Annotated in this window: 52 protein-coding genes (1 of these 52 running past the window's edge); 16 read left to right on the top strand and 36 right to left on the bottom strand. The window is 46.1% G+C overall.

Annotated elements, in window-relative coordinates:
- The 3 genes in view from thrA to thrC are tightly spaced (each overlapping or abutting the next) and all read left to right on the top strand, a layout consistent with a single transcriptional unit that may run on beyond the window.
- On the top strand, positions 1–2,343 hold the 3' portion of the coding sequence (thrA, locus tag B9N89_RS25455) for a bifunctional aspartate kinase/homoserine dehydrogenase I (RefSeq protein ID WP_132324057.1). It extends 177 nt beyond the left edge of the window; 2,343 of the gene's 2,520 nt are visible here — the last part of the coding sequence; its start codon lies beyond the left edge, outside the window; its stop codon occupies positions 2,341–2,343.
- Positions 2,343–3,245 (top strand): homoserine kinase, encoded by a 903-nt coding sequence (locus B9N89_RS25450; RefSeq protein ID WP_132324055.1) that lies wholly within the window; start codon positions 2,343–2,345, stop codon positions 3,243–3,245. The genes thrA and B9N89_RS25450 overlap by 1 nt, the downstream gene beginning before the upstream one ends.
- On the top strand, positions 3,242–4,480 hold the full coding sequence (gene thrC / locus B9N89_RS25445; protein WP_132324053.1) for a threonine synthase: 1,239 nt from the start codon (positions 3,242–3,244) through the stop codon (positions 4,478–4,480). Before B9N89_RS25450 ends, thrC begins: the two co-directional genes overlap by 4 nt.
- 34 nt (positions 4,481–4,514) lie before the next feature.
- On the opposite strand, the gene nusB is transcribed toward thrC, so the two are convergent.
- From nusB to B9N89_RS25405, 8 genes are all read right to left on the bottom strand, one after another.
- A complete protein-coding gene (gene nusB, locus B9N89_RS25440; RefSeq protein ID WP_132324051.1) occupies positions 4,515–4,931 on the bottom strand; it encodes a transcription antitermination factor NusB in 417 nt (138 codons plus the stop codon).
- Positions 4,928–5,377, bottom strand: coding sequence for a 6,7-dimethyl-8-ribityllumazine synthase (ribH, locus tag B9N89_RS25435; RefSeq protein ID WP_132324049.1), 450 nt, complete (start codon positions 5,375–5,377; stop codon positions 4,928–4,930). The genes nusB and ribH overlap by 4 nt, the downstream gene beginning before the upstream one ends.
- 9 nt (positions 5,378–5,386) lie before the next feature.
- Positions 5,387–6,544 (bottom strand): 3,4-dihydroxy-2-butanone-4-phosphate synthase, encoded by a 1,158-nt coding sequence (gene ribB / locus B9N89_RS25430; RefSeq protein ID WP_234996165.1) that lies wholly within the window; start codon positions 6,542–6,544, stop codon positions 5,387–5,389.
- Between the two features lie 154 nt (positions 6,545–6,698).
- Positions 6,699–7,310: a riboflavin synthase gene (locus B9N89_RS25425; RefSeq protein ID WP_132324047.1), complete on the bottom strand. Its 612-nt coding sequence runs from the start codon at positions 7,308–7,310 to the stop codon at positions 6,699–6,701.
- Positions 7,310–7,774 (bottom strand): transcriptional regulator NrdR, encoded by a 465-nt coding sequence (gene nrdR / locus B9N89_RS25420; protein WP_132324045.1) that lies wholly within the window; start codon positions 7,772–7,774, stop codon positions 7,310–7,312. Before nrdR ends, B9N89_RS25425 begins: the two co-directional genes overlap by 1 nt.
- On the bottom strand, positions 7,771–9,033 hold the full coding sequence (gene glyA / locus B9N89_RS25415) for a serine hydroxymethyltransferase (protein ID WP_132324043.1): 1,263 nt from the start codon (positions 9,031–9,033) through the stop codon (positions 7,771–7,773). Before glyA ends, nrdR begins: the two co-directional genes overlap by 4 nt.
- Before the next feature lie 16 nt (positions 9,034–9,049).
- Positions 9,050–9,496, bottom strand: coding sequence for a ribose 5-phosphate isomerase B (gene rpiB / locus B9N89_RS25410; RefSeq protein ID WP_132324155.1), 447 nt, complete (start codon positions 9,494–9,496; stop codon positions 9,050–9,052).
- Positions 9,497–9,654: 158 nt separating this feature from the next.
- Complete coding sequence (locus tag B9N89_RS25405) at positions 9,655–9,900, bottom strand: acyl carrier protein (protein WP_132324041.1); 246 nt, start codon at positions 9,898–9,900, stop codon at positions 9,655–9,657.
- Positions 9,901–10,129: 229 nt separating this feature from the next.
- Here B9N89_RS25405 and B9N89_RS25400 point away from each other — a divergent pair, with 229 nt between their 5' ends.
- Positions 10,130–10,918, top strand: coding sequence for a UDP-2,3-diacylglucosamine diphosphatase (locus B9N89_RS25400; RefSeq protein ID WP_159455631.1), 789 nt, complete (start codon positions 10,130–10,132; stop codon positions 10,916–10,918).
- On the opposite strand, the gene B9N89_RS25395 is transcribed toward B9N89_RS25400, so the two are convergent.
- From B9N89_RS25395 to prfB, 7 genes are all read right to left on the bottom strand, one after another.
- Positions 10,915–12,768 (bottom strand): 7TM diverse intracellular signaling domain-containing protein, encoded by a 1,854-nt coding sequence (locus tag B9N89_RS25395; RefSeq protein WP_132324037.1) that lies wholly within the window; start codon positions 12,766–12,768, stop codon positions 10,915–10,917. The genes B9N89_RS25400 and B9N89_RS25395 overlap by 4 nt on opposite strands.
- 137 nt (positions 12,769–12,905) lie before the next feature.
- Positions 12,906–14,639 (bottom strand): hypothetical protein, encoded by a 1,734-nt coding sequence (locus B9N89_RS25390; RefSeq protein WP_132324035.1) that lies wholly within the window; start codon positions 14,637–14,639, stop codon positions 12,906–12,908.
- Positions 14,640–14,951: 312 nt separating this feature from the next.
- Complete coding sequence (locus B9N89_RS25385) at positions 14,952–16,661, bottom strand: hypothetical protein (RefSeq protein WP_132324033.1); 1,710 nt, start codon at positions 16,659–16,661, stop codon at positions 14,952–14,954.
- Between the two features lie 10 nt (positions 16,662–16,671).
- Positions 16,672–18,165 carry a SpoVR family protein gene (locus tag B9N89_RS25380; RefSeq protein WP_132324031.1) on the bottom strand — a complete coding sequence of 498 codons (1,494 nt, stop codon included), beginning with the start codon at positions 18,163–18,165 and terminating at the stop codon, positions 16,672–16,674.
- Positions 18,166–18,167: 2 nt separating this feature from the next.
- Entirely contained in the window at positions 18,168–19,277 is a 1,110-nt protein-coding gene (locus tag B9N89_RS25375) for a DUF444 family protein (RefSeq protein WP_132324029.1), read from the bottom strand.
- A 24-nt stretch (positions 19,278–19,301) separates the two neighbouring features.
- A complete protein-coding gene (locus B9N89_RS25370; protein WP_132324027.1) occupies positions 19,302–21,365 on the bottom strand; it encodes a PrkA family serine protein kinase in 2,064 nt (687 codons plus the stop codon).
- Positions 21,366–21,545: 180 nt separating this feature from the next.
- Positions 21,546–22,652, bottom strand: coding sequence for a peptide chain release factor 2 (prfB, locus tag B9N89_RS25365; protein WP_200820789.1), 1,107 nt, complete (start codon positions 22,650–22,652; stop codon positions 21,546–21,548).
- A 99-nt stretch (positions 22,653–22,751) separates the two neighbouring features.
- Here prfB and B9N89_RS25360 point away from each other — a divergent pair, with 99 nt between their 5' ends.
- From B9N89_RS25360 to B9N89_RS25350, 3 genes are all read left to right on the top strand, one after another.
- Positions 22,752–22,946 (top strand): flagellar FlbD family protein, encoded by a 195-nt coding sequence (locus tag B9N89_RS25360; protein ID WP_132324025.1) that lies wholly within the window; start codon positions 22,752–22,754, stop codon positions 22,944–22,946.
- A gap of 14 nt (positions 22,947–22,960) precedes the next feature.
- On the top strand, positions 22,961–25,237 hold the full coding sequence (locus B9N89_RS25355; protein ID WP_132324023.1) for a tetratricopeptide repeat protein: 2,277 nt from the start codon (positions 22,961–22,963) through the stop codon (positions 25,235–25,237).
- A gap of 144 nt (positions 25,238–25,381) precedes the next feature.
- On the top strand, positions 25,382–27,121 hold the full coding sequence (locus tag B9N89_RS25350) for a methyl-accepting chemotaxis protein (RefSeq protein WP_132324021.1): 1,740 nt from the start codon (positions 25,382–25,384) through the stop codon (positions 27,119–27,121).
- A gap of 6 nt (positions 27,122–27,127) precedes the next feature.
- Here the strand turns inward: B9N89_RS25350 and B9N89_RS25345 are convergent, their stop codons facing one another.
- Complete coding sequence (locus tag B9N89_RS25345; protein ID WP_132324019.1) at positions 27,128–27,595, bottom strand: hypothetical protein; 468 nt, start codon at positions 27,593–27,595, stop codon at positions 27,128–27,130.
- A gap of 249 nt (positions 27,596–27,844) precedes the next feature.
- Between B9N89_RS25345 and B9N89_RS25340 the strand changes: the two genes are divergently transcribed.
- Entirely contained in the window at positions 27,845–28,249 is a 405-nt protein-coding gene (locus B9N89_RS25340; RefSeq protein ID WP_132324017.1) for a hypothetical protein, read from the top strand.
- Between the two features lie 13 nt (positions 28,250–28,262).
- On the opposite strand, the gene B9N89_RS25335 is transcribed toward B9N89_RS25340, so the two are convergent.
- Complete coding sequence (locus B9N89_RS25335) at positions 28,263–29,873, bottom strand: ChaN family lipoprotein (protein ID WP_132324015.1); 1,611 nt, start codon at positions 29,871–29,873, stop codon at positions 28,263–28,265.
- A 255-nt stretch (positions 29,874–30,128) separates the two neighbouring features.
- On the opposite strand from B9N89_RS25335, the gene B9N89_RS25330 reads away from it, so the two are divergent.
- Positions 30,129–31,148 (top strand): hypothetical protein, encoded by a 1,020-nt coding sequence (locus B9N89_RS25330; protein WP_132324013.1) that lies wholly within the window; start codon positions 30,129–30,131, stop codon positions 31,146–31,148.
- A gap of 25 nt (positions 31,149–31,173) precedes the next feature.
- On the opposite strand, the gene B9N89_RS25325 is transcribed toward B9N89_RS25330, so the two are convergent.
- From B9N89_RS25325 to fmt, 3 genes are read right to left on the bottom strand one after another with little or no spacing between them, the layout of a single operon-like run.
- Entirely contained in the window at positions 31,174–31,440 is a 267-nt protein-coding gene (locus tag B9N89_RS25325; protein ID WP_132324011.1) for a hypothetical protein, read from the bottom strand.
- Positions 31,433–32,053 carry a formyltransferase family protein gene (locus tag B9N89_RS25320; protein WP_159455630.1) on the bottom strand — a complete coding sequence of 207 codons (621 nt, stop codon included), beginning with the start codon at positions 32,051–32,053 and terminating at the stop codon, positions 31,433–31,435. The genes B9N89_RS25325 and B9N89_RS25320 overlap by 8 nt, the downstream gene beginning before the upstream one ends.
- On the bottom strand, positions 32,046–32,996 hold the full coding sequence (gene fmt, locus B9N89_RS25315; RefSeq protein ID WP_132324007.1) for a methionyl-tRNA formyltransferase: 951 nt from the start codon (positions 32,994–32,996) through the stop codon (positions 32,046–32,048). The genes B9N89_RS25320 and fmt overlap by 8 nt, the downstream gene beginning before the upstream one ends.
- 124 nt (positions 32,997–33,120) lie before the next feature.
- Here fmt and B9N89_RS25310 point away from each other — a divergent pair, with 124 nt between their 5' ends.
- Positions 33,121–33,783, top strand: coding sequence for a hypothetical protein (locus tag B9N89_RS25310; RefSeq protein WP_132324005.1), 663 nt, complete (start codon positions 33,121–33,123; stop codon positions 33,781–33,783).
- Positions 33,755–34,615, top strand: coding sequence for a hypothetical protein (locus tag B9N89_RS25305; protein WP_132324003.1), 861 nt, complete (start codon positions 33,755–33,757; stop codon positions 34,613–34,615). The genes B9N89_RS25310 and B9N89_RS25305 overlap by 29 nt, the downstream gene beginning before the upstream one ends.
- Here B9N89_RS25305 and B9N89_RS25300 read toward each other — a convergent pair.
- The 11 genes from B9N89_RS25300 to B9N89_RS25250 all read right to left on the bottom strand — a co-directional run bounded on the left by B9N89_RS25300 (position 34,599) and on the right by B9N89_RS25250 (position 45,936).
- Positions 34,599–35,546: a lysophospholipid acyltransferase family protein gene (locus B9N89_RS25300; protein ID WP_132324001.1), complete on the bottom strand. Its 948-nt coding sequence runs from the start codon at positions 35,544–35,546 to the stop codon at positions 34,599–34,601. The genes B9N89_RS25305 and B9N89_RS25300 overlap by 17 nt on opposite strands.
- Before the next feature lie 129 nt (positions 35,547–35,675).
- On the bottom strand, positions 35,676–36,419 hold the full coding sequence (locus B9N89_RS25295; protein WP_132323999.1) for a MotE family protein: 744 nt from the start codon (positions 36,417–36,419) through the stop codon (positions 35,676–35,678).
- A gap of 12 nt (positions 36,420–36,431) precedes the next feature.
- Positions 36,432–36,881, bottom strand: coding sequence for a hypothetical protein (locus B9N89_RS25290; protein ID WP_132323997.1), 450 nt, complete (start codon positions 36,879–36,881; stop codon positions 36,432–36,434).
- Positions 36,878–38,269 (bottom strand): FliI/YscN family ATPase, encoded by a 1,392-nt coding sequence (locus B9N89_RS25285; protein ID WP_132323995.1) that lies wholly within the window; start codon positions 38,267–38,269, stop codon positions 36,878–36,880. Before B9N89_RS25285 ends, B9N89_RS25290 begins: the two co-directional genes overlap by 4 nt.
- A gap of 6 nt (positions 38,270–38,275) precedes the next feature.
- Positions 38,276–39,616 carry a FliH/SctL family protein gene (locus tag B9N89_RS25280; protein ID WP_132323993.1) on the bottom strand — a complete coding sequence of 447 codons (1,341 nt, stop codon included), beginning with the start codon at positions 39,614–39,616 and terminating at the stop codon, positions 38,276–38,278.
- Positions 39,617–39,625: 9 nt separating this feature from the next.
- Positions 39,626–41,245 (bottom strand): flagellar basal-body MS-ring/collar protein FliF, encoded by a 1,620-nt coding sequence (fliF, locus tag B9N89_RS25275; protein WP_132323991.1) that lies wholly within the window; start codon positions 41,243–41,245, stop codon positions 39,626–39,628.
- Between the two features lie 15 nt (positions 41,246–41,260).
- Entirely contained in the window at positions 41,261–41,602 is a 342-nt protein-coding gene (gene fliE / locus B9N89_RS25270; RefSeq protein ID WP_200820788.1) for a flagellar hook-basal body complex protein FliE, read from the bottom strand.
- An 11-nt stretch (positions 41,603–41,613) separates the two neighbouring features.
- Positions 41,614–42,054 carry a flagellar basal body rod protein FlgC gene (flgC, locus tag B9N89_RS25265; protein ID WP_132323989.1) on the bottom strand — a complete coding sequence of 147 codons (441 nt, stop codon included), beginning with the start codon at positions 42,052–42,054 and terminating at the stop codon, positions 41,614–41,616.
- On the bottom strand, positions 42,054–42,479 hold the full coding sequence (flgB, locus tag B9N89_RS25260; RefSeq protein WP_132323987.1) for a flagellar basal body rod protein FlgB: 426 nt from the start codon (positions 42,477–42,479) through the stop codon (positions 42,054–42,056). Before flgB ends, flgC begins: the two co-directional genes overlap by 1 nt.
- Positions 42,476–43,573 carry a sigma-54 interaction domain-containing protein gene (locus B9N89_RS25255; RefSeq protein ID WP_132323985.1) on the bottom strand — a complete coding sequence of 366 codons (1,098 nt, stop codon included), beginning with the start codon at positions 43,571–43,573 and terminating at the stop codon, positions 42,476–42,478. The genes flgB and B9N89_RS25255 overlap by 4 nt, the downstream gene beginning before the upstream one ends.
- Positions 43,574–43,584: 11 nt before the next feature.
- Complete coding sequence (locus B9N89_RS25250) at positions 43,585–45,936, bottom strand: tetratricopeptide repeat protein (protein ID WP_159455628.1); 2,352 nt, start codon at positions 45,934–45,936, stop codon at positions 43,585–43,587.
- A gap of 244 nt (positions 45,937–46,180) precedes the next feature.
- Between B9N89_RS25250 and rfaE2 the strand changes: the two genes are divergently transcribed.
- Complete coding sequence (rfaE2, locus tag B9N89_RS25245; RefSeq protein ID WP_132323981.1) at positions 46,181–47,680, top strand: D-glycero-beta-D-manno-heptose 1-phosphate adenylyltransferase; 1,500 nt, start codon at positions 46,181–46,183, stop codon at positions 47,678–47,680.
- Positions 47,681–47,832: 152 nt separating this feature from the next.
- The gene (locus B9N89_RS25240) at positions 47,833–48,765 is read left to right on the top strand and encodes a response regulator (RefSeq protein ID WP_132323979.1); all 933 of its coding nucleotides are present in this window, start codon (positions 47,833–47,835) and stop codon (positions 48,763–48,765) included.
- A 159-nt stretch (positions 48,766–48,924) separates the two neighbouring features.
- On the opposite strand, the gene B9N89_RS25235 is transcribed toward B9N89_RS25240, so the two are convergent.
- The 4 genes from B9N89_RS25235 to ung form a co-directional block, all read right to left on the bottom strand.
- On the bottom strand, positions 48,925–49,923 hold the full coding sequence (locus B9N89_RS25235; protein ID WP_132323977.1) for a ribonucleotide-diphosphate reductase subunit beta: 999 nt from the start codon (positions 49,921–49,923) through the stop codon (positions 48,925–48,927).
- Positions 49,924–49,935: 12 nt separating this feature from the next.
- On the bottom strand, positions 49,936–52,311 hold the full coding sequence (locus B9N89_RS25230) for a ribonucleoside-diphosphate reductase subunit alpha (RefSeq protein ID WP_132323975.1): 2,376 nt from the start codon (positions 52,309–52,311) through the stop codon (positions 49,936–49,938).
- A gap of 615 nt (positions 52,312–52,926) precedes the next feature.
- Entirely contained in the window at positions 52,927–53,622 is a 696-nt protein-coding gene (locus B9N89_RS25225; protein WP_132323973.1) for a VC0807 family protein, read from the bottom strand.
- Between the two features lie 17 nt (positions 53,623–53,639).
- On the bottom strand, positions 53,640–54,332 hold the full coding sequence (ung, locus tag B9N89_RS25220) for a uracil-DNA glycosylase (protein WP_132323971.1): 693 nt from the start codon (positions 54,330–54,332) through the stop codon (positions 53,640–53,642).
- A 275-nt stretch (positions 54,333–54,607) separates the two neighbouring features.
- Between ung and B9N89_RS25215 the strand changes: the two genes are divergently transcribed.
- Entirely contained in the window at positions 54,608–55,198 is a 591-nt protein-coding gene (locus B9N89_RS25215) for a response regulator (RefSeq protein ID WP_159455627.1), read from the top strand.
- A 53-nt stretch (positions 55,199–55,251) separates the two neighbouring features.
- On the opposite strand, the gene B9N89_RS25210 is transcribed toward B9N89_RS25215, so the two are convergent.
- A complete protein-coding gene (locus B9N89_RS25210) occupies positions 55,252–55,488 on the bottom strand; it encodes a hypothetical protein (protein WP_132323967.1) in 237 nt (78 codons plus the stop codon).
- Positions 55,489–56,111: 623 nt separating this feature from the next.
- Between B9N89_RS25210 and B9N89_RS25205 the strand changes: the two genes are divergently transcribed.
- Both B9N89_RS25205 and B9N89_RS25200 read left to right on the top strand, forming a co-directional pair.
- Positions 56,112–57,008, top strand: coding sequence for a serine/threonine protein kinase (locus tag B9N89_RS25205; protein ID WP_132323965.1), 897 nt, complete (start codon positions 56,112–56,114; stop codon positions 57,006–57,008).
- 387 nt (positions 57,009–57,395) lie between these two features.
- A partial coding sequence (locus tag B9N89_RS25200) for an Rpn family recombination-promoting nuclease/putative transposase (protein ID WP_143478267.1) occupies positions 57,396–57,671 on the top strand: 276 nt, incomplete at its 3' end.

The raw sequence follows: 57,671 nt of genomic DNA, 5'->3' as shown, positions 1-57,671 counted from the left end.
AGCAATGAGAAACAGCAGTTGGAAACTCTGAGACAGCGTCATCAAGGAGTTATTCAGGAGCTTACAGCGCCCGAGGATAAAGAAACCTTGGCTGGGGACGTTGATCGCGTTATCGCTGAACTAGCAACTATTTTCTCCAGTGTCGAAACCCTTGGTGAACTAACTGCTAAAGTGCATGCAAGAGTTGTGTCTTCTGGTGAGCGCATGATGGCGAGCATTTTGGCCTCTGTACTCAGGAGTGACAAGCTGGATGCTCAGTTTTTAGATGCGACTGAGCTGATCAAATTGCATAAAGAGCTTGGGTCTCTTGTGCCAAATCATGAGAAGAGTATCCAACAAGTGCAAAGTGTTTTGATACCTCGCTTGAATCAAGGGCAGACGGCCATCATTCCTGGTTTTATCGGTGAGAGCCCTGATGGTGATGTGATGACATTAGGGCGTGGAGGCTCTGATTATTCAGCGACCTTACTTGGTTCATTCTTAAAAGCCGATACAGTTACCCTCTACAAAGAAGTCGATGGTTTGCTAACGGCAGATCCTCGCTATGTACCGAATACTCGTGTGGTTCCTGAGCTTCACTATCGAGAAGCTGCTGAACTAGCTTATTATGGTGCCAAGGTTCTTCACCCAAGAGCCATCATTCCTTTGATTCCGCAAGGTATCCCCTTGATCATTAAGAATACATTTAAGCCTGCGTTGAGCGGCACACTGATCGCTGGTGACGTTTCACCTGGAGCCTATCCTGTGAAAGCCTTAACTGCAGTTAGCCGCCAAGCTATGATCTCAGTAGAAGGTAACGGTATGATGGGAGTGCCAGGGATGGCTGCACGCACTTTCGGAGCGATGGCGCAGGAGGATATCTCTGTTTCCCTAATCACTCAGGCATCGAGTGAATCAAGCATCTGTTTCGTGGTTCCTCAGAAAGAGGCCCAAGGGGCCCGCGAGGCTCTGGAGCGCGCCTTTAAGTATGAAATTGAGTTTCGGCTGATTGATGAGATCAAGATCAAGAGGGATCAGTGTGTGATAGCGATCGTGGGGCTTGGAATGAGTGGTACCCATGGGATTGCGGCGCGCGCGTTTCAGTGCATCCATCACAAAGAAATCAATGTTAATGCTATTGCTCAAGGTTCGTCAGAGCTGAACATTTCTGTGGTTATCGAAGAGAATCAAATGGGGCCAGCTTTACGAGCGCTTCACCGGGAATATCGTCTCAATCGGATCAAGGCACTTCATCAACGAGACAGCGGCGAAGTTAACCTTCTTATTCATGGTTTTGGCCAAATCGGTCAGACATTAGTTCGACAAATTGAAGGGCAAAAAGATTACTTCCGCGATAAAATCAAGATCAAAACGCCCATCGTTTCCTTGATTGATTCCTCAGCCTGTCTGTTTAATGATCACGGTTTTTCTAGTGAAGAGCTTAGCAACGTGCTCAAACTGAAGGAGGCAGGAAAGAAAATCAACGCACTCGATGGCGCACAGTCATTGAAGTTTTTGCGCAAGCATCTTGAGGAAACAACTTATCACAAAGGAGTTTTTGTAGATCTTACGGCAGCAGAGACGGATGAATTGATTCGTGAGGCTCTCCATCATAACCTCCATGTGGTCGTCGCCAACAAAAAGCCTCTATCGATTCCTTACGAAAGGTACCAAGCTCTATTTGATCTTGCCCATGAAAAAGGGCTCTTTATTCGCTACGAAGCCACCGTTGGTGCAGGCCTGCCAGTGCTCGATACCTTGGAAAAGCTATCTGAAGCTGGCGATGATGTCTATGAAATATTAGGTTGCTTGTCGGGGACCTTGGGCTACCTGATGACTCAGATGGAGGATGGTGCTCTATTTTCTGAAGCGGTACGTATTGCTTATGAAAAAGGTTATACAGAGCCAGACCCAAGAGATGATCTTTCTGGAATGGATGTGGCGCGGAAAGCACTTATTCTGGCAAGAACGCTAGATATCCGTATTAATATGGAAGACATCCAGCTTGAGTCCCTCTATCCTGAGCATCTATCTCACGATGACCCGCAAATTTTTATTGAGTCCCTCAAGGAAATTGATGACGAAGTTTGTAAAAAGATAGCTACGGCTAAAGCAGAAGGAAAAGTCCTTCGTTATGTGGCTCGTCTGAGTCGGGAAGAGGTTTCCGTAGGCGTCGAAGCTGTGGATGCCCAGTCGCCCCTTGGCAGACTACGGGGTACGGCAAATCAAGTTTCAATCCGTACCCGAAGGTACAATGGAAATCCACTCATTGTAACCGGGCCAGGTGCTGGGGCAGACGTGACCGCAGCGGGAGTTCTGAACGATGTGATCGCCATTGCTGCGAGCCAGGAAAGGGGTTACTAATGGTCAAGGTTTTTTCTCCGGGCAGCATTGGCAATGTCGGGCCAGGATTTGATGTATTAGGGCTTGCGGTAGCTGAGCTTGGTGACACTGTATCCATGGAATGGGGCGAGAACGAAACGAGAGTTAATATTACCGGTCGAGATGCAGATCTTATTCCAACTGACCCCAGCGAAAATACTGTTACCCTGGCTGCCCAAGCATACCTTGCGAGAGAAGGTTTTCGACGGGCCTTGGATGTTCATATCGAGCGAGCCTTACCATCCTCTGGTGGTTTAGGGGCAAGTGCAGCCTCAAGTGTGGCTGGTGCCATGGCAGCTGCTGCTCTTCTAGGGAAAGAAGATGACCATCAAGGTGTGGTTGAGGCGGCTTTAACTGCTGAAACTCACGTAGCTGGGCGACATCTCGATAATATTGCTCCCAGCGTTTATGGTGGTTTGACTCTTGTGCAGAGCGTTGATCCTATTCGCATTCACCAAGTTGCCGTTGGATGTCAACCAACTCTGTTATTGGTTACTCCCAATATTAAAATAAAAACCAAAGACTCTCGTTCTGTATTGCCAGAAAAACTTATACAATCCGATTGGGTTCGGCAGATGGCCAACACTTGTACCTTAGTCAACGGCTTCTCCCGCGGTGATTTTGATATGATTAAACATGGTCTTGAAGATGGCTATGGAGAACGCTATCGCTCACCATTGATTCCTGGTTTTGATGAGGCGAAAGACGTTTGCATGGAGTTAGGTGCTTTAGGGTTCTCGATTAGTGGTGCTGGGCCTACATGCTTTGCCTTCTTTGAGCGAAGGGATGATGCTGAAAAAGCGAAAGAACCACTTCACCATGTATTTGGTGATTGTACTGTTTTTATTGGCTCGATTGCAGCTGAGGGAGCGAAAGTGTTATGAATGAAGTACTAAGATGTATCGAGTGTCAACAAGAATACTCTATCGACAGAATTCGCTATAGTTGCGATTGCGGTGGATTGCTCGCCGTGGAGCGCCCTTTGGAGAAGCTAAAAGAGCTTCAAACAAGCCTCTTTGATCAACGATGTTTAAGCCAGAAAGATGTGGATGTCAGTGGGGTTTGGCGTTTTCGCGAGGGGATCTTATCGATTCCTGAAAGTGAGATTGTTACTCACCCAGAGGGCAATACCAGGCTCTATCGCCGGAAAGCTCTTGCGCATTGGTCTGGAATCGATGACATTGCTTTTAAGCATGAGGGTGAAAATCCCACGGGTTCGTTCAAAGATCGCGGCATGACGCTCGCTGTAACTCAGGCGAAGAGGCTTGGAGCGAATGTCGTCGCTTGCGCCTCCACTGGTAACACCAGCGCAGCTTTAGCAGCTTATGCAGCTCAAGCAGGATTGAAATCCGTTGTTTTTCTCCCTGACGGTAAAGTTGCGATGGGCAAGCTGGCCCAAGCTTTGGGATACGGAGCACAGTGTCTCGCCATTACCGGCAGCTTTGATGTTGCCATGGCAATGGTAAAGGACTTAGCTGAGCGTGGGGATGTCTATCTCGTAAATTCTCTCAATCCGTTTCGCTTAGAAGGGCAGAAATCAATTATATGGGAGATTCTACAGAATCTTTCCTGGCAAGCTCCAGATTGGATTGTGGTACCGGGTGGCAACTTGGGTAATACAAGTGCATTCGGTAAGGCGCTTCGGGAGGCCTATGATGCTGGTTGGATCAGTAAACTGCCACGGATTGCGAGTATTCAGGCTGAGGGAGCGAACCCGTTCTATAAGTCCTATCAGCAAGGTTTGCGGAGTCTTGATGCTATGGAACCGGAAACTGTGGCGACGGCCATTCGAATTGGCAACCCTGTGAATTTCCACAAGGCGAAACGTGTGATCAAAGATCTCAATGGGGTTGTAGAACAAGTGACTGACCAGGAGATCATAGCAGCAAAGCTAGTGATCGATCGCCAAGGTATTGGTTGTGAGCCCGCCAGTGCGTGCTCTTTAGCAGGCGCCAAAAAACTGAGAGATCAGGGAATCATCAAGGCCCATGAATCTGTCGTTGGTATCCTCACAGGGCATATGCTCAAGGACACCGATGCTGTGTTACAACATAGCGGCCGAGAGTTGGAGCCTATAAGGGCAAATCTTGAAGAAATCTCCAAGAAGATTTTAAACTGAGGAATTGAAAGCAACCTTTGCAAAGGTTGCTTGATTATGCTGGCTCGATCTTATCTAGAATGGCGTTAACGAACTTACCAGAGTCACGAGTTCCGTATTTTTTGGCAAGTTCAATAGCCTCGTTGATGGCTACTTTCCGCGGAGCTTTGGTCTTTGTCAGTTCGTAGGCAGCAACTCTTAGGACACAACGATCTGTTGTCGGCATCCTCGCCATCGTCCAATTCGTCGAATGCTTTTCGATGGTCTCATTGAGGTAGACAAGATTATTAAAAACACCTTCGACGAAGTTGCGAATCAATGGCACGATCTGACCATCGAGCTTGAAGTTGTCGATGAAGGTTTGAAAGTGCCCATCGGAAAAGTGGAACAGCTTTTCTGTTTCGCACTGATATAGAAATTGCACAGCCCAATCACGGGCTAAGGAATTAGGGTGAATCTGCTTATCTGTCAATTCTTACTCCACTCTTCAACTGTCTTGAGGGTCTGAATCATTTGAAGAGCTGTTTGTGCTGCTTCAGACCCTTTATTACCCAGTTTTAGGCCGGCGCGATTAAGGGCTTGCTCCACAGTATCTGTGGTTAAAACACCGAAGATCACTGGCACCTCAGTTTCAACGCTGACATTCATAATTCCAGATGCTGCTGGTCCAGCTACATAGTCGAAGTGAGCTGTGTTACCGCGAATCACAGCTCCAAGGCAGATGACCGCATCAAAGCCTTTGCTGCGAGCAGCCTTGGCAGCGACTACCGGAATCTCGAAGGCCCCTGGCACCCAGGTTGTGAATATTTGGTTATCTTGGAGACCGCCGTCTTTAAGAGTTTGTACGGCGCCATCCACTAATGAGCGGGTTACCAATTCATTAAAACGAGCTGCAACGATGAGAACTTTTTCAGCCATGAAAACCCTCTATTTATAAGAAAAAACGTTGGTTTCAACAATCTCAAGACCAAACCCTGAAAGCCCTTTCAAGGCCATCGGGGATGTGGTGTGGATGCGCATCTTAGAAACCCCCAGAGACCTAAGAATTTGCGCTCCGGTCCCATGAAGGCGAACATCAACTCCCGGAGCTTTTTTATTTGCTTTTGACTCTTTTGGTTTCTTTTGGAAGTCAGAAATCAGTTCTTCGAATTCAGGGACCAATGACTGCTCGGATCGAGTCAGATAAATAAGAATGCCACGATCCACTTGCTTGAGCATATCCAAACCATAAGCCAGTCGTTTGCCGGAACCCGCGTCTCGCGATCCAATAGCGTCACATAAGTTCTTTTGGCCATGAACCCGAACATCAACCACGTGATTTTCGAAGCCGTCGCCTTTGAGTATGGCTAGGTGCTCCGAGCGATCGACGAGATTGCGAAACAAAACCCCTGTAAAGGGACCAGCGTCCGTTAGAATTTCTTGGCGTTCGACCTCTTCAACCATAGTTTCTTTAAGAAGTCGGTACTGAATGAGATCTGCGATCGCGATGATCGGAATATTGTGCTCTTTGGCGAAGGTTTCGAGGTCGGACATTCGAGCCATTGTGCCATCGTCATTCATGATCTCGCAGATCACGCCGGCACCTTTATAGCCTGCCATCTTTGCGATGTCTACCGAGCCTTCAGTATGCCCGGCACGCTCAAGAACGCCTCCTGGTCTGGCCTTGAGAGGGAAAATATGTCCTGGTACAACAATGTCTTCAGGTTTTGCGCCGTTTGCAATGGCGACTTGGATGGTGTGGGCGCGATCTGCGGCCGAAATACCAGTGGTCACTCCATCACGAGCTTCGATGCTCACAGTAAATGCCGTGCCTTGCGTGGGTAGGCGCTTGGTGCTGTCTTCCATCATGGGGAGCTTAAGGGCATCAACTAGCTCAGGTTCGAGCGTTAGGCAGATAAGGCCTCGTGCGTACTTAGCGAGAAAATTAATTTGTTCTGGAGTCACGCATTCTGCTGCTAGGACGAGGTCTCCCTCATTTTCGCGGTCTTCATCGTCGACCATGATCACCATTCGACCATTGCGAATGGCTTCGATAGCCTCACCAACTCGGTTTAACATTCGATCCTGTTCCGCCCCTGTATTCATAGAAACCCCATAATATTAGGTGGTTGCCCTGCAGCAATGTCAAAGAACTCCTCACGACGCCAAGAAGATAGCAACCTAATATATCTAGGCCAAACTAGCAAGCTATTCATCGGACTACAGCGGGAAACTTAAATGCTACAAAAGCGTTTACATCTTAGTTTGGCTGGAACTTACTTAATCTTTCCATGAACTTGGAGATCATATCCACCTCAACATTCAGCTGCCAGCCGACAGGAAGCTCCGCGAAGGTGGTTTCTTCGATGGTGGCAGGGATAAGCATCAGGTGGATCAGGCTGTGAGCCGATTCATCTTTCAGTTCATTGACTGTTAAGCTAACTCCATCGAGACAAATTGATCCTTTTGGAATCACGTAACGGCTCAAGGAGTGGTTCAAGCTAATGACTACTTCCCAGCCATCGCTTTGTTTGTCAATGGATTCTATGGTGGCTTTGCCGTCTACATGCCCAGAAACCAAATGTCCTCCCAAACGGTCGCCAATCTGCATGGCTCGTTCGAGGTTCACCCGTTTACGAGGGGCCAAAGCGCCCAGGTTGGTCACACTTAAAGTCTCTCGGGAAACATCGAATGAATAACCGTCATCGAAGATCTCTGTTACCGTGAGGCAGCAGCCATTGACTGCGATGCTATCTCCGAACTTGGCATCGAACTGCTTGGGATTCAGCCCTTCGACCACAAAGCGAGAAATTCCCTCGTGATCGTGAATAGATTTGATACGACCCGTAGTCTCGACTAGTCCAGTAAACATTATGTGAGTTCCCTAACGTCCTTGAGATCTTTAAGCTCGCGCAAAAATTCCTCAGGATCTTTGAAGTCTTTATAGATGGAGGCGAAGCGAACATATGCCACATGATCGGTTTGGCGAAGTTTTTTCATCACCAAGTCACCAATTTTTTGGCTCGTGACCGTTCGCTCGCCGTTACCGCGAAGGTGGGCCTCGATACCTGCAACCATCGACTCGATCTGATCGATGGAAATGTTGCGCTTTCGACAAGCCATAGAAAGGGCGCTGATGATTTTTTCGCGATTGAAAACATCGAAGGTGCCATCTCGCTTTTTCACCTGAAGAGTTAGCTCTTCTTGCTTCTCATAAGTGGTAAAGCGATGGTGACACTTGGTGCAAACGCGCCGACGGCGCACACTGCGCCCTTCGTTGCTGATGCGGCTTTCTAGGACCTTGGTATCGCGTTGGTCACACTTCGGGCATTTCACTTGACTTGGCTCCAACCCGGATAAAGTGGGAATCGAGCCGTCAGTGCCTCAACCTCTTTGTGAATTTTTGCCAGTTCGTCATCCTGACCTACGTGATCGAAGGCCCGTCGAATCCAAACAGCAATCTGCTTCATCTCTTCAGGTCCCATGCCACGCGTGGTGAGTGCTGCTGTTCCCAAGCGGATACCGCTGGTAACGAAGGGACTGCGAGTCTCGCGAGGCACTGTGTTCTTATTTACTGTGATATGGCTTTTGCCAAGTGCTTCTTCCAAGTCTTTTCCGCTGACTTCTGTGCTGGAAAGGTCGAGCAAGACGAGGTGATTCTCGGTGCCGTTGGAAACTATACGAAGGCCGGTTTCCATCAGTCCTTCGGCCAGCGCTTTTGCATTGGCTTTGACACTTTGCTGATAATCTTTGAAGCTTGGCTCAAGGGCTTCTTTGAAGGCTACAGCCTTGGCTGCAATCACATGCTCAAGAGGTCCGCCTTGAGTTCCAGGAAAAACCGCCTTATTAATCTTTAAGGACTCATCATTCCATAGGAGAAGGCCGCCCCTTGGTCCACGGAGGGTCTTGTGAGTCGTTGTTGAAACGACATGGGCGAATGGCACTGGGTTTTGGTGTTCACCGGCAGCGACAAGCCCTGCAATATGAGCCATGTCCACAAAGAGATAGGCACCAACTTTGTCGGCGATCTGCCTAAAGCGGGCGAAATCGATCTCTCTCGGGTAAGCACTTGCTCCAGCGATAATCATTTTGGGTTTGACTTCCGTGGCAATTCGCTCCACTTCGTCGTAGTCAAGGAGTTCCGACTCGGGGCTTACACCATAGAAGTGGGATTCATAATTGATTCCCGAGAAGTTTACCTTGGAGCCATGAGTGAGGTGTCCCCCATGGGATAGGTCCATGCCTAATACTCGATCGCCAGGGCTGAGAAGGGCTAGATAAACCGCAGCATTCGCCTGAGCACCGGAGTGAGGCTGTACGTTTGCAAACTTGGCTCCGAATATTTCCTTGGCACGATCGATGGCAATCTGCTCGATGCCATCGACTTTGGAACAACCGCCATAATAGCGCTTACCAGGAAGGCCTTCGGCGTATTTATTGGTGAGGATGCTGCCCGCAGCCGCAACCACGCGAGGGGACGCAAAGTTCTCAGACGCGATCAGCTCCAAACCAGTTTCCTGTCGCTCTAACTCTTGCTCGATGAGGTCGAAAACCAAAGGATCGTAATCCGATAGTTGTTGCCAGGGTTTGCTCATGACGATGTCCCTTGTTTTATTGAGTTTCTAGTGCCGAGATTTTATCGAGCCGACGCTGGTGGCGGCTGCCTTCAAACGAGGCTTCAAGCCAGATTTGAACCAGATCAAGGGCTCTATGATGATTTAATACTCTTTCCCCAAGGCAAAGAACATTAGAATTATTGTGGAGGCGTGACATTTTGGCCGTAAAATCATCCCAAACGAGAGTTGCACGAATACCGGCGACCTTATTTGCTGCTATTGACATGCCAATACCTGTGCCGCAAATTAGGATGCCTCGCTCGCATTTGCCGGCGGCTACATCTTTGGCTAGTTTTTCTGCATAATCTGGGTAGTCAACTGAGGTGGCGTCATCTCTTGCTACGCCATAATCTTGAACTTCGATATTTTGTGAGTCTAGAAACTCGACCACGAGATGTTTCAGTTCTCGCCCTCCGTGGTCCGAGGCGATTCCGATTTTCATACCCATATGTGTTGCGCCTTATCCACCCTAGATAGACAATCGACTCAGGCAAGAGAGGGGGGACTCATTGCCCCAGGCTCAACCGGAAACGACTTGGGTGATAAGAAAGTAGAAGTGGGCTCCCGCTTCCGCAGCACTTCAGCATTTCCGGAGGAGTCCTAAGCTAGGTCTTGCGTTTTTTTCACGTAAGACACTGCATCTTCAACGGTACGGATGCCTTCAGCTTCTTCATCTGGGATGTCGATGCCAAATGCTTCTTCCATAGCCATCACAAGTTCAACGATATCTAGGGAATCAGCACCTAGATCTTCAATGAATTTTGCTTTACCAACAACTGCTGCTTCTTCAACACCAAGTTGGTTCACGACGATTTGCTTAAGTTTTCCTTCGATATCTGCGGACATGCTAAAACCTCCAAAGTGGCATATGTAAGCCTAATGTTAGACTAAAAAAACAAAATCTAGGGTGGAATGCAAGAAAATATTGCAGGGTAAGACGCATATAGGCTTTCGGTAAATATGAGTGAATTTGTAATCAAGGTAGCTTTAAAAAAGCGATTTTTGCAAGTTAATTTACTGTATGTAGGCTTTCTGGTAGGTACAATTGGTGGGATACGATGGTAGGAGTGAACTTTTGACAGATTTTAACGCATCTCTAGTGGTGGCATCCGATATCCATCTGCATTCTGCCTATGATGAAAAGGGTCGTCTGCTTCTAAAGGCTCTGAGGCAAGTTGCTGAAGGGAATGTCGAGTACTTTGTTTTCCTTGGGGATATTTTTGATTTCTGCCTTGGCAGTCATCCCTATTTTCAGAGGCGGTTTGAAGCTATTGGAGCGGCTTTGGAGGCCGTGGCTGCTTCTGGAACCCGTGTGATCTACCTTGAAGGCAATCATGAGTTTCGGATTAAGGATTTCGGCTGGGAAGGAGTAGAGTTTTACCCTTCTGGAGAAGCTGAGCTTGAAATTAGCACCGGAGAACGGTTCAAAATGGCTCATGGCGATATGATATATTCCCACGAACGGTATAAGAAATTCCGAAAGGTTGTGAAGTCACAATGGCTTACTGGTGCGGCTCGTCTAGTGCCCGGTCCCCTCATGAACTGGTTGGCCACTCGGGGAGCTCATATCTCGCGCTCTCAAGATGAATATCGAACGATCAATCACGACGCAATACTGGGTGCGGTCTACTCATGGCTCGAAACCACAGCCCACGACTACGGTTTGTTTGGGCACTTCCATGTGCCTTATGCAGAATCCCGTCGCGACGGGCGAAAGGGTGGTGTCTTTAGTGTGGACTGCTGGGATAAGCCCAACTTTTTGGTGTTTCGGGAAGGGGCCTTTCATAGGTGGCTGCCTCAAGAAGCCAGTAAGCGGCCACAGCTTATGCCGGCCAAACCACTTCTTGCCGGTAACCAAGGCTAGGATGCAGCGTTGCTTGCTTCGGGTGACTCTCCATGGTCGACGAGGATGTAGCAAGTTTTTGCGTTAGGATCATTTCTCACTTGGAATCCCAGCTCATTCAAGTCGATCTTTTCCAGGTCAATAGACTGCGAAGGCAAAGCTTCGAAGACCTCGCTTTGCACCGCTAAAATATCAGCCGAAAGATGTCTTGATTTGCCAAGCTTCATGGCAAACTCCTCGTAGCGTGTGGCGAGGATGAGTGCCTCTCCAAAAAGATCGTAGTCCACTGGTTCACTGCTTGGAAAAAAACTCAACACGTCCCCCTTGGCAAGCCCGGCGGTGCAAAAACTAATGCCTTCGAGGGAAAACCGCTGGCGGCACCTTTGGAATATTTTTATCATATCCTTGGCAAGTAAGATGGCTTCTTTCTCGGGTCCTCCTGCTGATTGATCAGGTGCTAAAAAAGGAAAGTTTACGGTACACAGAAAGCCGTCACCCATCTCTTTGACCCTATGAGCGCTGGCTTGCAAGGGATCTGCACGATAGCCTTGACTGATCCTGTCATTGAACTGTGAGAATAGCTCTCTAAAGAAGCGAAAGGCCAAGCTGGGGTCGATCTCAGAACTAGCGACAGCATCAAAGGAGAGAGCAATAGCCTTGCCAGTGCCGCACGGCATTGTTGATTCAAGTTGGTTTCCTTGCTCCATCTGCTGGATCTGATGGGGGTAAAAAACTTTTTGCAGTTGTTGGTAGGAGTGATTCTTTGCAGCTAGTGCAGAAAGCTCAGTTTGTCTGGCTTTGATACTCATAGCAAATGAGAAAATACAGGTTTCTAAAACGATACCAATAAATGGAGACCAAGCGAGGACCGCTAGGGATTCATAGTTCACCATCATGGAAAGGCCAATAGAGACAGCGAGTACTAGCCATCCAGCAAGTAGGTGTATGGCTACTTTTTCACCCTGTCTTAATCTGTAAAGGGATGTGAAGATGGCAAATCCTACACAGGAAGATACAGATAGAACCAAACTAGATACAGCTATTAGATGAAAAACATTACCTATGATAGCGAGGCAGCTGACTAAGATAAGGAGCCATTGTGCTCGACGCAGTTTGCGATGGTTAGAATCTAACAGAAGATCTCCCACCATGAATAAAAGAAAAATGCCGCTGCCACCGCTCGCGAGCATGATTAGTGGATGGATGAAGTAGACGTACCCTGCGGAATGGATCAACACAGCTAAAAGGCTAATCGCGTAGGTGCAGTAATAAAGAAAGTAGCCATGGCGAAAGCTTAGGTACATACCTAGATTATAGATAATCATGATCGCAATGATCCCAAAGCCTATGCCTTCAATCAAGTTGTCTTGGTTGGCGCTAACGATCCAAGCATCTTGAGAGTATATCTGAGGGTTGATGCGAGGGGTGGGATAACCTCCAGGGTCGAGCCATAGCTCAATATGAGCAGGTAGGTCCTGATCAGAGATACTATAGGAGTCGTAGCGATAATCCAGCCGAGGTAATTCGTAGCGTTCCCCTTTGTTTGGCGTGAGAAAGGCCTGTGTCGACTTCCACGGAAAGGGGATAACAAGTACGTAATTCCTTGGGGTAGGATCGGTGTCCGATAGGGTTGCTGAATACTTTAAGATACTTGAGGAATCTAGGCTAGAATATTTGGAAGAGTATCTGTCAATGTAGAAGCTTTTGAAGCTCAGAGGAGACAGGTGACTCTGAGCCACATCGTAGTTGCCAGCTTCTTTATAGTCTATGCCTCGACCATCATTCGATGATGATGGGGTTGGTAAAGCTAAGGCAAATATCGATACTATGAGCCAGCGACTGTGCTTGAGCATAGAGAAACCACGTTTCACAAATTAAAATTCTCATCGGATGAATAGGTTAAGACTTTATCAACGGCGAAAATTTCGTGGTGGTAAGAGTTCTTGACATGAAACAACGGAGGCCTTGAAAGACCTCCGTTGTGAGTTGAGTCTACTTGCTTTTTTTCTTACTGAAGCTTTGCCTGCTCAGCCTTCAAGTAATCGATAAGAGTATCGATCTGCTGATCAGTTAAAGCCTTGAAGCGACGAGGAGGCATGGTTAAGATATGCTCACCTTTGTGAAGCTTCTTCACTTCGCCAGTCTTCTCATCCATGAATTTGATGCCTTCTTGAGCAAGGCGCTCTTCGGAGTAACCTAACTTCAATCGTTCGATTGCTGTGTTGATTTCAGCAACTGCATCGACATCTGGTCTTGCAACCATATTCTGGAAGTTTACGTCGAATCGTGATCGAGAGATGTTTTGATCTAGCTTTCCATTGTGACACTGGAAACAAGCTTGGATAAGCATCGTCTCAGGAGGTGTTCCTGCGCGAACTGCGAAGCCCATGTCTGCGCGTTGTTTTTGGTCTGTACGGAATGCGTTACGGTGATCTTCGAACTGCTCCATGGTTACTAAACCAGCTCGGAAGTCTTGCATCTGCTTCGTGTATTTGTCTAGAAGTGCAGGCTCGGTAACTTTCACATCGTGATACGGGATGGGAATGATGTTACGGCCATCAGCAGATACACCTGTTGAAGCGAGTTGGAAAAGATCTTCCCAAACCTGACTCTCTCCGGGAACGGTGTTGTCTGCAGGCTGTGCGTTGTTTTGTGCTGTAACTTCGTCAAGGATGTCTTGAGTTTGAAATTCGATCTCTTCGATCTGCGCTTCGGTGAAACCGTTAGCATCCATCAAACGCTCAAGTTCGTTCGGATCCGATGCAGAGATAGAGCTTGCAGGAACACCGCCGTAAGCGTCTTCGGTGCCGTGAGCTGCAAAGTAATCATCAAGAAGGACGGTACCGTTGTTTCGGTTGTCACGCATCCAGTGAACCCACGGGTTCCGAAGCTCTTGCATACGACCGAACTTTTGAGTGCCGATACCTTCTGGCTGGTGGCAGTGACGACAGTCGATGATAGTATTCTTTAGATCTTCATCCTGATAAAGAGTGAACTCAACCCAGTTGCTTTCAACAGCAGAAGTCAAAAGCTCACCAGCGTTACAGCCACCGTCTCTGAAGTTACAAGCTTGCTTGAAGCCAACAAGGAATAATGAAACGTCTTTAATGGTTGGTTGACCATTGGAGTCGTTCAACATTGCCGGAGTGCCATCTTCGTTTTGGTTAACAACGATGATTTCAGCAAACTGCTCACCACGAACAAAGCCCATCGCAACAAATGCTTGGGCAGATCGAGCGTCGCCGCCGTTCTGGTCATTAAATAAGATAACTCGTGGGTTGATTGCTGATACAAACTGGCCAACAAGTGAACTTGAATGACCCTGCATCGCGAAACCAGGAATGGGAGCCTGTCCAATTTGTCCCTGGTTCATGTTCGGGGGAATCACAACGTTCAGAGCTTCCTGAAGCTCGATGATGCTCTTAGGTCGTACTTTCTCAACACAAAATTTTTGTAAGACGATATTACGCTTGTCTTTGTTGCGTTCACAAACGATCGCCATCTGCTCTTCACCTTCTTTAAGGTCGGCAGCATGAACGATTTCTTCGTCTCCAACAGCTTTCTGAATAAGCTTAAGCTCTTCAACTTCTGGCGTCTCAGCTACCTGATCGGCGCCTGTTTGTTCGCTTGCCTGTTCAGCAGTTGCTGAATCAGCTTTCTTTGCTGGTGAGAAAATATTTGACTTGGTACAACTAACACATAGCACTAGCGCGATGGCGCTAGCCAACTTCGACTGACTCATTACTGTCCCCTCTAAAAATGCAGTAAACCCCTTTTGATGCCCTATCGGCAGATTGAGATAAAAACTTTAGGAATTCATAAGCAGAGGCCTGATTGAGCCTAATTTTAGATACTTATGGCAAGCTCGCTGAACTGCGACGACAAACTCGAAACTTGGATAAGTTGCGATCAATAAAGGATTTAGCAGTTAATGGTTCTGGTAAAGCAAAGGAGGGTAACGGAAAAGTTTTTGGTGAATATTTTTTGTATTAATATTAGGATCATATTGAAAATCACTGTTTCTAGGAGGAGCAGAAGTATGGCCTATGGGAATCTAGAATCGCAGCCTAGCCATGCCACCTAAGAACAGATGGCCATAAGTTAGGGAGCCACTATCAACCGTAAAATCCGTTGATTCGTAGCGGAACAAGCCACCCCATTCCCAATCATCGGGTTGATCTTTGAGAATTGCTAGAGCCTGGAGCTCGTAGCCAAATGCTCCTGAAATGGATGCAGTGGTTCCAGAAAGCCCAGCTTGACCGAATGCTAACAATTTTAGTTTCATAGCTAACTCGCCTTCAATTGTTTGGCTTGATTCAACAAGATGGTGGCGACCATAGGCCTTGATAAGCCCCCCAAGAATGAGCGCATCGTAGCCTCCATACGAAGACCCAGAGGCTTGTGTCGTTTCTAGTTCAACAAGCGCTCCGTAAGCGATGCCATCAACCTCCTGAAATACTAGACCAGGCTGAGGGGATTGTACGGTGTATTCAGCAGAAAGTCCCAGGCCGAAGAAGCCACCGTCGCCAGTTTCGCCAAATCCAAGGCTAGACCCTAGACGAAGTTCGTGCCCCTTCTCGACAGGAATATGCCCCCAGGCTTCTAAGTGATTGACCAACCAAAATGGGAATTTTGCAGAACTAGAACTTGTGCCAGTGGCTGACCATAGATTTAATCCAGCTATGGCATGAAAGCTAGAAAATTGATTTTGGAAAAAGTTGTGGACATTTGCCAAAAAACCGGGCCCATCATCAACGGGTTCCGGAGTCGGTTCCATCGGAGGCTCATCGTCTTCCGTCTCGGTTTCTTCAGGAGGCGCAGGAGGTTCTTGGGCTGCTGGCGGTGGAGTAGGATCTGGTTTGAGAGCAACGATGATTTGATCTTCAGGACTGGGTATCTTTGTAGGAGCTTTGAGGTCTGCAATACGGGCTTGGTTGCTGATAGGAAGTGGAGGCGATTCCTCATCCATTTGTGCAAATAAGCGCCTGGAATTGATATGAGTGATCTTTGCTGACGAACTATTTTTTATGGCTCCTTCAAAAGCCAGGCTAGTAAGCCTAGCTATGGCTGAATAGTCTTTGCTATCGATAACTTTGGCACGTCCGAGATATTTATAGTCATAGTTTAACCATGCGCCATTTGCGGGATGTATTTGTGTGATTTGAACGTCATAGAACTGAAGTTCATCACCTTCAAATAGGTTTTGATTCTTGCCGCCGGAAAGGGTGATGAATGAGCCCTGAACAGATGTGACAAATACATCGATCGGATACCGATTGAGAAGGCGAAACACTAGCTTTTTAAGGCGGAGTTGTAGCTGCCTCTCTGATTGAGTCAAAATCCAAGATTTCAAAATCCTTTCGGATTCTACGAGGTAGTTGTTAAGTTGAGGACTTAACAATCGTACGGTCATGATCACAAGATCAGATTGCTCGTCCACATTTAAAGAAAGATAGCCATCAAGTTCGAACTCATCCACTAGGAGCTTGCGACCATTGGGGGTCGCCCAGTTATTTTCAACAATGGTATCGTTAATTTGCTGGAAACGTTTGGCGCTGCGAACAATGGGAGAAAATGCTGTTTCACTAAGAGCTTTAAACTTAGCGAGAGGTGAAATCATAGATGGCGACGATTGCCACTGGACTGGAATCACACCCACATTTCGGATGGCAGGCACGAGGCCGCCGTTAGCCTGAAGCGACTGGCAAAGCAGTGCCACACCTAAGGCTATTAGGATCCGAAACCCGTGCCATGGTTGCGTCATAGTCCCTCAGTTAGATCTTTTCCACATTGTGATTAGAACCGTCGAATGAGACCCGTCGGGGTACATCTTCGATGATGGTTTCAATGTGAACAGGCCGTTGCCAAATCTTATAGAGGTTTTTCAAACACTCTAGGGTAAAGTCATGTTTAAGATCCACATCATCATACTGGTGCTGGAGAAGTAACTCATTACGGTTTTTGTAGTTTGCATCTTTGACCATAATAATAGGTTGGCCAAAATTAGTTAGCTGTTTAAGGAGTTGCTTCTTGATATCCCTAAAGTCTCTTCCAGAGATGACGTAGCGATTATTGCGCCGATCGTAGTCATATATAAAAAGCTTATGCTCATGACAAAAATCTTCGTCAAGAAAGGCGTCGATAAACGTGATATCATTGTGTATCCGACGAACTTCGAAGAGCTTTTCCTTGCCCAAACCGGCCTGAGTGTCCCAGGAGGCTCTTTTCTTTGGATCATCACAGTCCAGATACTCAAGGCCGAATTGCCCTTTATCCCAGCGCCTCTCGATATGTCTCAAAAGTTCAATGCCAAGCTTGTAGGGATTCAGTTGGCCCGGAGCAGCAGCTACGATTCCTGAATGCTGATCGCAATAATCGATGATTTCAGCATCGGTGAGGGGGTGGAGTTCTGTCATCATTTTACTGTGCCAGTAAGAAGCCCAGCCCTCGTTGATAATTTTGGTTTGTCCTTGGGGGGCAAAGTAGTAAGCTTCGTCGCGAATGATGCCGAGGACCCGTCGCTGCCAATTGCTGAGAGGCGCGTATTCCATCAAAAACTTCAAGACATCCTTTTGAGGCTCTTCGGGGAAATTTTTCTTCTTCTGGAGTTCGTCCTCCTGCTTTTTCTTAAGTTCATCTAGAAACTCTTTTGGATTCACGTAGCTGTCCATGTACTTCTTGGATTGAAGCTTTTTCACAGGGTCAGCACGGTATTTTTCCTCATCTTCGTCCTCGTCTTTCTTGGGAGTGCTAAAGAAGGGAGAGTAGATATCAATAAGATTTTCAAGAGAAAGGCAGCAATCGACAAAGTCTTCGACAACATCGTGGCCAACATCCTCGATGTAACGGCGTATAGTCGATGCATGGTTTGCCATTTGATCCAGCATCTTGCGATTGGTCTTTTGGAACCAATAGTTATTCTTGAAGAAGTCGCAATGACCATAGACATGAGCAATAACTGTCTTTTGCGAAACCATGTTGTTGGCGCGTAGCAGATAAGCATAGCAAGGATCGTTATTGATGACCATTTCATAGATAACTGACAAACCGTAGGTATAGCTCTTTGCTAGACGTTCGTAATCCATTCCGAAGCGCCAGTGCGGATATCGGGTTGGGAAGCCTCCATAGGCAGCGATCTCGTTGAGCTGTTTATAGTCCACAAGTTCGAAAATCGTATCGAAGAAATTGAGACCATTTTCACGAGATGTCTCTGCGATGCTGATCGTGAGATCGAGTAGTTCGGGTGTGAGTTGCGTATTGAAACTCATAATTATCGCCCCTTACCCAAGAAGACCTTGAGTGCTTCCATAATCGCATCGCGGTCCTTGATCTGGGTTGTTGTGATCTTTTCGTTACTTTCTCCAAAATGCTTGTGCAAATCCCTTAGGAATTGACCAGAGCCATACCGCGACTCAACTTGACCATAGCAAAACATATTCGAAACTGGAATGAGGCTGGTTTCAAGAAGCTTCATACAGTCGGCGGTATCGTTGCCAGACCAATTATCCCCGTCGGAGAAATGAAATAGGTAGATATTCCATTCTGATGGGTTGAAGTTTTCTTCAATAAGCTTAAGCGCGAGCTTGTAAGCCGAGCTGATTAGAGTGCCGCCAGACTCTTTGGTTCGGTAAAAAGTATCCGCATCAACTTCTCGCGCAGTGGCATCATGAATGATGAACCGTCGTTCGAGCCCGTTGTATTGGGTGCTAAGCCAAGTATCTAGCCAGAAGGAGGTTAGGCGAACGATCTCTTTTTGTTCGTCACCCATGGACCCTGAAACATCCATCATATAGATGATGACGGCATTGGCAACTGGTTCGTTGTGAACATTGAAAGATCGAAACCGCTTATCATCCTTGATAGGCACTATCACTGGATCTTCGGGATCGTATAGTCCCATAGAAATAGTGCGCATCAAGGCTTGCTTATAAGTTCGCTTAAAGTGCCTAAGAGATTCAGGGCCCTGTTTTTGGATTCCTGTAAACTTATATTTTTTATCTTCAATCGTATCCTTGCCCTTATCTTCGATATTGGGCAATTCAAGCTCTTCACCAAGTATTTGTGCGAGTTCTTCTAAGGTAACATCCACTTCAAGACTATGCTGACCTTCTTGATCACCAGCCTCCCCTTCTCCTGGTTGGGGCTCACCTTGACCAACTGAATCGCCAACCTCGCCTTCACCTTGGCCCACGCCGCCCTGCTCTTTCGAGCCGAATTTAAACTTGGGTATATCGATTCTTGGCAGTGGGATGGTCACCTTCTTGTTGCCCTGACGGGCAACAAGATCGCCGCTTGAAATAAATCGTCTCAGTTCCTTTTTGATTTTGCCCCGGACGATCTTACGGAATCGATTGAGATCAGATTCCATTTTCATTGGCATAGTGATTCCTTAAGTATTTTAGTGTTATTTCTTGTCTTTCTTGACGATGTCGCCACGGGCGAAAACACTGGAAACGAAGCCAAGGGCATCGTTGGCACAGATTTCACAGTAGCCGTAGTTCTTGATCAAACGGTTCTTGACAACATCGATTTTGGCCTGAGCCTCCTTATCAACAACGTTAGAAACGAGGCTCGTCAGCTTGATAGTGTCCTTTTGGTCTTCAAAAAGCTTTAGCTCTAGAGCCTTGTGCAAACGTTCATTGGTGCGGAAGTCGAATGGCTTGCCTTCTAGAGCAAGTGCACCGATATAGTTCATGATTTCCCTGCGGAAGTCATCCTTGCGACTTTCGGCGATATCAATTTTCTCTTCAATTGAACGCATCAGTCTTTCATCAGGCTCCTCATTGTCTCCTGTGTAAGGATTCTTGACTTTTTCTTTCTGAGTGTAAGCCTTGACGTTATCAATGTAGTTGCCGCATAGCTTGTCGATGGCGCTTTCATCAGCTGAGATAGCTCTCTGGACTTCATGCTTGACGATGTCTTCATACTCCATCTTCACTAAAGATAGAAGTTCACGGTAGCGTTTCTTGGTATCTTCGTCTTTGATTAAAGAGTGAGTCTTTAATCCTGATTCAAGCTCATTCAGAATGATGAAGGGATTGATGCAGCCATTGCCTTTGTCAGTTACAAGAGAGTTGGATATTTTATCCTGTATATAACGTGGAGAGATCCCGTCCATACCTTCTCGGGTTGTCTCCTTACGAAGCTCCTTGATATTATCCTCTGTAAAGCCAGGAATGGACTTGCCATTGTAGAGCTTCATTTTCTGCATGATTGTCAAGTTAGCTTTTTTGGGATCTTCGAGTCTTGTTAAAATTGCCCACATGGCTGCCATTTCAATCGTATGGGGCGCGATGTGAATATGAGGTACCGTTTCAGCATTGAAATCCTTTTTGTAGATTTCAGTTTCCTTGTTAAGCCGAGTGATGTATGGAACATCGATTTTTACGGTACGATCTCTTAGGGCTTCCATGAATTCATTGTTCTGAAGCTTTCTATATTCGGGTTCATTAGTATGACCAATGATCACTTCGTCAATATCAGTTTGAGCAAACTTCTTGGGCTTGATCTTATGTTCCTGACTGGCCGTGAGAAGGTCATACAAGAACGCAACATCTAGCTTTAACACCTCGACAAATTCAATGATACCACGGTTGGCGACGTTGAATTCACCGTCGAAGTTAAATGCGCGAGGGTCGGAATCCGATCCATATTGGGCAATCTTACGATAGTTGATATCGCCCGTAAGCTCGGTGGAATCCTGGTTCTTCTCATCCTTTGGCTGGAAGGTTCCGATTCCCACACGATCTTGCTCAGAAAGAACCAAGCGCCGAATGCGAATATGGTTCTCAATAACTTTTTCCCAGTTGCCTTTGTACTCTTCCATCAATTTGTTGTAGACGTAACGACAAGCCGGGCAAAGATCTCCTTCAATATGAATAGATTCAGCGCGATCCCTATTCTTATTGAGAATCTCCAGCACGGAGCCACGACGCTCGTTTGGAATCAGGTGAAGAGGCTCTTCATGGATCGGACAAGGCATGTCGTTCTCCATCTTGAGTATTTCACCAATGTTGACCCAATCATAGGTATATAAAGCTCCTTCAGGAGTTCGACTGTACTCCTGGATGCCCTTTTTAAGGAGGCGAGCAATGGTCGACTTCGCGGAACCAACCGGTCCATGCAACAGAATGACCCGTTTTTCTGGTCCGTATCTTTGAGCTGCCGCCTTAAATACATTGACGAGTTTGGTGAGGTGAATGTCCAATCCGAAGATCGCATCTTTACCCATGTCTATGGGGTCGTCAAAGAACTTCCAATGATAGATCTCTTTCTTGTACTCCTCATACTTTTCAAAGCCGTAGGAGTAGATCATATCGTAAACCCGTTGGAAGGCTGTCCTCGCGATTCCAGGGTGCTCGATCACTTGATCGAGGTACTCTGAAAACGAGCCAGTCCAATGAAGTTGTTGGTACTGATCGTTAAATTCATGCTCATTAATTGTACTGATGATCTTGCTAGCGTCCATGCTCGCTCCTTCACGCCTATCTATATGTCACAGACGAAGAGACAGATTCGGTAAGAGATAGTTAAATTTACCCTTATACTAGAGAATATCTGGGATGCTAGAGGCTGTCAAAACTTTAGATCTGAGAAGACGATGAGAGCCCCCGTCTAGAGGGCTTGAAATGCAGTGATTGCAAGGGCGCTAGCTATTTGCAGCGTCGTAGGATTTTGAAAGGAACTCGTTGATAAACCCTTCGAGACCACCATCGAGAACATCATCAGGGCTATGATTTTCGAGATTCGTGCGATGATCCTTTACCATCTTATAGGGGTGCAGAACGTAACTTCGAATTTGGCTTCCCCAGCCAATTTCAGACTTGGCGCCTTCAGCTGCTTCTTGAGCTTTACGGCGCTCTTCCATTTCCATCTCATAAAGTTTAGATTTTAGGAGTTTCATACATTGATCGCGGTTTTGATGCTGAGAACGCTGGGTTTGGCACTGAACGACAATTCCGGTTGGAATATGAGTCATCCTTACGGCCGAATCGGTTTTGTTTATATGCTGGCCACCGGCGCCGCTGGCCCGGTAGGTATCGACTCGTATATCCCCCTCGTTGACTTCAATATCAATGTTGTCGTCGACAACAGGCGTAACAAATACCGAGGCAAATGACGTGTGTCGTCTGGCGTTTGAATCAAAAGGGCTAATGCGCACGAGGCGATGTACGCCAGATTCGGCTTTCAGCAAACCGAATGAAAATTCACCTGAAATTTGAAAGGTTGCGCTTTTAATACCGGCCTCATCGCCATCTTGGAGATCGAAAATTTCAGTTTTCCAGCCCTTGCGCTCAGCGTAGCGTAGGTACATGCGGAACAACATCGAGGCCCAGTCACAAGACTCGGTGCCACCAGCTCCAGCATTGAGCGTGACAACTGCATCATTGCCATCCATATCGCCACTCAACAGGCTTTCCACTTCGAGCTGATCGAGTTCTTCTTCGATGTAGTTCAGAAGAGATTCGGCTTCTTGAAGATATTCGTCTTCGCCCTCTGCTGCTAACTCTAAGGCTACCGACAGGTCGTCTCGACTTTGCGCCAATTTTTTGGCACGATTGAGCCCATTTTCTAGCATGCTTTTCTTTTTGAGTACGGGGGCGGAAACGTCAGGGTTTGTCCAGAAGTCGGGGCGGGATTCGATCTCGACTTCGATATCTTTAAGCTCCTTCTCCTTCTTTTCTACGTCAAAGAAACCTCCATACTTGATCGTACTTGCTGTGTGCAGATTTGGCTCTATCTTGCAGGGTTTCAAGGGACATGCATTACCTCTTTCGCTGTGTTGAGTTGACACTAAATTAGGCACCTAAGTATCATAGTAAATGGTGCCTGACCATATGATTCTAGGGGCCTTATGATCATACTCACCAAGCTCGACGACAACAAAATTCTGCTCAACCTTGAAACGGTTAAGTACTTAGAATCGGTACCTGATACCCTAATTTTTTTTATAAACGGCGATTCCGTGATGGTTAAAGAGTCTCTACAAGAGATCGAAAAGGCGATTATCCATCATCAGAGTCAGGTTCTTAGTGGCCCGGCTCCTTAGGGCGCTGAGTAATAATGAAGTATCTCTTGTTCTACATACTGATGTTAACTCCAGAGCTATTGTTTGCCCGGGGTAAGGCTCTCAAAGACCGCAGTATCGATGAAATTCTGAGTCAGTATATGATTGTCGGAGATTTTTCGGCAAAGGCATCCTTGCGGGATAACAGTCAAGAAATCTTCTGGCGGTATCCGATCAAGCTGGCTCGGGTGAACTTTCCGATTGCACTCATAGATCCCAATGACAAAGACTTCCCGAAAGAGTTTCCGAGAACGGATGGCCACGGTCGTGCGATCGAGCACCTTAATCGTGGACGAGTGCTATTTCTCAAAGGTGAGTATGAAGAAGCACGAAAAACCTGGTTGGGAGGCCGAGCGAGGTATGGAACATCCTACGATTATCACAGACGTAACGACTACTTTATCGCGAACTCGTTTCTTTTTGAGGCGATGGCGAGGTTGAAAAGCCATAATTATAATTATGACCATGAAGACGTTCGTGGGTGGTTTGTGAACGCTTCAACATTCTTTTCTTGGTCCTATGGAGTTAAGAAAGACATCCCGGATCCTGTGCTCGATCAGGTGGCACCAAAAGCTTTTTACAATCTTTCCGCGATTTACTTTACCTATGAGCGCTGGGCAGCGGCTTTTGGATCTGTGGATGACGGTTTTGCCTATTTGAGACGTACAGGTCGAAAGGAGTATCGCACGCAATTCAGACGAATGAAGGCCGAGCTATTTATTAGAAATCGTGACTACTTGAGTGCTGTGCAGCAGCTAGACATTGCCTTGAGGCAGGACCGCGATGTTGAACAAGCTGCCCTAATTTTTGCTCGGATTGGTGATATCTATTTTGATCTCAACAATTTCGAACTTGCTGAAGACATGTATAGCTTGGCGATTCGTCTGGACCATCGACGGGACAAAATTCGTCCTTGGCAGTTTATCCTAAGAGGGGAGTGCCTTTTCTGGCTCGGGAAATTTGATGAAGCCATAAAAATGATGAATTACGGGCTTGCGAGTCTCAGCTCAACAAAAGTTGTAAAGGACTTACCCTTTGAATTTCAAGCTTTGGCAAGCATTCGTATTGCTGATTCCTATCTTGCCTTAGGCAAGATAGAAGACGCGAAGCTCGCTTATTATCGTCATATTCGCGAGTTTCGTGCTCACGAAACGCTCCATGTGGCAAAGCTTCGCGAGGCTTGCCTAGAGCTACCCTTCTACCAAGGCAACAATATTGAACACTCACGAAAAGTACTGAATCAACTCAAGGAAGAAACAACGTTACCGATTGTGGCCCAAGAGTTGGTTTGGACTTGTGAAATGGCCTCCTATGCACAACATGATCGCAGTCCACAACTTGTAGAGCGAGTACGAAATTTTTATAGTCGTTACCCTCGATCAGAATTCCTAAAGAGTCTGGTCGAGCCGGTGAGAGATATCCAAGCTCGCAATATTGAAAGTTATTTCGATGCTGGTGACATTTATGGTGCAGTAGGATTTTTTGAACAAGGTCGTCGGACTCTTTTTCCTAAGGTGCCAGACAAGTACAAGAAGTCGCTATTCGAAGCTTATGTTGATATGAGCCGATCAGAACCAGCTAAAGAGTTTTATGATGGCTATAAAGCCCAGAATGATGCTCAGTTCATTCGCAAGGCTGTGATGCTTTCCGAGGTGACTCCACCGAATGGTAACGATAAGTGGGCGAATGAAAGTCAGCAAATCGGTGAGCAACTACAAAAGCGGGATTGGACAATTCCATTTACTAAGGGTACTCATCTCTATATCGACCGTATACTTTCTGCACCCGGTGGCCCAGATCACTACCTCTGGATCTATGACCTTGCCAGCACTTGGGTGGAGGAGAACTTTGGCGTGGCATGCGACATCATTTATCCCGTTTTGCAGCGGCTAGGAGATGAGCGGTCCCATTTCTCCGAAGCTACATTTAAGAATAAGTCGAAGGACTTTATAGCAACTTATCTAGAAGATATGCTGAAATATGAGACGTTCTGCGCCTATTCTGTTCTGGAGTTCGAGTTAGAACTATTTAAAAGTGATCCTACGATGCTGGGTAAGGCGTACTTGAATCGTGGCTACCTGCCAGTGAATAATGTTACAGCAGCTCTTTTCTATTCCCTTGCGGAAATGAACTATGATCAAGGGGATAAGGCCGTTGCCCGTGCTCTATGGCAAAAGATAGTGAAAGATGGTGATGATGCACTTCCCGAAGTTCGCTACGCCCGTAGTCGCCTTGATACAAGACGCACCGAGTTAGAAAAATTGTGGGAATAGAAAATTGTCTAAATATTGACTTCAATATCAATGATCTATTCTTGGACTAAGATTGCTCCAATCCTGAACAATCATCTTTTTGGTAAAGATCTTCAAGACTCAGCCGAAAATAAAACGAGACAGATAATCCACTAGAGGTTGTTCATGTATAAGCTAGTGAGAGATCCTTTCTTCATAGGTGGACTGGGATCCATTCCAGCAGTCGTAATAGCGATGGCTCCACTGGTTAGCTTTCAAAACTTTGTACTGCCACTTCTAGCCTTTCTTATGTGGGCATTGCTCATTTACAGCGCCTACATTTCGAGAAAAACAAGTGAGGCTTATGATGAAATATCACACGAAGAGATCGAAAGGCTAAAGGTTGAAGTAGAGCAAGCGAGGCGAAGCGACTCTGGAGATTTTGATCGAAAGATCGCCATTATCAAGCAAGGCCTTGAAAAGGAGTTTGAGGTAGAAAAAGCCTCGCTCGAAGCGAAGTTGAAAGAAACTGAAGTTGACAATAATAACTTGAGAGTTCAGATAACAGAGCGAAATAACGAGCTGGCCCAGCTTCGGGTTTCGTTGAATGAACTCAAGGAAGAGATGGCAAATCGAAAATACGGCTCCTTGCAGGGCATGGATGCCCATGTAGAAATTTCGACGATCAATGAACGGAAACGCGAGTTGGAATCACATCTAGCTGAAAGGGATGAGCACCTTGCAGCTCAAGAGAAACTGCTGAGGCATATTCTTGACCTAATTCCCCAGATTCACAACCAAATGACTGCTGTAATTGATCATACAGAAACCTCGGCCATTGAGATTGGTGACAAGGTTCGATACATCTACGAGAAAGCTCAGGAACATCTCGAAGAATCAAATGAAATTAATAAGCAGTTCTCGGGTAGTAGTGGGGGCGACGACGACGAAAGCCTCTCACTGTCTGGGGTGATTTCTGTAGCCCTAAAACTCTTGCAGGATATGACAGATATGCTTGAGGAAAATGGGCGTCTGAATCTTGACTATTCTCGCTCCATCGAAGCCATTTTAGAAAATACAGCAACGATTAATAAGATTACTGAAGATATCCAGTATATTTCCGACCAGACAAACCTTTTGGCATTGAATGCTGCAATTGAGGCGGCTCGTGCTGGTGAGCATGGACGAGGTTTTAGTGTCGTTGCCGAAGAAGTTCGAAAACTATCGGATCGTACCAATCAAGCCTCTAATGATATTACCCAGATTGTTGGTAAGGTTAACGACTCTGTCGAGGCCATTTCAAAGTCGCTTACTGACAATCGTCAAAAGACAGAGAGTAAGAAGCAAAGTGTCAATCAAGCAGTGAAATCCCTACTAGAAACCGCGCGCGAGTCCACAGAGGTTTTCTCAAAGCTAGTGGACTCTTCCGTAGTGTCCTCGGAAAGTGTTGCTCAGAATATCGATCAGATTATCCTAAGTCTTCAATTTCAGGATATTACACGGCAAGAAATCGAAGCCGCGATTGTACCCATTAAGAGAATCTCTAGTTTGGCGGAAGAGATGGTTTCAAAGCTCAACCTCATGGGCGAGGATCGTCAGGTATTCAAACAGGCGGCTGGCGCTGAGTTCGTGCGTTCCGAACCAGCTACGCCAGCAGCTCCAAGCCCAGCGGCAGCTCAACCAGCCCCTGCTGAAACCACTGCTCCTAAGGAACCCGCAAAACCTGCCGTAGAGTCAGCTAGCAAGAAGTCAGCGACAGGTGGTGAGGTTCTTGAATTTGATACTCCCGATGATACTGTTGAGCCAGCTCCTAGCCCCGCAGCGGCGCCTAAGGCTGAAGAAAAACCAGCCGCTGAAGAATCATCAACCGAAGAGGAAGAAGATAAGGAAGATCCAGCAAATCGAGGTGACGTTCTATTCTTCTAACAGCTACTATTCTTTGGGTGCAGACCACCGTGTTTCGAATATGAGGTACTCAGGCGACTTGCTCATGTCATCGATTGAGACAACAAAATAGTGTCTATGATTTTTATTCCCTTCTTCTAGTAGACTAGCCTCGCAAATTTCCGCATTCATAGGTCTAATTCTGTCTTTAATGATATCGAACACTTCCATGAACTTTTGTCTTCTAAAAACAGTCTCTAGGTTTGATAGGTAGCGGGATGTTTTTACTTGGTAGCAGTCCTTATCCCAAACTGCTTTCATCTTTTTATTCCAATAACTATCGTTAAACAACCAATCAATCGTGCGACTGTCTTTTTGAAGACCATTCATTTCAAGCTGCAAAAATAATTCAGCTCCTGAGATTCGTGGTAATAAGTTTTCCGGCGATCCCTTCAATTGAAAAGCGAGACCCAATACAAAAATGACCATCATTAATTTGTTTATCCGAACGCTCATAGACTCCCCTTTAGTTCCATGTGGAATGTCTAAATCAGGAAATTGGAACTAGCCAGTGACATCTTTCGAATCCTTTAGTTTCATATCTCAATCTGTCTCAACATTGAATAATTATGTCGTTCTGCATCTTGCGAATCGCTGATGTTACGCCTAACGTCTGAGAGTGCCGAGAGGCACGATAACAATATAGATGAGGTTTAGACTATGAATGTTGATTTTGAAGCATGGTTGTTAACTACTAAAATTATTATGGAAAAAGTCAAGTCTTGGGAAAACTTTGAAGACCTTATAAGACTCAAGGGCGAAGGCTCTCATGTAAGTGAACCGTTTATCGAGTATCAAAATCATGGCCTAAAAGTCGGCGATATCATGATTCCTATGAGTCATAGGCCAAAGACAGCTCAGCTTGTTCGGATCTTTTTTGAGCAATCCGAACATTTTTTATCGAAGGACCAAATGATCGAACTCGTCTACGGAAGGAGCATGGGCTCGTTAAGCCCTCGAATGAAGCAGTCGCTCCATCAAAATTTGATTAAACTTGTTTCAAGGTCTCGAACGTTCCTAACAGAGGCATGTCGTATGAAAGGGGCGGATCATATCAAATGGTTCTATTTTGACCGCGAGATTCAAAAGTGGGCGCTTTATCATGTTTAGAGTAATGAGGATGCTATGTCTGAAAGAGGAAGCGGATAAGGGAGCGATAAACTTTGGTGATAGATATATCCTGATTGGAAAATTGAAAGAGATCGCTAAAATTGATATGGGCTTTCTTCGGGTTCATGATTGATTGATAGGTTTCCATACCCAATAGTTGCCCAATCATAAGGCTGTAGATCCCACTGCTTCTCATGTCTCGATTGATAATTGACAGATCGATCCGAGATCGCCCAAGAAGCAGTCTATAGTATAGCTTGATGGTGTATCGTAAAGCCTCACGATAGATACGATCCCCTTCACTCAGTTTCTTACGATGCATGCGTTTGAGGTCGGATTCAAATTGATGAATATCCGGCGATTTGCGTCTTGGATTAAGGGTTTTGCTGGCAAGAATTCCTGCGCTGATCATAATAACGCGATGGGTGAATGCTTCTTTTAGAGTCATATCTTTAGATGGAGGATGTAGAATGCAGAACAGGATTTGTCCAGCTAGCTCAGCGATTGAGTTCAAAGTCTGCTTCTCCAGAAGGGCGAATCGTGTTTCTGGTATGTAGAAAATTCCATCAATCGCCAGCCGGGCCTCCATTAAGCTTTTCGTATAATTTGATACCTGGCGATCATTTCTTAGCTGAGTAAAATCTTTTGAGGTGAGTTCGCAATAGGAATGAAAATTTGAGAGGTCACTTTCCTTCAGTGAAATATCTAGAAACTCGGTTAGGTGTCCCATGATAGAAACGATCTGATAGTCGATATCGAAGGCTTCTTCTGTATATAGGATGGACGGATCGTAGTCTTCCTGAGCAGATTTCATTTCTTCCCACATGCTATAGGACTGCCATTTGATCCAGGGAGGAGAGTTCAGTATACAATACATGTTGGGCTTGAGATTGATGTATTCCGTTGAAGCATACTCTTCATAGTTGGCCCTTGTGAAATAGAATTCATCAATATTTGTAAGTATTCTGACCGATCGGATTTCTTGGTCGAGATATACTGGCAAATGATTGTCGGCAAGGTGATACTCGCCAATAAGGCAGGCGCAGAGGCATTCAGGGTAACCTTGAATCACATCACCAAGAATATGAGCCGCGAATCGATCCCGCTTAGGCAGGCGGTCTTTGCCAGCCATATCCGTGTTAATCCCTATGATCTGAATACTGTTTTCTCTAGCAAACTCAACTACCAATCGATAGTTTTCCCATGGAAAACCCCAATGCTCGTCATAGTCACACTGCTTTAGCAGCTCATCTTCTGATATCTGCTCCCTAAGATATGCGTTGATGGATTCTTGGTCGGTAGCTCTAAACATCTCCATGGCGAGCACCATTTGACGCTCAGGGTCAATCTTTCCGTAAGCTTCCAGAATTCGAATCAGCCCTTTTTGGGTCTGGCGGTGGGTGTGAAAATCTCCAAACAGCAGGATATCGCTATCATGGAGTCTCTTGAGGATAGTGTTGAGATCGGTCCGTTTGTAGGTTTTGGGTAATGAGTTGTAGAATTCTTTAGAATATTTGATCACTGATGGTGCGTCATAAGGCGCGTGTGAGGAGGCTTCTTGCAGGGCCTTCTCATAAAGCGATTTATGAAATTCATAGAGTCGCAAATTAGTCTGTTTGCTCATCCCTAACAGCTTTCAGTTTTTTGATGTGCGCGGCTTTGAGCCGAATATGGGGCCGATCGGGTCACCAGATAGAAGCTCTGAGGCTAGAGGGTCTTGATTTCCAGGCTGAAACTCAAGGCCTCGTGAGAATTCTTCTTCTATTATAACACGAAAATGTGCCATGAAGACCTGGTGGTGGTGCTAGGAAAATTATGCGTCTTTCCCTAATTGGAGTAAAATATGAGCTAAAACTATTTTGGATTCGAGGGTAGCTTCATGAAATCTCTTATCTTAGTGGCTCTACTAGGGGTCCTATTACTTGATAGTCAAGGTTTACAGGCCAAGGCTCCATTTTATCAAGATACACTGAGGGGGCTTGAGGGAGATGGTTGCCACCTTTTGTCTCGGGGGCCAGGTATCGAAGTGCCAAAGAACCCTGGTTTGAAGCTCTTTATTGGAGAGTTGTTTGATGCATTAAAAAATCAGAAGTGGAGAGATTTCAGCCGTTTTTTTCACCCCAGAGCGAGGGTGGAAAAGGACTTTGGTGATCGGGTCAAAGCAATTCTTGATCACCGCTATCAAGAGCCCTGGCAGTTCTCAGTGTATGGAGTTTGGGCTTTTCTTGATGGAGAACGAAAGAAGGATCTCTATGAGTGCCCAAGAGCGAGCCATATGAAGTTGGTGTCGCACAGTGGCTATCAAAAGCAGTATATGGTGATCTTTCAACTGATGTCGCAAAATGAGCTTGGACGCCTGGTGTTTTCAATAGCACCCAAGCCCAACAAAGTGCTGACAGTAGTTGGCTTCCACATCCAGCAGTGGTCCCACAATGGCCAGGATTGGGTGAAGTGGACAGAAGCTGGAAATCGCCACCTCGCTGACAAGAACCAAAGGTCTGCCTATATCTATTTTGATATCGCTCAAAAGCTTTTGGATGGGGGCACCCTTGCTGTTTATAACTATCGCCAAGACATTATTAGCGCGCGAGATAAAGTTTTTTCTCAGGAAGAGGTTGTTAAAGCCGTTCAAACAGACACAAACAATCCAAACATCGCATATGTAGGCACCATTCTGAGCCGCAGCGATACAGGGATGTTAGTAAGAGTCGAGATTGAGAAGGAGTATAACGCTGAAGATCTGCAAAAGAAGTGCAAAACGATTGGGCAAAGCCTAGTCGCTAGTGGGTGGCTCAAAGATGTCAATGGCGGAGTCAATTGTAGCTTTATCCCTAAAGGTGCGAACCCAAAACAAGATAGCAAGCTAGGTGGCTACTATCTGGATCGGTCGAAGCTCTAGAAGTGATCGGGAGGAATAGTGGGTTTTACTTAGCTGCACAAGACCCACAGCCACTCGGTGCTAGGTCTACGAGTTCCCAGGTTCCAAACTCATCGTTGATCAGCTTTAGGGCATCGTCAAGATAGTCGTGCTCCACTGTAAACAACTCTTTCATGATCTTAGTTTCTAAGCAATAAGCATTGTAGCTGTAGCTTTTGGTGACAGGGTCGAAAATGATCGATACTCCCGCCTGTCGATCCCTGAATCGATAGACTTTCTCTTGGAAGTTTTCAGCAGTTAAGGCTTCAGTCATCGGTTTTTCTCTGGCTTTCTATTACGAGGTGATCAGGAGTTTCGCCTTTCACTAATAAGTCTAAAGTATAGGGGTAAAGGCGACATTCGGCAGCAAAGACTTGCTTGGCTATGCCTTCGGCATCTTGGGCATCGGATACATCGACGGTGGCCTGAGATATGATCTGCCCTTCATCATATTTTTCTGTCACATAGTGAATTGTTGCTCCACTAATTGAGTCTCCGGCGTCTAAGACCGCGCGGTGAACATTCATCCCATACATCCCCTTCCCACCATAGCGAGGAAGTAAGGCTGGGTGAATGTTAATAATTCGCCGCTCAAAAGCCTGTAGAACTGGAAATGGTTTTAGAAATCCAGCGAGTGCAATCCAAGCAATATGATGCTCATTCAGGAAGTCACCGACTTGAGTCTGTGCTTGCTCCTGACCTTTGGCTGAAAAGTCGCAAACGAGTAGTGGAAGCTTATGATCGATTGCTATTTGATTCCCTGCGCATAAGGTGGACGAGCTGATCACAGCAGCAACTTCGTAGGCACGGCTGTGTTGCTGTTCTAGAAGGTTTTTGAGGGTCCGGCCACCTCCAGAAATTGCAACGGCGACTGGTATCTTAGACATCGAACTGCCCCCTTCCGGAAAGTTTAAGGCCATTCCAAAATGCTGCGCCGTCGATCAGCTTTGAGCCTTCGGGCTTGACTTTATTGAGCCTCAGGTAGCCATCTTTCGTTTTGGCAAGTAAGGCTTTGAGTCCTTTGCTGTAAATGAATTCTCCCGTGTTGAGAGAAAGGTTGTCTGCTTCGATCGGCTCTAAGTCCTCAATCAAAACCCTCTTGCCTCCATAGAAAGCAAATGTACCAGGCCACGGCTTGAAGGCTTGGTATCGTTGGACGATCTCTTTATTCGGTAGACTCCAATCGATAACACCGCTGGCTTTTTCAAATTTATGGCAGTGAGTAACTTGGCTTTCATCCTGTGGAGTGCCTATGAAATCGGGGTCTTCAAGAGCTTTCACAGCTTCGAGGAGCGCTTCGCCACCCAATCGGAACATTCTTGCCAAAAGCGAGTCTGCAGTTTCAAGGGGTTCAATGGTAGCCGGCTTTTGAACGATGATATGGCCTGAATCAAGTGCCCTAACTGTAAAGAGTATGGTGACTCCTGTCTTTTCTCTACCATCGAACAGAGCCGTCTGCACCGGGCTTGCTCCTCGATACTCAGGGAGGAGTGAAGGATGAATATTGATAGTGCCCCGTGAGGGAATAGCTAAAAACTCTTCGGTTAGAATTTGGCCGTAGGCAGCAGTTATAACCAAGTCTGGCTTGAGGTCTCGTAGATCTTCGAGAAACTGAGGATCTCGCGCCTTTGCTGGCTGAATGACCTTAATACCTTGCTCCAGGGCCCAAGTGGCAAGGGGAGGATCACTTAGCTTTTTCCGACGACCAGCGGGTTTTGCAGGTTGGCTTACAACCGCAATCAGATCGTGATCTGTGGATTGACAAAACTCCATCAACATCTGGCAAGGAGTGATCACTTCTTTTGGTGAACCCATGAAAATAATTCGCATTTCTTAATTCCTCACGGTGATATTGGCCCGTAGATCCCCAAACCTATAGGTTTTTCCTAAGCTTTTCAATGGCGACCTCGCGAGGATGGTATTTGCATGCTAAAATGATGTGGTTGGAGGGGCCATGTCACCTATTAGTATTAGCTTGGGAATCATCTTCTGGATTTTCATTCTTGGCAATGGATTCTGTTTGGCAGCGCTTCGCCTTCATGAAGGGGGACATAGCTTAGTTCTTCGCTGCGTGAGGGCTGTGGCAACGGCTTTGCAACTTCCAAGTTTGGTTTTAGCTCCGATCATGCTGATGGTAGGGTTTTCGTGGCTGGATGAAAACCTGATCTTTCCCTTAACTTTAGATCTCCCCTCCTATGAATTGATGCTCTATCTTCTGCCTCCTAGCTTTGCCCTGCTTTGTTGCTCTGGGTTTATTGCTACGGTCTTGAGTAATTTAGAGGAGTCGAGCAAAATCTGGCTCCAAAGATCCTGTAGCCTCATGGCTCAATCCCTAGGCCTGGATCCAAATGTGCAATTGCGTGGGGTTTTATTTTGGGAGATAAGTCTGAAAACTTGGGCCCAATCCTTGCCTTGGATTTTTGGAGAGCTTCTAGTCATTGAATGTGTCTTTAACGCTCCCGGGTTGGGCTACCAGATTTGGAGTGGTGGGAGAGAGCAAAATTGGGAACAAGTTGGAGTGGGGCTTGGGATCCTTCTCATGATGTTTTTAGTGGCTCGCTTGGGTCAACGAGTGCTTGGAGGGCTTATTGGAAAGCGTTTGGAACAGTATGTTTAGTGTTCCCCTTCGCTTCAGCCTCGTGGTTGTCGGCTTAGGGGTCCTCGCCATACCATGGGAGACAATCTTTGTATCAGGTATTGATCTCAAACTCGCGAATCAAAGTTTATCATGGGCTCATCCTCTTGGAACAGACCACTTGGGCCGCGATCTGCTTGTACGCCTCGGTACAGCTCTGCGGGCGACGATTCCAGTGATTTGGGGCACAGTCAGCCTGAGTCTCCTTTTGGGTTGGTGGCTTGGTTCCGTCCTATGTTTCTTGGAAGAACGGCCGTACTTTAAGCCATTCACAAGTTTGATCGATGCTAGTGTGGCTTTACTGGCGGGAATTCCCATCTTCTTGCTTATTTTTCTATTGGCGCTCTTGCTAGAATCCCCAGGGCTCAAAGGATTGCTCGTGGCTTGTAGCTTGGTTATGGCTTCCAACGGATGTTTTTCGATTCGAACGTTGTTTTCGGAATCTAAAAACCTTGGTTACTGGCAGGCACAGGAGTCTCTAGGTGGTTGCGTGCTTTCCCGAGTATGGGCTTATGGGATACGAGGCCACTGGCTTGGGGCTCTCGGGTCTCAATGGTGTCGTTGCTTGAGCCTAGCTGTGATGGCAGAGGTTTCCCTAAGCTATCTCGGCTTTGGGGTTCAGGAGCCTGATCCGTCCTTGGGCAATATCTTATCGTCCCACTTTAGCGATTACCTGCACGGTGATCTTCGGGTTCTGCTATCCGGAGTTGCCTGCCTTGCTCTCTTTGTGCAACTCCCTCGATGGCTTGAACTCTTAACCGCTTTAAGGGCACGGAAGTGGAGTCAGAGACTTAGTGTTAAGAACGAACTTTAATCGGCGGACTGTGTTCCTCGGAGCTGTCTGGTTCCAGTGGATTAGCCTTTTTAAGATTACCCAGAAGCTTATCCTTCTCAACGTAGGCATCGATCACCCATTGTTCAAGCTCAGCTTCTGGCTCTGGAACCCTATCGATGGCTGTTCGTTTCACATGCATGCGAATCGTCTTGCAGTCCCCTTTGAGTAATTGCCATAGAGATGGGATGCCTTCTGGATAATAAATGGTGACATTGTATACGGCGTCGAGTTCTTTTCTCATTGAATTTACGGACGCTATGAATCCCTTGGTACGAGGTGCCATCACATGCTGGGTAATAGGGAGTCCTTTGCGCTTCATAAACGCCTGACTTTTTTCAAGCTTCGACGCAGTGATTCGGGTGCCCTCTAAAAAAGAAACGATCCAAAGAGGGGTCTTATTCACTTTAAACTTGTGAAAGGTGGCATCGATTTTTTCCTTGTCGCTAAGCCAATTGCGCTTGACGAAGATACAGTCGAGGAAGATCATTCCCCAGCCGGGACCGGGTACATATTTGATAACATCCTTAACAAAAAATTTGAGGTCGCCGAGACGGTCTTTGCGCCAGGCAAGAACCATAAGGATGGGAATGTCTGCAATATTCTGATGATTGCAGTCGACCACGGCATTTTCCTGAGGTGGAATCTCATCCCCCGTGATGTCGACCCGAATCTTGTTGACCTTTTCAAAGATCAAGACCAAGAAACCCCAGTAATAATTAGCAATAAATCGGTTTGTCTTGCGAAAGACGCTGGGGCTTATAGGGATTAGCAAAGTTGAGAGCATTTGAAAGACATTAATTACCAGAAGGGGGACAAAAATGAGAAGTCCAAGGAATCCCCCCCAAAGACTCGCTAGAAAAGTCTGTGGCGGAGTTTGGGAACTGGTGTCTAAGTATCTAACAACACTCATAAAATCCTCTAATGTGAACGGTGAATCAGGGATGCTCGCGATTCGCACGGTAATTGCCCCCTAGATTGACTATTTTAGAGGATTTTGTAAAGGCTGGATCAAAGCCCAGTGCCGGCTATGAGAGGTGCGTCACTCAATCTTTGGTTCTGTCTTACACTCTTCAAACTCTTCAAGAAGTGCTGTGTTGATCTCCTTGAGAAGCTCGTACTCTTTGGCTGACTGAATGCGGCCAAAGTACTCTGATAGCTCGACAGATTTATCAGGGTTCATGAGAGATAGAATAAGCATGGTCTGCTTTTTGGGGAAAGCATTGAACAGCGAGACCACGAGATCCTTATCTAGCCGCTCGAATACCGGTGCCGCTTTCTTAGGGGGCATCTTTTTATAAAATTCGACCAAGCTTTCAAGGCGTTCTTTTTGGAGGTCTTTTTCTTGTTGTTGTGTCTGTTGGAAGTAGGCCATCTCGTCTTCCAACTTCTTGAGCTTCTGCTCTATGGATCTCTCTAACTGAACCAGCTGTTGTTGACGCACTTTCAGAACTTTGATGCGATCTTCTACTTGGCGGCTTTTTCGCTCGATGATGGAGAAATATTTTGCCAACTCATCTTTCTTATTCTGCTCGGGCTTAACTTTAGGCAAGGTGAGAAGCTCCTCAAAGAAGCTCTTGCGGCGACTGGTTTCCTCGTCGACAAATTCCTGATCATCAGCAGGTATTTCTTGAGCGTTTTGGGCCAGATTGTCATCATCTGCTGCAATAGAAGTTCTCTCGCCAATATAGAAAAGGTCGGTTTCATCAATCAGAATCACCGATAGAATCAGGATTTTGACGAGGAATATGAGCTTGACTCCATGTTCAGTCAGCAGACTTATCATCGATCGTCCTTTCTAGCGATTGCGGGCAAAGCGCTGAACAGAAAGATCGTCCATTTCCTTTTGCTCCCGAACATCGACTTCCTTTTTGAGGGCTTGAAAGTGGTTTTCCTGAACTTTTTCCATTGATTTTAGGTTCCGTTGGGCTAAGAGCACCTGTTCGATTTGTTGTTTCTCTTTCTCTTCCCAGGTCTTAACTTCACGTAGGCTCTTGTACCACTGGGATTTCGAATGATCGACACTTCGCTCAATGGTGCTGAGCATTCGTCTATCACCAGTTTGTCGTTCGATATTAAGGTCGTTGACGCCGTTAATGTAATTCTTTTGATGGCGATCGAGCTCCTGTAGTTGCGCAATTTTACGTTGGCGAATCAGGGCAAGGCTTTGGGATTCAGTATCCAGTTGAGCCTTGCGGGCCTTGATGAGTAGCTCAGTTTTTTTGATCTTTTTCTCTAGGGACTTCATGAATGCTCCTGGTAATCTGCAATAGGCTCAAGTTGGTGAATGGGTTGGCCAGATAGGGCCCGCGCCAAGGCATCAATGGCCTTAGGTAGATCACTGTGGTCTTGGGTACTCTGTTTTAAGTACTGATTGATGAAAGGCATGAGAGTCAGGGCTTCGTCCAGCTTAGGGTTGCTACCTTCCTGGTATGCTCCGATCTGCACGAGATCGAAGTTTTCATTATAAGTTGCTATCAGTTCTTTTGCCTTACGAGCAAGCTTTAGGTGGTGGTCTGATACTACGTCAGTCATCACTCGGGAGGCGCTAGTAGGAATATCAATGGCTGGAAAGTGGCCTTTTGAAGCCAGGTCTCGCGATAGATTGATATGTCCATCAAGGATGGAACGCACGGCATCCGCAATCGGATCGTTGAAGTCATCGCCATCGACGAGTACCGTGTAGAGGCCGCTTATAGAACCTGCACCTGCTGGTTGAGGGCCAGCTCGCTCAAGTAGTTTTGGCAAGAGGGAAAATACTGATGGCGTATAGCCTTTGGTGGTAGGAGGTTCGCCGATCGAGTTGCCAATCTCTCGTTGAGCCATGGCGACGCGAGTTAGGCTATCGATCATTAACATGACATTCTTACCTTGATCGGAAAAGTACTCTGCTATGGAAGTGGCAACCTTTGCGCCACGAATTCTCATCAGGGGCGATTGATCACTAGTAACCGCTATGACAACCGAGTTCTTTAAGCCTTCAGGGCCTAAGTCCCGCTCGATAAACTCCCGAACTTCGCGGCCTCGTTCTCCAATGAGGGCGATAACGTTCACATCGGCATCACTATCCTTGGCTATCATGCCCATGAGAACGCTTTTGCCAACCCCTGAACCAGCCATGATACCGATCCTTTGACCCTGGCCAAAAGTTAGCAGCCCATCGATGGCTCTTACTCCTAAGCCCAATGGCTCTTCGATCCTTTTTCTTTCAAGGGGGTTTGGGCATTCTTTATCGATGTCGTAGTAACTAATCTGTCGGTTCTGAGGATGCTCTTCTTCCGGGGTGAGGGGATTCATAAACGCATCCAGAACTTGGCCAAGAAGATGCTGCCCCACTGGTACGTGGGTAAATGATTTTAGGGGTTGAATCCTGGCGCCAGGGGCTATTCCCGTAAGGTGAGTATAGGGAAGCAGCAGAACTCGATCCTTACGAAAGCCAACAACCTCCGCTAAAATTGAACGCCCATTTTGGGACGAAATTTCAACGATTGTCCCTAGCTGGCTGTTGGGTAGAATCGCTTCAACGATGGTACCAACGATTTCGCAAACCTGACCCTGATAAGACCAGTTGATTTTCCGAAACGCCGATTTCAGCTCACGGCTGTTAAAAGATTTTGTATGGATGGGTTGAGACATATATGCTTAGCCTACTTTATCATCAGAATGCTTATCAAATAGTTCAATATCGGCTTGATCTAAAAGGTCTTCTATAATTTGGCTGATATTGCCATCAACAACAGAGAGTTTTGATTCGATTTTGAAATTGCCTTCTTTCATACCTTGATCCACCTTGAGACGGCCTTTCAAGGAATCGCTGACATCGTCTTTCACACGGTCATAAGTGTCTTGGCTGACCAAAACCTTGAACTCGTCATCGGGTACTGCTTCTGCGATGGCTCGCTCAATAATGGTTTCAAAAGACTTAGGGTTCATTTGAAACTCCCGCTGGAGCAGTGACTCCATCATTGACTGACAAATCGTTTGAAAGTTTTCTTGAGCGCTAACGAGGATATTCGACTTCATGCCTTCAAACTCATGAATCATTTTGCTAAATTCATCCAGAATTTGATTTACTTTTTCTTGAATCACGATCATGGCTTTTTCTTCACCAATCTTGTATCCATCTTCATAACCTTTGGACTTGGCTTTCTCAATGGCTTCTTCCTTATCCTCCTGAGGCATTGGGGGAGGGGATGATACGGCTGGTGACATAGGAACAAAACCCTCCTCATCGCTAATATGTGGATCTCGTGGCAACGAAGGCATAGCGGGGATCTCAGGAGCTATCTGATTGATGGCCTCTCCAACCTCTTTGAAAGATGTAGAACTGGGGTCAGCAGCAAGAGGTTCGTCATCTGAAATCTGTTGCGATGCTGAAGTAGGAACCCCGGCGAAAGTTTCGTCGGGGTTCAAAGGGGGAAGACCTTCTTCAGCCATCTTTTTTTTCATATTTGGGAGCGACAGGCCAGCTTTCTTACGCGGGGATGAGTCCCCTTTTACGACTGGATTTTCATCGATTGTTTCTTCAAAGGAAAGTTCGTCGCCAATCTTCTTAACTTCCTGCTCCTCGGAAGCAGCTTCCTGCTTTTTCAGTTGCTTGCTAAATTTTTTGCGGAGTTTACGAGCAATATTCTCCATTTCTAAGTCGATCTCATCCTCTTCATCCAATCGGGCTGATCGACTGTGCATGCGTTTTCGTTGTTTGATCCATTCTTGGGTAAAATCGAGTGGCTTGATCACAGGGCGATACTCCGCCGGCTCAAATATGGACTCGATCTCCCTTGGTACCTTCACTCCAACATCAAGGTCTTCGTCAAGGTGAAGTTTTGTGTGAATGATATTTGCGTCTACGTTATCTGCGTATGTTATGTGTGTTTCGCAGATTTCCATCAGATTGAAATTCGTGATCGAAAGTGCTTCACAGATGGGATCATCTTTTTTTATGAAGCGGCCCTTTCGCAGCCTGACGTGTGACTCTTCCATAGGTCCCTTCTATCGATTTGACTGATGTGGGTTAAGAAGAATGCGAATAGCCTCTGTTGTTCTCGCTGGTTCGTTCTTCGCAAGATATAGAATCTGCTCCTGTGGACTAAGCTTTTCGAAGGGAACATCTTCCTTAACCTGGACATTAGACATTCCGCCCATCTCCAAATCGGGCTTGAATTCTTCGACGATGGCTTCTTTTTGCTTGCGCTCAGGGTCATAGGATAGCCAGCGAAAGTAGGGTCGAACGATGAAGGCGAAGAAGAACACCAGAGCAAGGGCTATGACACTGGAAAGCACCAGTGTAGAAATATATTTTCGATTCTCTTTCTTCTTTTCACGTAACGCCTCAACCTGCATAGGAGCCAGTTCGAAGAGGACGTTGTGAACGGTTACCTCGTCTCGGTTTTGCTTGAATCCGATAGCGGATTTGACTAGATCTTCGATTTTTTTCATCTCTTCAGGAGTTCGTGCTTCAAATTCTGGAGCTGTTCCATCGGCGGGGTAGACTTGGGTGCCATCAACAATTACAGCTGCTGAAATTCGCTTGATTGTCCCCACAGGCAGAATGCGGTGGCGATGCTGCTTTGCGATTTCATAGTTGAGTCTCTCTGTATTCCGCGTGCTTTGATTGCTATTGGAATTGATGGCAAGTTCTTCCTGTTCTCCGGGAACATTGGATTTTGCTCCCGGAATGCCAGTAGGATTTAAACCGCTACCCTTCATTTCTTGATTGGTGGTATTGGAAGATAGGACGACAACCCGATCTGGATCGATATCAGATATTGTCTGCTCTTCACGGGTGAAGTCAACTTCCACATCGATCTTGGCTTCAACGCGATCGGCTCCGACGATACGTCCAACGAGAGCCTTTACTTTTGCTGCCAGCTCTTTTTCGATTGTGCGCCGGTAAGCCAGCATTTCATTAGTGAGTTTTGTGGTGGGGTCGTCTATCTCAACTTTAGTTAGCATTTTGCCATCTTGATTGACGATTGTGACTTTTTCGGGACGAAGCCCCTCAACCGATCGGGATACTAGGTGTGTGATTCCCTTGATTTGTCTTTCCGATAGTGATGTGTTGCGATAGGTTTTTACGTATACGGCTGCTGTTGGTTCCTTTTCATCTTCTTTGAAAAGTGACTTCTCGGGCATCACTATGTGGACGCGAGCACCGATTATACCGTTAATAGATTTGATTGTTCGTGAGAGCTCGCCTTGAATAGCTCTCAATTTGTTAACATTTTGCTCAAATTCGGTTTTGGTGAAGTCTTGCTTATCAAATTTTTCCCAGCCGATGTGTCCATGGGCGGGGAGGCCTTCCTGAGCGAGTTTGAGGCGCAATGGCAAGACTTGGTCACTGGCCACAAGAATCCCTTTGTCATCAATTACATAGTCCTGAACTTGCTGGTTTTTTAGCTCTTGGGCGATAGCTTGCACATCGTCTTGCTCCAGGTTCTCATAGAGGTAAGACATCTGTCGTTCCTCCTGATTGAGCACGATCGTCATGATCCCGCCGATAATCAAAAGTATGGTGGCAGCAACACCAGCTTTTTGCCACGTGTTCAGAGAGGTCCAGAACTTAAATAGCTGCTCTCTGAGTTTAGACAGGTATTCTGTAAAGTTACCCAAGGTTCACTCCGGAAATTAAACAGGCATTCTCATCACTTCTTGATACGCTTCGAGCGCTTTATTCCGAACCTGAACTGCCATGTTGAATGTTAGCTCTGCTTGTGTAACCGCTAACATGGTTTCATGGATATTCTGGCTCTTGCCAGTGGCGAGATCCGTAGCTGCTTTATCGGCAAATTTCTGATCTTTATTGACTTGGGTGACACTGTTCTCTAAGTGCTCGATAAAAGTCGGTCCTTTGGGTTTAGCTTCTACATTGCCAGCTGCCTTTTCTCGATTGATCGATTGAAATTCCCGTAATTCAGCAAGGAGTTGTTCACCGAATCGAGATGAACTTCTCGAGTTAATGGTCATCATTGTGAGATCTCCTAGCGACCGATCTCTAGGGCTTTAGTAGCCATAGTTTTCGCTGCGTTCATAGCTGTGGTATTGGACTCGAAAGATCGGGTCGCAGTAATCATATTCACCATTTCGGACATAACCTGGATATTGGGCATTTCGACGAAGCCGTCAGCATCGGCATCGGGATGACTCGGGTCGTGAACCTTTCTCGGGGATTTTGTGTCTTCATGAATATCAACAACTTTGACTTTCTTGAGTTGAGTACCCCAGTCTTCATCAAGAAAATCAGCAAATGGCGTATCACTGACGGGAGTCGCTGAGAAGACAGCGTCTTGACGCTTATAGGGTCCTCCTTCTGGGGTGCGTGTGGTGTTGGCATTGGCGAGATTGGCACTTAAGATGTTCATCCGAAGCCTTTGGGCAGATAAACCGGCCGAACTGATATTCATCGCTTTAAAAAAACTCATTAACGTCCTCCTGCACTGATTGCATATTTCAGTGTTCCAATCTTGCGATTGACAAGTTCTACTGTTGCACGATAGAGAATCTGGTTCTTAGATAGCTTCGACATCTCATCATCAATGTCCACAGTGTTCCCGTCTTGACCGACACTTTCGGTGGGACGAACAAAGACATCAGGATAGATCGTGCCGTCAGCTTCAGTATGACCATTCATAAAGTGCTTTGAGCTACTTGCCTTCATGGGGAAGGGGTCACCCCCATCAGCAATAGCTTGCAGTTGCTTTTCAAAATCAAATCCCAGAGCCCGATAACCAGGGGTTTCGCTGTTGGCAATGTTGCTTGTCAGCACATGCTGCCGAGTTAGCCTCTGATTCAGGGCCTCCATTTTAATGGCGTCTGAAAAGTTAAAAACTCCTGCTAACTGACTCATAGGGGCTTTCCTGAAGTTGGTTGAGGAACTTCGTAGCCTTCGATGGTGAACTCATTGATCTTATTGCGAAGCGTTCGCAAGCTGATCCCAAGAGTTTTTGCGGAATGAGTTCGATTGCCGTTGTGATTTTTTAGAGTTTCGATAATGAATTGGGTTTCCACTTCCCGCATTTTTCTTCCAATAGGAAGGTGTTTGACCCATTCGAGATTATTGTCGGCTTTTTTCGGCTCTAGGACGAATTCATCAGCGGTGATGGTGTTGCTATTGCTCATAAGAACCGCTCGCTGAATCACATTCTGTAGCTCGCGAACGTTGCCTGGCCAAGGGTACTTGACTAGCTTTTGCATAGCATCAGCCGTGATTGAAGCTGCCTGTCCCTTGAATTGAACACTGAACGATTTTAGGAAGTGACGAGTTAGCACTTCGATATCCTTCTTTCGTTCCCGCAAAGGTGGGATTTCCAAATGAATTACGTACAGGCGATAGAACAGATCTTGTCGGAAACGTCCTTCAGTGACAGTTTTAGCGATGTCACGGTTCGTCGTAGCTATGATGCGAGTATCTATCTTGATCGGCCCACTGCCACCAATTCGCTCGATTTCAGACTCTTGTAAGGCTCTTAGTAATTTTGCCTGTAGATTTTGGTCCGTTTCAGTGACTTCATCTAGAAGCAAAGTGCCGCCAGTAGCTTGCTCAAACTTACCTTGGTGTTGCTGATTAGCCCCGGTGAACGAGCCTTTTTCAAAGCCAAAAAGCTCACTTTCAAGAAGGGTCGGAGGTAGAGCCGCACAGTTGACAGCTACGAAAGACTGCTCCTTGCGCTTGGAGCAAGCATGAATCATGCGTGCAACGATTTCCTTACCAGTGCCTGATTCCCCAGATATGAGAACAGGCACGTTTGCATTGGCAATCTGATGAATGACCTCACGGATCTTCATCATTTTTTCGTCGGCGAAAATAAACTCCGTGCTAGGTCGGCTTTTCTTCTCTTGTTGCTTGCTTTTAACGTAGGCCAAGTACTCATCCGAGCTTGGTTTCTGGTCTCCCGAAGGAGGGTGGGCAATGGCGTTGTTTCCTGGATCAACACGATTCATTAGAATACTCCCTATTCTTTAAGTTGTTCAAGGCGTTTCTTTGCTAACTCGGCATAGAGCAGATTGTTGCCATCATTAGCGGCTTGTTCGAACGCTTGAAGTGCTTCCTCTCGTCTTCCTGACCTATATAAAAGAAGCCCTCCCTTATAGAGAGCTTCGGCGCGCTTTTCCCAATTTTTGCTTTTGTTTCCTGTCAATGCATAGATCCGACCAGCATCCAGGTATTCGTTATTCTCTCTGTGAATTTCAGCTAGTTCCGTCAGTTCTTGGGCCCAGAGCTTCTCAGCTTTCTGGTCTTGTAGAGTGCCTGGATCAATGTTACGGAGAAGGGATTTCGCTTTACGATGATTGAGCGTGTCGCCATCTTGGAGAAACTCCTTAGATAGTTGGCTCAGAGTAAAAATTGCTTCTGCATTTGCCTGGTAGCTAGACTTCCAAGTGTCGTTATCGACGATATCCTGTTTGCTTGGAGTGATAGCCTTCGTCCAAGACCAAAGATGAATTTTGTTGTGAGTTTTGGTGGATTGACTGTCACTTAAGTTAGCTTCGAGGTGTTCTTTGAACTGAACGGTCATGGCTAACTTGTCCCCACCTTCCAAGCGATCCCATGTTTGGGCAAGCTTGGCATCTTCACCCTGAAGTTTCTTGCGTAGGCTATTCATCTTAGCAGTATTGTTTTTTGCGATTTCAATATCGAGGCTTCGTTTGAGAACTTGAATCAAGTACATCTGAGCCTGAAACTCTTGTATTTTATCTGTGCTGAGGGCTTTGGCTTGTTCATAGTAAGGAACAGCCTTCTGGGGCTGTTGAATTTTCCGGTAGGATTCACCAATAGCCCAAGCTAGATCCCGAGAGTCGGTTGCAGACCCTAGTGACTTGGGTAAGTTTTCGAGCATATTGATGGCTCGTAAGCTTTCATTGGTATCGGCGCTTTTTAGGATGTTGTGACTAATATTCTTCTTTGTTTGTGCAAGTAGATTGGATCGAAATGGTTCCGTCGCTTTGCCTTGAAAACGTTTGAAATATTTTCCAGCGAAGTTGGCAGTTGTTTGATTCCATTGTAAGTTGCGGAGCTTGTCGTTTAACAAAATGGAGGAAATCAGGAAGACCGTTTTCGGATTTTCGGCAACGGATTGTGTGGACTCTAGTTGGTTTAATGCCACCGCATCAGGCGTGGGAAGTTTATGCTTATCATCGACAATACTAGGGATTGCTGCAGGGTCTTGGCCCCAATAGGCCTTGCGTATGGCAACGAGGGATCGCAATTCTGGGAGAGCCTGGGTTTGAATCGTATCGAGCTGGGCATAGAGTTTTGGAAATATGTCCCACTGGGATCGGTCAGCCGCCTTCAAGGCCCGTACATCAAGCTTTCTCATAGCTGCAAATTGAGCTAGCGGGCTATCTGGATGTTTATCGATCACGCTCTGGTAGTAGCCATCAGCAAGGGTTAAGTTACGCTGCCCAAAGTGTATTTCTGCGAGATTCCAAAGGTGCTTGGAGTCCTTATCAAATACGAGAGGGCTTTCATGGAGAACTTTCTGATAGGCAATAAGTGCTTTGAGTTCGTGTCCAAAGTCGAAAAGTTGGCTTGCATAGTCAGCCATCGCCTCACCGGAGTCCATGGCTCGGCCAGCATTTTTTTGAAGCCAAGATCGATAGTTTTTGCCAGTTCTACTAGCGCTAGTTTGAGTGCGATACATGTAGACAGGATAGTTTTTCCATGCGGAGCCGATTCCGGGATTGGTTTTTTCAAGAGCTAGGACCAGTTGCTGAGGGTTTTGAATGTCTTTGGGTTTAGGTTGAAGTAGTCGCCGCTTCCTTCCAGAGCTGCTTGAGTCATCTTCTGCAGGTTCCTGCTGAGCGTCACGCTTCATACGGACAAACATTTGTTTGCGACTACGGCTAGGGGGCTCCCGAGCCAATCGTTCTTCGGGCGCCGAGCTTGGGTATGGTGAAGTTCCTGCCGTTGGTGGCCCATTATCAACAAATGGTAGGCCGGTCTTTGGATCGCGCGCCTCTTGAAACCTGTTATCATAGAGATCGATCACTAATCGATGGGGTTCTTTGAAGGCATAGATAGCAGCTTTGATGGATTGGTCTCTGAGAACCAGTTTGATCTGGGTATCTTTGCCAGACATCTCTTTAACGATGAGGCGACGAATCAATCGGTCGTCGTAATTGTACAGTGGGTCTAAGTCTTCAGGTTGAGTGTTTTTGAGTTCGATTATGATGGCATTGTCACGCTGATTGAAGTGGTAGTCGTAAGCCCTTTCATTAGGAAACGGGATTACGATTTGGCTATACCTTTGTCCTAGTGCAAGCTGGCATGTTAGCCAGAAGCCTAGTAGGATAAAGCGTTTCATGTTGACTACCACCGTCATTCTTTTGCTCACTCTGGAATTTGTAATAGTCGGCAAATTTGACTAAGCAAGAGCTATGCCATGGTTAATGAGTTGAAATTCTGAGGCAAATCCACATCACGCCAAAATGATGTCGCAGATCTGGGTCAAACTTGTGACGAAAGAGGGCTCGCCGTCATATCTTTGACTTGAAATCATTGCTATTGTGAGAGAAGAAGGAAGGTCTTGATCATATAAGGAAGTGTTGATGTTGGAGCAAAGTCACGGGCGTCTGCCATGGGAAAAAACCTCAGCAAGAGTGGTCGTCGTAGGCGATCTGATTTTAGACGAGTATTTGGACGGATCGGTAAATCGAATATCCCCTGAGGCTCCTGTACCAGTGCACCTTGTTCAGAGCAGCACCGCGACAGCAGGTGGAGCAGCGAACGTGGCTCGCAACATTCAGCTAGTGGGTGGCTATTGCTCGATTGCTGGCGTTTGTGGCAATGATGGAGCAGCTGACCAGCTCAAGCAGATATTAAAAGCTGATGACGTCGACATCAAAAATATTGAAACGGACCTCGATCGCCCTACTGTGCGTAAAACTCGAATCACAGCAAACCATCAGCAGCTGGTACGGATTGATTGGGAAGAAGTCAGGCCTATCAGCCAGGACTTGCAGGAGCGATTGCTGAGTCGCGTGAAAGAGCTTTCGTGCGACGCGCTTCTTGTGAGTGACTATGGCAAAGGATCATTGCCTCCAGAGTTTTTGAAGCAGCTGATCAGCTATGCCCGAGAGCAAGGGGTGCCTGTCGTCGTCGATCCCAAAGGCAAAGATTATTCAGGTTATGCAGGTGCTGATCTTATCACACCAAATTACAAAGAAGCCTGCGAGGCTCTGGGTCTTGACAGCAACCAAAACTGGGACCCAGAAATGCTGGCGTCAAAGCTTAAGGAACGCTTCGACCTCAAGAATATATTGGTCACCCTAGGAGCCAAAGGTATGTTAGGGCTCACAGCTGATGGTGTGGTTCATCATTTGGCGGCAGTAAAGAGAGAAGTATTCGACGTTTCAGGAGCAGGGGATACAGTTGTTTCGATCATGGCGTTAGCCATGGGAAGCCAGACAGGTTTTCCAGAAGCTATGAGATTGGCAAATCTTGCTGCCGGTTGTGTGGTTGAGAAGTGGGGAACGCAACCGATCACAAAATCAGACCTCTTAGCAGCATTAGATGAAACGACTCGCCATGATTTTGGCTGGCACGCGACGGGGCGCAAAATTATGGATCGTGCTAGCCTTAAGAATGAAATATTGAACATACAAGACCAGGGGCGAAAAATCGTATTCACGAATGGTTGCTTTGACCTCTTGCACGCTGGTCACATTGCTTATCTTGAGGAGGCGAGATCCTTGGGGCATGGGCTGGTTATCGGTGTTAACTCTGACCAATCCGTGCGGCAGCTCAAAGGTGAGAGCCGACCTATCATTCCCTGTGAGCAGCGGCTGGCATTGTTGGCCGCGTTGGAGTGTGTCGACTATGTAGTTAGTTTCGACGAGGAAACGCCGGCACAGCTGATTCAAGACTTGATGCCCGATGTCTTGGTAAAGGGCGCTGATTACGAGCTTCATGAAATTGTCGGGGCCGACACCGTTACCGCAGCAGGTGGTAAGGTGGAAAGAATCGCCTTCGTTGACGGATTATCCACTTCAGATATTGTGCGGCGGGTTAAGGCTGGCGAAGGTGTGAGCATCAGTCCTCAGAACTGATCAAAAGAAAAGATTTTTCTTAAGTAATTATAGAAGTATATCTCTTTTTCTAGGCAGGGCTGGGGATAATTAGTAAATCCTCCAGTCCGCCTTCCGAAACCTACCCTATATCAATCGCAGTGGTTTTCTCCATAGTGTTAGGAGGCTATAGGGTGGGTGTCAAAGCAAAGAAGATTCTCATCGTTGATGATGAGCCAGACGTAATAGCTTGCTATCGTAGTATTTTTTCTTCAGATCGTATGACAGTCGTGACTGCCGACAATGGTTTGCAGGCATTCGAACTGGTTCAAAATACAGCCTTTGATGCCATCGTCACTGATTTAAATATGCCTCATCTTCACGGTGTTCAGTTGATCGCTTGCATCAAAGCCACTGACTTAAATAGGCATTGTCCTATCATTGTGGTATCCAGTAACTTAAAGCAAGATGTGTTACCTAAGTTGGAAGCGATGAAGCTGGTGGAAGCCATGTCAAAGCCAGTGGATCCGGGGGAATTGAAGCGTAAAATCGAGTCTTCGATCTATCCTAGTCGGAAGCAAGCTATTGCCTACAATCCCAAATATATAGATTTGTTCAAACAGAGTGGCAGCAAGCTACTCAACTTCTACTTCGGACTGGAGCCAGAGGTTCAGGAGCCGTACCTGAGGAGGAAAGCCGAGCCCTTTGGTGCTGTGACAGGAGTTGTGAACTTTTTTGGGCCGGACTTCTTTGGTGTTTTATCGATTTCATGTGACCAGAGTTTTGTCCAAGATTTAGCCAGTCAGCTTTTTGGGATCGAAGCAAGTGAAGTGGATGTCGTGCAGTTTGTAGACCTAGTGGGTGAACTTGCAAATCAGTTGGGAGGTTTCGTCAAGGATCACGTCACCAGCAGTGGAATGGATGTTATGCTAGGTATTCCATTCATCTTAGCTCAAGATCATAAGATACCAGCTTGTGTCAGCAGTCCTAAGATTGCCATTCTGTATAGTATTGGAAGGGGAAATTGTCGGGTGGAATTCGCTTTGGGGGATCCTCAGCACTTGCATCTCCATGGCAAACAGGATACTTCAGATATCTTTGTTTATGACAGTTCTAAAGTAGCCTAGCGCCTAGTCGATTTAAAGCCTCGGCGTTGTTGACTTTGTCACTCGCTCGTCACCGTACCCAGCACGTACTGTCTCCTCGCTCGCTCCTTGTCGCCTAGCCGAGAATTCAACTTGACTAGTAGAGCTTGGATCTAGGTGATCCAAACTCTATGCTCTCTGCTAAAACTCTTCGTTAAAGCTAACCTCTCCGGTAACGCCTTTTTGATAAGCTGCGACTCGCCGCTCGAAGAAGTTTGTTAGTTCCTGAACATCCTGAAGTTCCATAAACCCGAAAGGATTTGAGGCTTGGTAGACAGGGCTTAAGCCAAGTGCAACCAGCCTTTGGTTTGCAACGTATTGTAGATATTGCCTCATGTCTTGGGTCGACAAACCAGCGACACCTAGTTGGAGAACATCATTTGCAAACACCATCTCGCATTCTACTGCTTCGTCGATCATCTTATAAATCGACTTTTTCATATCTTCGTCGAAGAGGTCTGGCTCTTCGCTCTTCACCGTGTTTATGACTTCGAACGCGAAGTTCATGTGGCAGCTTTCGTCGCGGAAAACCCAGTTGGTTCCAGAGGCTAAGCCGTGGAGTAGGCCTTTTGAGCGTAGAAAGTAAACGTAGGCAAAGGCTGCGAAGAAAAACAAGCCCTCGATACAGGTTGCAAAGCAGATCAGGTTAAGCAGAAACTGCCTGCGATGGTCTTTGGTTTCAAGGGTGTCGATCTTATTAATCGAATCGATCCATTTGAAGCAAAACTCAGCCTTTGCTTTGATGGAAGGGATATTTTCAATAGCTGCGAATGCTTCCTCACGATCCTTCTCGTTTGGTAGATAGGTGTCCAAAAGAGTTAGATAGAATTGAACGTGCAGCGCCTCTTCATAGAGTTGCCGCGATAAGTACATGCGGCCTTCGGGAGAGTTAATATGCTTGTACAGATTCAACACCAGATTGTTTGCAACGATTGAATCGCCCGTCGCAAAGAATGCAACGAGTCGCTTGATCAAGTGCTGCTCGGAAGGTGAAAGCTTCTCGCGAAGATCGATCAAATCAGTTGAGAAATCGACTTCGTCCACAGTCCAAGTGTTTTTGATACCGTCCTTATACATTTCGTAGAAGGTCGGGTATTTCATGGGTCTGAGAGTTAGGTCTAAACCAGGGTCTAATAGCATTCGATCTTTCCTTTACTGACAAGCTTCACAGGTTTCTGGGTTTTCTAAAGAGCATGCTACAGCTGAGGCACTGCTCGCTATGGTGGTTTTATTGATTTTTGTAGCAGCCCGAGAGCGCAAGTAGTAGCTGGTCTTCAATCCCTTCTTCCAAGTATAGTTATACATGGAAGATAGCTTGCCGATAGTTGGACTTTCTATAAACAAGTTCAGCGATTGACTCTGGTCAATAAAGGCACCACGATCAGCCGCCATATCGATCAAGGATCGCATGGGAACTTCCCAAGCCGTACGGAAAACATCTTTAACTTCTTGAGGAATGCCTTCGATACCTTGAATGGAACCTTCCGCAAGTTTGATCTGTTGCTTGACCGACTCGTTCCAAATGCCGAGCTCTTTAAGCTTGGCAACAAGATAGGTGTTCACTTGAAGAAACTCGCCCGATAGGGTTTCCCGTTTGAACAAGTTGGACAACTGTGGCTCGATGCACTCATAAGATCCACAAATGGAAGCGATAGTTGCTGTTGGAGCGATGGCAATCATCAAAGAATTACGGAGGCCGTGCTTTTTGATCTCGGATCGTAGACTTTCCCACCTTTCAGGTTGGCTAGGGCTAACGCCCCAAAGATCAAACTGAAGGTCCCCTTTGGCAGCTCGGGTTTCAGCGAAAGAGCTATGAGGGCCAAGTTCAGCAGCAAGCTCACAAGATGCTTTTAAGGCATTATAGTAGATCTCTTCTTGAACCTTGCGAGAAACCTCTCGAGCTCTTGGAGAGTCAAAGGGGATATCCAATTTGAAGAAGGCATCTTGGAGACCCATCAAGCCAAGTCCAACAGGACGCCAGCGATTGTTCGAATCTTCGGCCTGGTGGATGGGGTAGAAGTTGATATCGATTACCCGGTCCAAGTACTTAAGTGCTAAACGGACATTTTCTGCCAGCTGCTTGTAGTTGATGTCGCCGTTTTCAACATAGCGGGAGAGGTTGATAGAGCCTAGATTACAGACTGCTGTTTCCTTGTTAGAGGTCACCTCGATGATTTCTGTACAAAGATTCGACAAGTGAACCACATTATCTTTATTGGAACCGACTTGGTTACACTTGAGATTAGAAGAATCCTTAAAGGTCATCCAACCATTACCGGTTTGGGCGAGACACTTCATCATAGATGCGTAAAGCTCGCGAGCTTTAATCTGCTTTTTGGCAAGGCCTTGATTCTCTGCTTCTCGATAAGCCTGGTCAAACTCGTCGCCATAGAGATCTGTAAAATGGGGAACAATGGACGGGTCGAATAGAGACCATAGCTCATCGTTTTCAACCCTCTTCATGAAAAGGTCAGGAATCCAGTTAGCAATATTCAGGTTGTGAGTGCGTCGCGACTCATCACCAGTGTTTTCACGAAGCTGTAAAAAGTCTAGGATATCGGCATGCCAGGATTCAAGGTAGATACAAGCAGCGCCTTTTCGTTTTCCGCCTTGATTGACTGCTGAAACTGATGAATCCAGGGTCTTAAGGAAAGGAATAATGCCGTTGGAACGACCATTGGTGCCACGGATCAAGGAGCCTTGCGAGCGGACCCGGTGATAAGCCAGGCCAATCCCACCGGCGAACTTTGAAAGCAACGCGACGTCCTTATACTTGTCATAAATCGACTCCAAACTGTCTTCGGGAGAATCCAGCAAGTAGCAAGATGACATCTGCGAGCGCTGGGTTGCCGAGTTGAATAATGTCGGAGTGCTCGGCATATACTCAAATGAGGAAATTAGCTGGTAAAACTCAATGGCTTCTTCAGGCTGTTTCGATAAGCCGCAGGCCACTCTCATAAAGAAGTACTGTGGAGTCTCGAAGACAGTGCGCTTTTCTGGGTCTTTCAGTAAATAGCGATCGTAAACGGTGCGTAAGCCGAAATATTCGAATAGGTCTGATTGTGAGCTTTGGATGGCTTGGTTCAAGACATCGCCATGCTGTTCAACAAAGCTTAAGACGGAGTCAGAAAGAATCCCGACCTGATGGCCATAGGCTATAGAGTCGCTAAAGCTATTGATACCGTGCTTCTTAACCTCGTCACGTACTAGAGTATTCAGCAAGCGAGCGGCTAGTTTTGAGTACTGAGGCTCGTCAGCAATAAACATTGCTGAGCTTTGAATCAGCAAGTTATCGATTTCAACCGTAGAGACTCCATTGTATAAGCCCCGCGACACCTTCTCTGCGATCATCTTTGCATCAACATGATCCAAACCATAACAATGAGCTTGGATCGCTGCGAGCAAACGCTCGATATCAAGAAGCTCCTTTTGGCCATCACGTTTGGTGAGATAGATCTCAGCCTCGCCTGGCTTGTTGATGCTTGAATCTGAATCGAAAGAAGGGGAATGGTTGGTTAGGAGACTCATCAGCTATCCTCGCATATGGTTCACATTTAATCCAAAGGGATTAAGAAAATAGAGGTAAAAAAATCCGTGTCGCCCCTTTTTTAGGGAGCGCATCAATCGTCAAGTTCAGTCTAGTGTGTCGTTAAGGGTTAAGAGCTTGGAAAGTCTTCGCCTGTCTATTCTTTGTTCTCAAGTACATGATCCAGAAGTCAAAGTCATGGTTCATTCTCAACGTCCTAAAACAAACAGCAGGGTCGCAAATTAAGTGTCACTCCACAACAGGAAAAATCTGCTGTGCATCCAAAGTTCGTCGCTCTACAAAGAAAAAATTAAGCCGACGAAAATTAGCATATATAGTGTGAGTTAAGGGTGTCAACCGCTAAATATGGGGTTAACCTGTGAATAACCTGTGTAAAAGTTAGGGAAAGTTCAAGGGTGTTCGGGACTTGGGAGCAGCAAAAAAAGCTGCGAAAAAATTTCATCCACAAGCATACATCAAAAGCGTTGCATTGCAAAAATCCACAGTGAAATAAAGGCCGATGTCTGGAAGGCTGATTGAATTGTTGCAGGAATTTTATCCTTTTTTTCAAGGCTCAAAAAGACTGGTTCACAGAGGCTCTGTGAACCTAGTGAGGGCTACTTTTTTTGCTGCGCGTGCATCACTTCCTCAAGGCTTAAACCTGTTAGCTTCTTAATACCGTTAAGTAGCTTGTACAATGCAAAAAACATAACGATCATCGAGGGGATGACAATCACTGGCCAGCTTAAGGCAGTCATTTGTCCAAGCTCCTCATTGAAAGCTTGTGAGCCGGGCTCACTAACTAAAATGTATTTGGCAAGTGCAAAATTTAGAAATGCCGATAAAAAAAACGACGAGGCAAGCAAATACGAAGTTTGCACCAGTAGTTTTTCAAAAGCAGTCTCGTTATTCTTATTGGCAAGCCTTTCGTGCACGAGGTTGACATTGATAATATTTTCATTGAACAAAAGTTTCTTGACCAATGGATATTTAGTGCGCAAGGAAATGATAATGGCGCAACCGATGAGAGCTGGCACCGTAGCTTCCTTCACTGCAATCCAGTGGGGGGGAAGCTTTATCAGAGTGAAAACTCCTGTCAACAAAATACTGATCAATCCGAGTATTGAAATAAAATTAACTTTGCGACGATCGTAGAAGTCATAGATCCCGTAGCAAAAGGGAAAAGCTAAGGCGATTACGAGGCCAGTAACGGGGCCAAGATGCTCCTCGCCGGTGAACTTCATCAAAATGATCGAAGGGATAGCAATATTCAGCAGCAGGCTGAGCAATGGGTTTTCTTGTTTCTCAGACATAATATTCCTTTCTGTGTCTACGATAGAGCTGGCAGTTCCCAGTCGATTGGAACCTTACCGTTGCGAAGCAAATACTGATTGATTTGTGAAAAAGGTCTTGATCCGAAGAAACCACGATGAGCCGACAGCGGCGATGGATGCACTGACTCTACGACAAAGTGCTTTTCTCTGTCTATAAAGCGGCCTTTCTTCTGGGCGTAGGCTCCCCAAAGGATAAATGCTAGTTGCTCCCGTTGATCGTTAAGTTCGCGAATCACGGCGTCAGTAAAGGACTCCCAGCCACGTTTTTGATGGGATCCGGCTTGGCCTTGGCAGACGGTAAGAACACTATTGAGCAAAAGAACCCCTTGCTCAGCCCAAGATGCTAGGTAGCCATGGCTAGGTTGCTGAATACCTAAGTCCTGTTTAAGCTCCTTGTAGATATTAACAAGTGATGGTGGGATGGCCACTCCAGGGCGGACGGAGAAGCTAAGTCCGTGAGCTTGATTCGGTCCATGATAAGGATCTTGCCCAATCACAACAACTTTTACTTGTTCGAAAGGAGTGAGATTGAGTGCCATAAAATACTCTGTCCCCTTGGGATAGATTGTCTTGCCTTGCTTGATCTCTGAAACCAAAAAATCTTTCAGTTGCTGCATATATGGCTGCTCAAACTCCGGGCGAAGCACTTTTTTCCAACTATCATCGAGCTTTACACTATTTATGTCCAATCAGGTCCTCCTTTTTGCTTCCGAAATCTATCTGGCCCTCGGCCATTTGTCTACGGCCTCTCCGTAGCCCACCTTCATTTGCTGGTACTAATACTTATAAAAACCACCAGTTCTCGCCACTGCTTAGTGGTTTGTAGTGCCAAATACTAAGATATAAACACCCGAAAAGAGCAAAGAAAGATCATTTATTTCAAGTTTTTTTCAGACCAACAGATAAGGAGATTGTTCGCTCTAATATGCGCCTAAACAGCTCTCTTTCCAAGTTGGAGATTGTTATGACTCGGGAAAAAAAACGCTGCCTTATTATCGATGATAGCTACGATTTTGGCGTCCTTATGGAAGAGGGGATTCGCGAGTACTTTGAGTCTGACGTAGCGCAGGATGCATTTACCGCGCAGCAGTTACTGTCACAGAAGAAGTTTGACATCATCCTGAGCGATATCCAAATGCCCTTTCTGAATGGCCTCGACTTAGCCCAGGAGCTAAGACGCAAGTATATCAATATTCCGACAATCTTTATCACCGGTGATGTGACTCCCGAGATATCGAAGCAAGCCTTACAGATCGGGGCTGCAAATCTTCTTGAAAAACCGGTTAACATTCCAGAACTGGTTGCAAAGATGCAGCTAGCCATACAGATTGCCAAAGAGGATCATGAGGATGAGTCTACCGATCATGAGCTTGGCTATATCTATAATTTGCTCAAGTCGCACTACTACGACATCCAAGAGATCCTATATCAAATCCAGTACTATCACGTTCCGATTTCTGTTGTTAAAGAAGAGCTGGATAAGAAGGAGAGGATGGGTAAGTGTCATTTAGATGACCCAGAAAACATCAAGTTTCTGGGTTCTGTAGCGTCTTAAAAGAAGTCTCAAACCATTGTCAAAATCCGAACCAGCTAACCGATAAATTCATATTAATTCAATACCCTTACGGGTGGGCCTGTGGCATAAAACCGAAAAGGCTCATCTTCGCCAAGCTCTTCGAGGAGGTCTTGGATCATCGAATCGATGAGCGTCGATGGGGTGATACCGCGCTTCTTACATAGCTTTTGAAACTTTTTATACCTCTTCTTTTCCAGGTGGAAGCTGGTTCGGATTCCTTCCTTCTTCTCGATGTTAAGTTCCAAAAGCTGTTTAGTATGATTCCTCATTAGCTGTGACACCTCATGTGTGCTAAACCCGCTCCTACTGTGAGACCGCGTGACTCACTAATTTCAAGACTATTTTAACTCATTTCCCGTATAAATCTGTATTCTTTTTCGTATAAAGCATGTGTAAGAAGTAATAATTTATGCGTAACTTTGATGCAAAATCTGCGCAAGTGTGATTTATATTGTTTTATATCAGAGCCTTATGAAATTTTTTTGAAAATCTCAAATGAACTTATTTCACATGAGTTGCACAGTTTCAGCATTAGTGTATGTGCTTTCTGCTAAAATCTTGAAATGCAAAGAAGCATCTTTAACTCAAAATTTAATGCTCGCAAGAGAGTTTTACGCCCTGCCTCTAAGCTACCAATTACCTATCATTTACTGATAAATCATTGTGAATTTCCAAGTGCTCTTGGCAGCAAAAGTCTCAGTATATTACGCAAAAATTAATCATAGATTGCATAAGTACTGAGTAATAAATGCCTAAGACAAAAATAATGATGATGTTAATATTAGGTATATCTGGTGCTAAAGTTAGTATGATCGTATCCGATAGACTCTATAGAACGAGTAAAGCGCGGCCAAGAGCTAGGTTTTAGGCTCTGCACAGATCGAGGAAAAGCATGGAAGCAAGTACACTCGGCAATCGATATCGACTTATAGAACCCCTGGGTCAGGGGGGAATGGCAGTTGTTTTTCGTGCATGGGACAAGTCATGTGATCGCTTCGTTGCCATTAAGAAGATTCACAAACATCTATGTGAGCACCAAGGAGTTCGCGGCCGGTTTCAGTTTGAAGCCAAAGCCATTTCACAAGTAGAGCATCCCAATATTGTGAAGTTCCTTGACTATTCAGGGCAGGAATCAAAAGATTTGTGGATCGCCATGGAGCTTCTAGAGGGCTCAGATCTCATCGACTATATCGATCGGTCTCAGAAAGGTTATCTGGCCCCGCTCCCAGCAGTTCTTATCTTCAACGATATTGCGGGGGCTCTGAAAGAGGTTCATCGTAATAACATCATTCATCGAGATATTAAGCCTGAAAACATCATGATTTTACACAGTGGTCATGTGAAGTTGATGGATTTTGGGATAGCTCGCGATGTGCATCTAGGAAATCTAACCCAGGTGGGGGATTTTCTTGGTTCACCAAACTACATGTCTCCAGAGCAGATCCGAGGAGCGAACCTAGATAAGCAGGCGGACATCTATAGCTTAGGGGTCGTTTTGTTTCGGATGCTCACCGGGCAGCTGCCATTTGATGGTCAGAATCATCACGAAATCTGTATGAAGATCCTTTTGGGTCACTATAAGCCACCGAACGAGATTCAAAGTGGTATTTCACCGATCCTATTGCGCATTGTAACCCGTTGTCTCGCGCTTAAACCTGAGCAACGCTACGAAAGTATTGAACACTTACTGCTTGATGTTCATGATTTTCTAGTTCTGTCGAAAGATCGGCATTTTCGTAAGCGTAATAAAACAATAATCAGTAGCTCGTCTCCAAAACAGCGAGCCTAATAACGCCTAACAGCACTCTAGGCTCCCCTCCTAGTGGTGTTTTAGTTCCCAGTCACAGACCTTCAGTATCCCCCTTGCTGAAGGTCATGGCCCGGCTGAGCGCTCTTCTCATGCCAAAATCGTTTGGTCGGGTCTGTCGTCTCCCCTATGCTGGCCATCTAGCTACTGCTAGGTGGCCTAGCTTTTTATGAACACTATTGGTTCGAATTACCCCATCCAGAGTGCGCTGATACTTCTCATACCAACCGGAGTCGCTGCCTACAGCAACTTCCTTGTAAACCAATTCGCCTCTGCATACTATTATCACCAAAAAATGTCGTCTTTAACCTAGCATTTAGTCCTTGATAACATTAACTTAGGTCTTTTCCTAAGAGTTGCGGAGACGGTATGTCAAAACAAGAAGATAGCGATTCACAGCCAACCCCTTTTGATCCAGCCTACACCCAGCTATTTTCCTATCCAAAAATGGTGAGAGACCTGCTGGTAAACTTCGTCAAGCAGCCCTGGGTAAATGATATCGATTGGGATAGTCTGCATACCTTAAGCCCAAAGTTTGTAACCAAAAAGCTGAGAAAGCGTGAATCAGATATCATATGGACGGCGAAGTGGCAGGATAAAGACCTTTACATCATTTTGTTTCTGGAGTTCCAAAGTTCCGTAGAT

The organism is Pseudobacteriovorax antillogorgiicola, from assembly GCF_900177345.1.
GTDB classification, from domain to species: Bacteria; Bdellovibrionota_B; Oligoflexia; order Oligoflexales; family Oligoflexaceae; genus Pseudobacteriovorax; species Pseudobacteriovorax antillogorgiicola.
The sequence above is the reverse complement of the archived record's forward strand: the minus strand, read 5'-3'. Positions and strand labels throughout refer to the sequence as shown.

What these genes read in the sequence shown, in the direction of transcription:
- B9N89_RS25450 (WP_132324055.1), top strand. Translation starts at nt 2,343, where the DNA reads ATGGTCAAGGTTTTTTCTCCGGGCAGCATTGGCAATGTCGGGCCAGGA.
- thrC (WP_132324053.1), top strand. Translation starts at nt 3,242, where the DNA reads ATGAATGAAGTACTAAGATGTATCGAGTGTCAACAAGAATACTCTATC.
- ribH (WP_132324049.1), bottom strand. Translation starts at nt 5,377, where the DNA reads ATGGCTGAAAAAGTTCTCATCGTTGCAGCTCGTTTTAATGAATTGGTA.
- ribB (WP_234996165.1), bottom strand. Translation starts at nt 6,544, where the DNA reads ATGAATACAGGGGCGGAACAGGATCGAATGTTAAACCGAGTTGGTGAG.
- B9N89_RS25425 (WP_132324047.1), bottom strand. Translation starts at nt 7,310, where the DNA reads ATGTTTACTGGACTAGTCGAGACTACGGGTCGTATCAAATCTATTCAC.
- glyA (WP_132324043.1), bottom strand. Translation starts at nt 9,033, where the DNA reads ATGAGCAAACCCTGGCAACAACTATCGGATTACGATCCTTTGGTTTTC.
- rpiB (WP_132324155.1), bottom strand. Translation starts at nt 9,496, where the DNA reads ATGAAAATCGGAATCGCCTCGGACCACGGAGGGCGAGAACTGAAACAT.
- B9N89_RS25405 (WP_132324041.1), bottom strand. Translation starts at nt 9,900, where the DNA reads ATGTCCGCAGATATCGAAGGAAAACTTAAGCAAATCGTCGTGAACCAA.
- B9N89_RS25390 (WP_132324035.1), bottom strand. Translation starts at nt 14,639, where the DNA reads ATGAGTCAGTCGAAGTTGGCTAGCGCCATCGCGCTAGTGCTATGTGTT.
- B9N89_RS25385 (WP_132324033.1), bottom strand. Translation starts at nt 16,661, where the DNA reads ATGACGCAACCATGGCACGGGTTTCGGATCCTAATAGCCTTAGGTGTG.
- B9N89_RS25380 (WP_132324031.1), bottom strand. Translation starts at nt 18,165, where the DNA reads ATGAGTTTCAATACGCAACTCACACCCGAACTACTCGATCTCACGATC.
- B9N89_RS25375 (WP_132324029.1), bottom strand. Translation starts at nt 19,277, where the DNA reads ATGCCAATGAAAATGGAATCTGATCTCAATCGATTCCGTAAGATCGTC.
- B9N89_RS25370 (WP_132324027.1), bottom strand. Translation starts at nt 21,365, where the DNA reads ATGGACGCTAGCAAGATCATCAGTACAATTAATGAGCATGAATTTAAC.
- B9N89_RS25360 (WP_132324025.1), top strand. Translation starts at nt 22,752, where the DNA reads ATGATCATACTCACCAAGCTCGACGACAACAAAATTCTGCTCAACCTT.
- B9N89_RS25355 (WP_132324023.1), top strand. Translation starts at nt 22,961, where the DNA reads ATGAAGTATCTCTTGTTCTACATACTGATGTTAACTCCAGAGCTATTG.
- B9N89_RS25350 (WP_132324021.1), top strand. Translation starts at nt 25,382, where the DNA reads ATGTATAAGCTAGTGAGAGATCCTTTCTTCATAGGTGGACTGGGATCC.
- B9N89_RS25345 (WP_132324019.1), bottom strand. Translation starts at nt 27,595, where the DNA reads ATGAGCGTTCGGATAAACAAATTAATGATGGTCATTTTTGTATTGGGT.
- B9N89_RS25340 (WP_132324017.1), top strand. Translation starts at nt 27,845, where the DNA reads ATGGAAAAAGTCAAGTCTTGGGAAAACTTTGAAGACCTTATAAGACTC.
- B9N89_RS25335 (WP_132324015.1), bottom strand. Translation starts at nt 29,873, where the DNA reads ATGAGCAAACAGACTAATTTGCGACTCTATGAATTTCATAAATCGCTT.
- B9N89_RS25330 (WP_132324013.1), top strand. Translation starts at nt 30,129, where the DNA reads ATGAAATCTCTTATCTTAGTGGCTCTACTAGGGGTCCTATTACTTGAT.
- B9N89_RS25325 (WP_132324011.1), bottom strand. Translation starts at nt 31,440, where the DNA reads ATGACTGAAGCCTTAACTGCTGAAAACTTCCAAGAGAAAGTCTATCGA.
- B9N89_RS25320 (WP_159455630.1), bottom strand. Translation starts at nt 32,053, where the DNA reads ATGTCTAAGATACCAGTCGCCGTTGCAATTTCTGGAGGTGGCCGGACC.
- fmt (WP_132324007.1), bottom strand. Translation starts at nt 32,996, where the DNA reads ATGCGAATTATTTTCATGGGTTCACCAAAAGAAGTGATCACTCCTTGC.
- B9N89_RS25310 (WP_132324005.1), top strand. Translation starts at nt 33,121, where the DNA reads ATGTCACCTATTAGTATTAGCTTGGGAATCATCTTCTGGATTTTCATT.
- B9N89_RS25300 (WP_132324001.1), bottom strand. Translation starts at nt 35,546, where the DNA reads ATGAGTGTTGTTAGATACTTAGACACCAGTTCCCAAACTCCGCCACAG.
- B9N89_RS25295 (WP_132323999.1), bottom strand. Translation starts at nt 36,419, where the DNA reads ATGATAAGTCTGCTGACTGAACATGGAGTCAAGCTCATATTCCTCGTC.
- B9N89_RS25290 (WP_132323997.1), bottom strand. Translation starts at nt 36,881, where the DNA reads ATGAAGTCCCTAGAGAAAAAGATCAAAAAAACTGAGCTACTCATCAAG.
- B9N89_RS25285 (WP_132323995.1), bottom strand. Translation starts at nt 38,269, where the DNA reads ATGTCTCAACCCATCCATACAAAATCTTTTAACAGCCGTGAGCTGAAA.
- B9N89_RS25280 (WP_132323993.1), bottom strand. Translation starts at nt 39,616, where the DNA reads ATGGAAGAGTCACACGTCAGGCTGCGAAAGGGCCGCTTCATAAAAAAA.
- fliE (WP_200820788.1), bottom strand. Translation starts at nt 41,602, where the DNA reads ATGATGACCATTAACTCGAGAAGTTCATCTCGATTCGGTGAACAACTC.
- flgC (WP_132323989.1), bottom strand. Translation starts at nt 42,054, where the DNA reads ATGAGTTTTTTTAAAGCGATGAATATCAGTTCGGCCGGTTTATCTGCC.
- flgB (WP_132323987.1), bottom strand. Translation starts at nt 42,479, where the DNA reads ATGAGTCAGTTAGCAGGAGTTTTTAACTTTTCAGACGCCATTAAAATG.
- B9N89_RS25255 (WP_132323985.1), bottom strand. Translation starts at nt 43,573, where the DNA reads ATGAATCGTGTTGATCCAGGAAACAACGCCATTGCCCACCCTCCTTCG.
- B9N89_RS25250 (WP_159455628.1), bottom strand. Translation starts at nt 45,936, where the DNA reads ATGAAACGCTTTATCCTACTAGGCTTCTGGCTAACATGCCAGCTTGCA.
- rfaE2 (WP_132323981.1), top strand. Translation starts at nt 46,181, where the DNA reads ATGTTGGAGCAAAGTCACGGGCGTCTGCCATGGGAAAAAACCTCAGCA.
- B9N89_RS25235 (WP_132323977.1), bottom strand. Translation starts at nt 49,923, where the DNA reads ATGCTATTAGACCCTGGTTTAGACCTAACTCTCAGACCCATGAAATAC.
- B9N89_RS25230 (WP_132323975.1), bottom strand. Translation starts at nt 52,311, where the DNA reads ATGAGTCTCCTAACCAACCATTCCCCTTCTTTCGATTCAGATTCAAGC.
- B9N89_RS25225 (WP_132323973.1), bottom strand. Translation starts at nt 53,622, where the DNA reads ATGTCTGAGAAACAAGAAAACCCATTGCTCAGCCTGCTGCTGAATATT.
- B9N89_RS25215 (WP_159455627.1), top strand. Translation starts at nt 54,608, where the DNA reads ATGACTCGGGAAAAAAAACGCTGCCTTATTATCGATGATAGCTACGAT.
- B9N89_RS25210 (WP_132323967.1), bottom strand. Translation starts at nt 55,488, where the DNA reads ATGAGGAATCATACTAAACAGCTTTTGGAACTTAACATCGAGAAGAAG.
- B9N89_RS25205 (WP_132323965.1), top strand. Translation starts at nt 56,112, where the DNA reads ATGGAAGCAAGTACACTCGGCAATCGATATCGACTTATAGAACCCCTG.